This window comes from Xanthomonas sp. 1678 (assembly GCF_031455575.1).
Taxonomy (GTDB): domain Bacteria; phylum Pseudomonadota; class Gammaproteobacteria; order Xanthomonadales; family Xanthomonadaceae; genus Xanthomonas_A.
The window spans coordinates 227099-269967 of record NZ_JAVDSZ010000008.1; the positions used below are offsets into that span (position 1 = coordinate 227099).

Sequence of the window (42869 nt, forward strand, 5' to 3'; positions counted from 1 at the left end):
TAATCCACAGCGACGTGTACGTCAACGTGCCGCACTTCGCCGGCAAGTACGGCGTGGAACGCATGATCGAGCAGATGGGCCTGCACGCCACGATCCTGCGCCCGGCCTATTTCATCGACAACGATCTGTCGATCAAGGATGTGGTGAGCGGATACGGCATCTATCCGATGCCGATCGGCAACAAAGGCCTGGCCATGGTCGACACGCGCGACATCGCCGAGGTGGCGGCCATCGAACTGATCCGCCGCGAGCAGTCGGCCGCGCCGCTGCCGCTGGACCGGATCAACGTGGTCGGCCCCGACACCCTGAACGGTGCGGACGTCGCGGCGATCTGGACCGACGCGCTGGGCCGCCCGATCGCCTACCCGGGCGACGACACCGCCGGGTTCGAGCAGAACCTGCGCCAGTTCATGCCGAGCTGGATGGCCTACGACATGCGCCTGATGAGCGAGCGCTTCCTCAGCGACGGCATGATCCCCGAGACCGGCGACGTCGAACGGCTGACCGCGCTGCTGGGTCGCCCGCTGTACTCCTACCGCGAGTTCGCCACCCGGGTCGCGACCTCCTCCTGACCTTGCGCCCACCAACCCTTCGGCGCACCGCGCTGAGCGGCGCGCCGCAGGGTTGGTCGTCAGCTTCACAACAGGGCGGGAAGCTACATCGACTACCCGGCAATCGGCGCCGCTTGAAGTTCTTGCCGCCCTCGGGCATGGCGGACGGCACATTGCGCACAGCGATCCGGCAACAGCGCTCCGCAACCTGCCAGCCAGGGGTGATCCCTGGCTGATCCGTGGGATTCCATCTCGGGCGACCTCTCAACAGGCGTCCCGTCTTCCGAGGCAGCCATCATGCAAACACACGACATTGAAACTAGCGACCGACCAAAGATCCTGGTCCTCGGCGCGACCGGCGGCACCGGCCGGCACATCGTCCGCCAAGCGGTGGCCCGAGGATATGACGTCGCGGCGCTCGTGCGCTCGGCCGACGCAGCGCGTCATCTGGCTGGCGCGCAGCTCATCGTGGGCGACGCCCGCGACGAGAAGGTCCTGCGTCAGGCGCTCCACGACCGCGATGCCGTCATCAGCGCGCTGGGCACACCTGCCAGCCCGCTACGTGAAGTCACCCTTCTCTCGACCGCGACGCGGGCGCTCGTGAGTGCGATGAAGGCGCAGCAGGTCACGCGCTTGATCGGCATCACCGGCATCGGTGCCGGCGACAGCGCAGGCCATGGCGGATTCGTGTTCGACAAGCTGATCTTTCCGCTGCTTCTGCGCCACGTGTATGCCGACAAGAATCGGCAGGAAGCGCTGATCCGCGACAGCGGCCTCGACTGGGTACTCGTTCGCCCATCCGTCCTCAACGATAAGCCTGGCCGCGGCGATATCCGCGCACTCACCGATCTCACCGGCTTCCATGGCGGATCCATCTCGCGGGCAGATGTCGCGACGTTCGTCCTGGACCAGGTGGCCTCCAGCGACTGGACGCATCGTTCGCCGCTGATCACTTGGTGAGCAAGCCAGAAGGAGCTAGCGTATGCGGCGGAGCGGCGTGCCGGTCTGCATCGCCTTGGCAACCATGGCGCGACCGAGGCGTTCGCCAACGAAACCACCATCGGCGAGCAGCACGCGCACAACATCCATATGCACGATGGCGTGGCCGAAGCCGAGTTTCTCAGAGTGCGCGAGGCCCGCGATGCCACCCTGGCCGAACCGAAGCTGATGCAGCCGGCGGTGAAGGCCGACATCCAGGGCGGGGCCTGAGCCAGATCGCTCACTGGCGGGTGGCTCTTGTCAGCCACCGGTGATCGCGTGCAGCCGATTCTGCATTCTCCTGCATACCCCGGGTTCGTGAGGCAGATCCACGCAGTAGCGACCGACATCCAGGGCTTCCAGCGTTTTTCGTTCCATTTCCCCGCGCTCCGCTTTTCGCAGGATGCCATCTATCAGAAGCACTCTGTCGTTGGGCGTTCCAACATCCGTGATGGCCTTCTGCAGTTTGAAAAGGAACTGCGCGTCTTGCAGGGAAATGAGCTCTGCCACGCAGGCCGGTCGCGGCTTGACCCTCATTGAACCGAGGAAGTAGTCAATCCGCTCGGGATCATCAATCGACTTTACATAGTCGGCCGCCGAGCAGAGACGTGGGTACTTGTAGTACGTGTCAACATATCGCTCATCAGACTCGCTCAGAGCGCAGGACGTCAACAGCACGATAGCCGCAAGATTGAGCACATGCCTAATCACAGAGATTCCCTCTGATAGAATTTCATCCGACATCTGGTTCTCTGCATTGTGCCCCTGCTGCTCAAATCCGATAGCGGCATACGCCCGATAGTCGGAAAGCCCATCCGTACACCCTTGTACGTACTGCATGAGAACTTTGTCCAGTTCGTCTCGATTTTCGCATGCGTCGTGGTCTTTCAATCCAAGTAGGTCAATGCGGAGACCGGATTCCCGTCAACATAGCTGTATGTGCTGGGCCTGCCCGCCGAACCAATCAGGTACTCGACCTTGCCTACGGGTAAAAAGAACTCCAGATATCGCCAGCACCGCCTTGCCACGGACTTAGCTCTGTCAACGCGCGCCTGGATAGCTTGCAGGTGAAATGAAGTTCAAACTCCTTCTTCTCCCGCCTGTAGGCATTTTCCGCACTAATTAGGCCGACAACCTCAACGAGCCCTTCACGCCCAGGTAGCGGATTTATGTCCACTGATATTTCGTCGGACGCCCAGAAGTCGGCTTTGTACGCAAAGCCAGACCAACCACTAGAAAAATAGCCGTGCTCAAGCTTTTTTGCCCCTAGCGTCCCGCCGTCATTTAGAAACCCCGTTATCTTTGTAAAGTATTGCGAGTCAGCAACGCCGTCCTTCTCAGAGAATATTCTTAAGGACAGAACAGAGCTTGAGCCGGACCGGAGCTGGTGACCGCTATTCGCTGCCCACAGATTCGACTCGAGTTCGTTCAACCCGCTAGGGGGCGACGCCACAATCTCTGCGTCATCTACGATGATGCATTCATGAATCTCACTCGCCTTGACGCTCCTTTGAGTTGAGCAAGAGACCGCAAGGAGAACCAGCAACGGGATCCTAGCTAGCGAGATCATTGGTCACACCCGCACTGCGACTTCCGCTCGTTGTTGAAGTCGTAGACCTGCTCACGCGCTCGCCGAGTTGCCTCAGGGCTAATGTATCGGTGGTCGTAGTTGTTTGACATCTCTTGCAACCCTATTGGACGAGTAAAGTGCAGTCCTTCGTGAATCATGGTGTCGAGCAAGTTATAGACACCGCTCCAATCAAGCACATTTAAGTACCTTTCGTTGAGGTGGATGTATCCGTCACCTCCCCGCAGTTCCGCCTTCCCTTCAACACCGTCGCGTGGTATGTCAGCCTTTGGGGCGCCCGCTCCAAACTTGATATCTGGATTCATCTTCTTCGCGAAGGCAAATGCGGCATCGATGTCGCACTGCGTTAACCCAAGCGGATCAACGAACGAAATTGGATTTCCCGACACATAGGCATACGTATTCATCCCCCCCGCCAAGCCCAGGGGATCACTCTGCAGATACCGGCCGATGACTGGATCATAGTCTCGATAGCCGTTGTACCAGAGTCCCGATTCGGAGTCGAAATACTGCCCAGGCAGGCCCAGCCTGATGCCCCCCATCTGGTCCTGTGTGACGGTACGCCCGTAGGCATAGTTGTAGGCCTTCCATACAACCTGTGCCGAACCATCTGTCGCAAACTCCGGCCTGCCCAGATGGTCTGTGCGCACTGGATAGATTTGCCCATTTCGCGCAACGCCGATCAGGTCCCCATTGAACCATAGATAGTTGGACCAGCCAGAGGCATCATGATCTGCAAGCAGGAGGTTCTGCCCGAGAAAAGCCAGCGTCGTCGCCCCTGCGCCCGACACCATCTTGGACGTCCGCTGACCGAGTGCGTTGACGAAGTACTGGGTCTCCACCCCATTCACCACGGTACCTGATAGACGATTGAAGCCATCATAGCTGTAGGTGCGCCGATCACCCGGAGCGTCCTCGCTGATGCGGCTCCCCGCAGCATCGTAACCATACGTACGATCAACATCCCCCGGACGGTCTGTCTGATAGCCGGACAACCGATTGCTGCCTGCATCAATTATGTACTGCCGCAAGGACTGCCCGTCTGTGTATGTCATCCAGTTGCCATTGGCGTCGTACTGCATCGCGTGGGTAATCCCCGCGCGCGCGAGGGAAGCAAGGCGACCGGAGTTGTCGTAGGCAATGGACTGCGTCATCTGCGTATCGATCATGTCCTCGATGGAAGATATTCTTCCGACTGCATCATAATGATAGCTGACGTCCTGCAGCGACACTCCGTCCGTCATGCGATATGCATCTCGCCGAGACAACCGACCCGCTGCGTCGAACGCATTGCGATAGACCAGACCGTTGGACATTGTCAACTGAGCCAACCGCCCTCCTGCATTGTATTGAGCATCGGAAACAAGGCCCTGTACGACCCCTGCCACCTTCAGGCTCATCGCGGACAGCCAAGCCCCGCTGTATCCATATCCCGCAACAGTCCCATCGGGGTAGACAATGCTCGACAGCCTACCTGCAGGGTCGTATCCAATCTGCACCGTAGCGGTTGCGATGCCAGGCAGCGCAAAGTCTTCCGTACGTTCTGCCAATTGCCCATCCGGAGCGTAGGACATTGCGACAGTGGAAGCGTGATTGACTGCCGAGCACATCCTGCCAATGCCATTGGCACAGTTGTCATAGGTCCACAGCCGATCATCACCCGCAACCGAGCTGGAGAGAATCCGTCCAAGTCCGTCGTACTGGATGATCGTTTCGACACCATCGGATCGGAGACTCCGCACCACACGGCTCGGGGCCTGATATTGATATGTGCTGCTACCCGCGTCGGGACTCACGGTGCGCCACGGGCGACCAAATCCATCCCGCTCGTATGAGGTCTCCAATCCGCGTGGATCGACCACCGAAATCACGCGGTCCATGGCGTCGTAGCGGATTTGTGTGACGGCTCCAGACGCGTCCTTAGAAGAAATCGCACGTCCCAGGGCATCGTAGCTCAGCAGCGTCTTTTCATTGCCCGCACTGCTGCGCTCGATGACTCGACCATTGCCATCGTAGCCGCTGCGGCTCGTGTTTCCCGCTCCGTCTGTTCGGGCGATGATGCGCCCCAATTCGTCGTAGGCGATCTCCGACCTCGACAGCACCTGGCCTGGCCGCACGCCTGCCACAGCCGAGGCGCGCGTCTCTGCAATCGCTTCCCCTTGGCTTACGATCCACAAGCGCATTCCCTCTGCGGGGATGGTGTCCAGCGCCACACTGCCACCCGACCCCTCTGCCAACAGCGTCGCGGTGCCCGCTTCCACTGCACTCCAGAGCTGAGCGGTTCCCACGGATACCAGCCATTGCACCGTCGTGGAACAGGTGGGCTGTCCCCATGCGATCGTGCACGGATTGGGATTAACTACGATGCTGCCGACTGGTGCCGAGGGCATGCGGAACGTACCCGACCCACCAATCAGGCTGTGCGCTCCGCCAACAGGCGAAATGCCGTGAACGTAGAGCGGTTGACCGACCTGTTCGCGGCGCACTGCGTGGCTCAGCGGCAGCGTGAATCGGTAGTGTGTTCCCGACGCCGTGCAGGCGGCAGCGATAGCAGGCTCACTGGCTTGATCTGCGCGAGCGCTGGCGACAAACACCCCTTGTCCGGCTGCGCCGCGCGCGTAAAGGTGGACGTCGATGGGATCGTTTCGGTTCGTACTGCACGCCCAGCCCAGCAGAGCGGTTCCATCGCTGGAAAGTCCATCGATATTGCCGGTCACCACGGATGGGGGCGCAACGACGGTAACAGGTACATTCGTGGTGTAGACCCCGAACCATTCCACCCCGTCCTGCACCATTTGCCACTGGAAGTTGTATACCCCAGGTGCCGTCGGCGCCCGAACCTGGGCGCTAATCACCGCGGTGGCCCCTGGTCCGATGTCTCCGGGCAGTGAAAGACGATGACTGCCCCAGACAGTGCTGTCGTTCAATGCACCCAATGCATAGCCTGCAGCTGAATTCCATGTCGTGTTGCCGGCGTTTCTCATCCGTAGAGATACGTTGTAGGTCTTTCCTGCTTCCATCTGGGAGGGCACATTCTGGTCTATGAAATGCGCCTTGTTGATGGGCCCGTTCACCCACAGCGTCGCCAGGCCCGACGCTGCACCGAAGCGCCCGACACCATTTCTGATCATCTGCAACTGGAAGCCATATTCACCTGGCGGGGGCGCAGTCACGTTGATGTTGAATGTGACTGATTGACCGGGGCCCACCGGGTGGGGTACCGGAACGTTGGCAAAGGACCATGACCCGGCATAGCTATCGTGAGCTCCTCCCAGCTGATACTCATAGCCCGCCGGCCAAGTGGTATTGCCTGTATTGCGTACCGTCGCAGAGAACGTATAGGGTGTGCGATGCTGCAGCGGCCCGGGAATCTGCAAGCCTGTGAACTCCGCGCCATCAAACGGTGCTGGAGGAGCGCTGACGGTGATTGGTCCCACCGCGGAAACCAGTGAACGACGCGTCTGGTCACCATCAGGAAGGTTGCGCACCGCATCCGCGCGCAATTCATAGTGGTAGGTGCCCGGGCTAAGGCCCACCTCTCTGTAAACGCCACCCGCCTGGATGGTGACGACTGTCCCATTACGCAGCAACCGAAGTCCATCGATGTACTCCGCCTTTGGGCCGGTGGTTGTAGCCCCCCAGTTGACCTTCAGATCGAATGCGGCAGGCGCCTGATAACTGTTGCCAGGAGGTCCATCGAGACGAATCCAAGCTTCGGCGGACGCATCGTCGATCACCGCCAAGAGCAGTATTGAAAGGAGGAGGAACCGAACGAATGCGTTCATGGCTGCGTCCCCCGGCCCGGATCGGCGAATACGCGCTGTATCGTTTCGCTGGTGGGGAGCGACAGCGCGTTGTATGTGTATCGCGACTCGGCAAAGCTTCCGCCCGGCTCCGGAATGGATGTGGATATCAGTCGTCCAGCCACATCATAGAGATTGGAGACGCGAACGCCGTCCGGGCCAATTACCGATGCCAGCTTTCCAAAGGCGTCATATTCGTAGCGGGTCGTGCGCACGCCAGAGGGAAGCGCCAAACGGACCTCAGACGGGCGGCCACGCGAATCGTAGACGAAATCCGTCCGCACGCCATTTACATCAATCGAGTAGCCCGGATAACCGTAATTGGTATAGTCGCCCATGACGATGGCATGGCCCATGCTGTTCTCTATCCGAATCAGATCACCCATGTTCGAATAGGTGAATGTCACCGCACCGCCATTGCCCGTGGCAGGCCCATCCTCGACCATTCTGCTGACCAGCCCATTGGAGCGCAGCTGATAGCTAAACGTCGTGGTCTGCACTTCACCCTGCGCATTCCCGGGGACCAGGCTCTTCTGCGAGCGTGACGTCAGCCGATTGTTGGCATCATAGTCGTAGCGGGTCTCCAGCACGCCTTGCAGGGTCTCGGCGGCGATGCGGTTGTTCTGCTCGTCCCACTCGAACGTCGTTGTCCGTGCAACGGGTGTTCCAGTCGCCTCCTCTCGAAGCAGCAAATGCCCATGGCCATCGTATTGATAGCGAGTCAGGTTTCCTTCGAAATCCGAGGTGAGAGACTTGTTTCCATTTTCATCATAATGCGTCTCACTGTACCCAGCAGCGCAATTTGCCGAGGGGAGCCCTTCGATCGCGACCAGTCGCCGGTCCTTGAAGCGGTAGCGAGCCACCTTTCCAAGCGGATTGGTCTCTACGGTGACACTCTCGCCATTGGAACCTTGCTCATATGCGAAACCGAAGCGCTCAACACCCCCCGCGTGCGCCGTTGAAGTTGCGCGATGCTGCTCGTCATAAGTGAACATCGAGTAACGGCTGCCGTTGATCGACTTGCCTGTCAGCAGGGGAAGCCCATGGCTCTGCCCTAGCTCCTTGTACAGATAGTGATACTTGACGGTAGTCGACGGACTGCCTGTATGGGTGACGGACTCAAGGAAGCCGTATACGTCCTGGGTGTACCCGTACTCGATGACATTTCCCTGCGGGTCACGCACCCGGATCACGCGCGGATCAACGCCCGTCTGTGCATTTTTCTGGGCCCAGGTGAACTCCATGTAGCGTCCGTTACTGTGGGTGACGCGCTGCAACTGGGTGCCTTCAGGGCCTCCATAGCTCAATGTCCAACGCACGCCATTGGCATTGCGGATTTCCACCATCTTGGTGCCATCGTAGGTTTCCGTGGTCAGGTCCGGACTGACGTAGATCCACTTTCCTCCGGCGGCGGGCGTCAGGCGCGCGCCCTGTTGTGCGCCACTTTCCCTGTAGACTCCATCGCCTCCGCGCTTGAACACCAGATATCGCCCATCTGGTCGACGCATGCGCGCCTCGTTCGAATCCGTGTAGATGACCAGTTGCCGATCCAGATTGCTGTGCCAGCTGTCGAAGATGTCGAAGCGATCCATGGCGGCGGAGTTGAAGGTACGCTCCAGTGTCAACGGCATTTCGCCGCCCCCGGTAAAGTCCACTTCGGTTTCGATCTTCGTTCCAGTGCGAAGAACTACGGGATTACCACTCTTGGGGCATTCGTCGGAAGCATCCTTTCCCGCCTCATCCGGCTCCCCTTTGCTCGTCTCGACAAAATCGTCCCATTGATTAGGGCGTGGGAAGAGATTCGAAGGGACACCCCATATGGCCATGAAGCCATCCAATCGCCCTGGCGCAATCCCATCCGCAACCACATCCACACGGGCAAGATCCGTTACGTGGCCGGAGCTCAGACCTGCACCTCCTCCTGTGCTGGGCTGATTCTGGATGATTCTTGCGTCAGCCTCGACAACTGACAGGCAGACCAGAGCAGCCAATAGTGTGACCCGCAGATAGCGAGGCCTTTCACAGACGGCCCGTTTACTGGAGCCAGAGCGCCGGCGGGAGACCAGAAGGCAGAGCGTGAAGCGGCAAGCCGAATCCATGTGCATTACCTTGCATGGATCCGCGCACGCGTCATCCATGACGTCGTCAATATGTTGATGATGCGATGACCCGCTGATCAGCAGCGGTTCCCCATAGCAGGGACGTTGCGCCCATGCTAAGTCGACTAAATATACCTCGGCTATACAGTTGTCAATCGTCACGCCACTGACCCAGCGCTGTCGGAAACAAGACGGCTATCGACTACCCCGCTGCGCGCGCCACGTGCTGGCCCTTTAAGATCTCGAAGTGAAGGCTTACAACAGGCTGACCGGCACCGGCTCGATCCGTTCGGCGCATTCGCAGTCACCGCGGTCACGGGCACCTTGCCAACTATCGGTCGCGGCATTCACCCGCTTTCCCAGGACGTGTCCAACGACTTCGCCGCTGAGATCCGCGCCGCGAAGACCGCGAACAGGCTTGCGATGCGCTGGGAACATCATCTTCGGGGGCGCGGCGTCGCCGCGCGTGCTGCTGCTGAGCTACGAGCTGATGCCTGTGCCGTTCGGTACCCGGACGCAGTCAAGGAACAGTGATGGCGAAAAGTCCAGCGGGGCTGGAGGCCATTTCTCCAAGCGACATCCAGCGCCATCAACGCTTTCACCGAGGAGCGACGATCCATCGCTCGGTGGGTACGCATGAGCCGCAAGAACGCCCGCAACGCGATAGAGCAGCTCGCGCGTTGTAGTGCGCCATGCGGTTTCGATTCGCAATTGCGGCGTGCACACAAGTTCCTGAACACGCCGTTTAATTTATGTACTTGTCAGTTTGATATTCAGGGCAAGTTCGGGTGGCTAACGGATAATTTACATATCGGCAGCGAACGGCCCCACGCCTCAGCGCCGACTAAACCAATAACAAGGGTATCCCGATCATGAAGACCTCTCTGCTCGCTCTTGGCCTCCTGGCCACCCTGCCGTTCGCTGCCTCTGCGGCCGAAGGCCTGTCCTACAACTACGTCGAAGGCGGTTACATCAAGACCGACGCCGACGGCGGCGACGCGGATGGCTGGGCCATCAAGGGCTCCTACGCGATCAACCCGAACTTCAGCGTGTTCGGCGACTTCAACCGCCAGAAGACCGATTTCGGCGACGTCGACGTCGACCAGTGGCGCATCGGCGCCGGCTACAACCACGAGATCTCGACCAGCACCGACCTGGTGACCCGCGTGGCGTACAACCGCTTCGATCCGGAATTCGGCACCAAGTTCAACGGCTACAGCGCCGAAGTCGGCATCCGCACCGCGTTCAACCCGTACCTCGAGGTGTATGCGCTGGGCGGTTACGAGGACTACACCAAGAAGGACGGCATCAACCCGGACGGCGAGTTCTACGGCCGCCTCGGTGCGCAGGCCAAGCTCAACCAGAACTGGGGCCTGAGCGCCGACCTGAAGATGAACCGCGACGGCGACAAGGAATGGTTCGTCGGCCCGCGTTTCAGCTGGTAAGCAGCACCGCGTAGCACTGCGCGCAGCGTCTCTCTCTCCCGCTGCGCGCGGTTCGAAGCCCGGTCCCAGGACCGGGCTTCTTTTTTTGTGCGCCGCGCAGATCGACGCAGCCGCAGAGACCAAAAAAAGCCCGGCCGAAGCCGGGCTTTTTCGTCTCTGGAACGCCACGCGATCAGCTGAACAGTGTGGTCGGGTACTCGGGCTTCTGCTCGCGGGCCAGCAACTGCTGCAGGCCGACCGCCGGGGTCAGTTCGCCGTGCAGCACCGCGCGCACCGCGTTGGAGATCGGCAGGTCGATGCCGTGGCGCTCGGCCTGGCGCATCACCTCGTCGGCGGTCTGCACCGACTCGACCACCTGGCCGATCGCGCGCACCGCGTCCTGCAGGGTCTGCCCGCGGCCCAGTGCCAGGCCCAGGCGCCGGTTGCGCGACAGGTCGCCGGTGCAGGTCAGCACCAGGTCGCCGAGCCCGGCCAGGCCCATCAGCGTTTCCGGCTTGCCGCCGATCGCCGCGGCCAGCCGCAGCATCTCGTTGAGGCCGCGGGTGATCAGGCCGGCGCGGGCGTTCAGGCCCAGCTCCATGCCGTCGGCCACGCCGGTGGCCACTGCCAGCACGTTCTTCATCGCCCCGCCCAGCTCGGCGCCGACCATGTCGTCGCCGGTGTAGGCGCGGAAGGTGGGGCCGTGCATCGCATCGGCGACCTGCTGCGCGAACGCGGCATCGCCGTGCACGGTCACCGCGGTCGGCAGGTCCAGCGCCACTTCCTTGGCGAACGAGGGCCCGGTCACCACCGCCAGCGGCACGTCCTCGCCCAGGATCTGCTGCGCGACTTCGTGCAGGAAGCGCCCGGAGCCGGGCTCGAAGCCCTTGGTCGCCCAGGCCACGCCGGCCTGCGGCGGGCGCAGCGGCGCCAGCTGGTGCAAGGTTTCGGTGAAGGCGTGCGACGGCACCACCACCAGGATCCAGTCGGCGCCGTGCACGGCCGCCGCCAGGTCGGTGGTGGCCTGCAGCGACGCCGGCAGCGGGATCTGCGGCAGGTAGCGCGGGTTCTCGTGGCGCTGCCCGATCGCCTCGGCGATCACCGCATCGCGGCCCCACAGCACGGTGGGGAAACCGTGCCGGGCGACGAGCGCGGCCAGGGCGGTGCCCCAGGAACCGGCGCCGAGGACGGCGATCTTCTTCTTCGCGGCGTTATCGCCCATGTGCGACGGCGGACGCGCTCAGGCGTTGCCGGCCGGCTCCGAGTCGGCCAGCGACTGGCCCTCGCCCTGCTGCGCGCGCTGGCGCAGGGTCTCGGCGTACAGCGCCTCGAAGTTGATCGGCTGCAGGAAGAACGGCGGGAAGCCACCGGCCTGGATCAGGTCGCTGACCAGCGAGCGCACGTACGGGAACAGGATGTTCGGGCACTGCGTGCCGAGCAGCACGTCCACCGCCTGCGGGTCCAGGCCGACCAGGCCGAACACGCCGGCCTGCTGCACTTCGGCCACATAGGCGGTCTTGCCGGCGGCGGTGCAAGTCAGGGTCACCGCGAGCACGACTTCGAAGGCCTGCTCGTTCAGGCGCTGCACGCGCTGGTTAAGGTTGAGCTGCAGCTCCGGCTGCACGTTGTCGTTGAACACCGCCGGCGAGTTCGGCGACTCGAAGGAAACGTCCTTGACGTAGATCTTCTCGATGGTGAAAGCGGGGCCAGCCGCAGCTTCGGCCGGCGCCGCGGCGCCGTTGTTGGTGACGTCGGACATTTCTTGACTCCGGTGGATTCAGGGAACAGAAAGAATCGGGATTATCACATGCCGGCCGCGGCGCTCGGCGCCGGGCCGGGAAGCGCGATCAGCGGCCCTTGACCAGCGGCAGATCGGCCTGCTGCCAGGCGGCGATGCCGCCGTCGAGCACGTAGACCTGCTCGAAACCGGCCTTCTTCAGCTGCTTGGCGGCGGCGTCGGCCGTGTTGCCGGTGCGGCACACCAGCACCACCGGCGAGGACTTGGCGTTGGCCACCAGCTTGTGCTCGGGGCCGAACTGGCTCGGCGTGGCGTTGCGGCTGCCGGCGATATGGCCCTTCTCGAAATCGGCCGCGGCCGACAGGTCGACCAGCACCGCGTTGCCGGCGTTGATCAGCAGGGTCAGTTCGGCCGGGCGCAGGGTCTTGAAGCCGCGGAACAGGCGCATGATTTCGGTGACGATCAGGGCGATGGTCAGGCCGACCAGGGCCAGGGCCAGCATCGGGTTGCGGCCGGCGAAGGCCAGCAGTTCTTCGAAGTTCACGGGAATAGGGGGCTGGAAGCGGGCGCCGATTGTCGCACAGCTGGCCGGCGGCGCTACTGGCCGTTCCACAAGTCCGGCAGGCCGTCCAGCAGCCACCAGGTCTTGGCCTGCGCATCCCAGCGCCAGCGTTCGCGGTAGCGCACGATGCGCTCGGCCTGGGTATTGCGGTTGATCACGCCCAGTTCGATGTCGCGCACCACGTCGCCATCCTGCGCGCCGACCCGGCCGACCTTGTAGGAGGACACCTGCACCTGGCGGTAGCGTTCCAGCTGCAGGTCGGTCAGCGGATGCGCCTGCCGGTAGGCCGGATCCACCACTTCCCACGCCGATTCGAATTCGCTCCAGCGGATCGCTCCGCCGTACGCGGTCTGCAGGTTGTCGAGCTTGTTCTGCTGGCTGCGGCTGCCGGCCAGTGCGGTGCCGGCGAAGCCGAGCGCCAGCAACAGCGCCAGGGCGCGGAACATCGAGTGCATGGCGGATCCCCGGATAGGCGCGAGCGGTTGCGCGCATCCTACCCTTTCGCGATGGCGACGAAGCGTCCGCTCAGGGTCGCCGCGGCGGCGGCATCGGCCGGCCCGACCTGCGCCTGGATGCCGATCCGGGCGCGGCCGCGTTGGCGGAAGGTCTGCACGAACGCGCCCCAGTCGGCGTCCGCATCGGCGCTGGCCTGCGCGTGCAGGTCGGCGTACAGCGGCGCCAGGTAGCGCACCTGGGTGTCGGCGACGTAGACGTCGGCCTGCAGACCGGCGCGATGCAGTTCGACGTTGACCAGCGCCCAGCCGGCCAGGGTCATCACCGAGCCGAGGCTGCCGCCGAAGGCGTTGCCCTTGTCGTTGATGTTGGCCGCCAGCGGCGCGGTCAGCTGCAGCCGCTGCGCGGCGTAGCCCTGCAGCGCGACCTGCAGCGCCGCCACCGGCGGCATCGCGTCGAACTGCCGCTGCAACTGCTGCAGGAACGCATCGAAGGGAAGATCCGCTGCCATGGTGCGATTTGTGCTGCCGGTGGGGGCTCGCATAATGCCTGGCATGAGCGCATATGCAACCGCGGCCTGGACCCTGATCTCGCTGCGCCCGCAGGGCGAGCACGCGACGCTGCGACGCGCGGCGGCGCGGGTCGGCGCGCGGCTGCTGGCGGTGTCGCCATGGCGGCTGCAGGCCTGTGCCGACGATGCCGCGCGCGCCGCGCTGGCGCTGGCGCTGGCCGCGCCGCGGGTGATCTTCAGCAGCCCCGCCGCGGTGCGCGCGGCCGCGGCGCTGCAGCCGCTGGCGGCGCGGCCCGGGCAATGCTGGCTGGCGGTGGGTGCCGGGACGGCGCGCGCGCTGCAGCGCCACGGCATCGCCGAAGTCGCCACGCCGGCGCGGATGGACAGCGACGGCCTGCTCGCGCTGCCGCAGCTGGCCGCCGTCGACGGTGCCGTCGGCCTGGTCACCGCGCCCGGCGGTCGCGGCCTGATCGCCGCGCAGTTGCAGGCGCGCGGCACCGTGCTGCATCGGGCCGATGTCTACCGCCGGCTGCCGTTGCCGGTGTCCGCGGCATGCATCGCGCGACTGCGCGCCGCGGCGCCGGGCGTGCTGGCGTTGAGCAGCGGCGAGGCATTGCAGCTGGTGCTGCCGCAGCTTCCCGGCGACGTGGTCGCGGCCTGGCGTGCGCAGCCGCTGGTCGCGGCCAGCGCGCGACTGGCCGCGCAGGCCGCCGACCTCGGCTTCGCCGACGTCGCCCGCGCGGCCGGTCCGCTGCCGCAGCAACTGGCCACGGCCGCCGCCGTGGCCATGACGCGCTCGCCATCTCGCTGAACGCGCGCCGCCCGCCGGCTTGCGGCCGCGGTGCCGCTCACGCCATGCTCCCGCGGTGCCGCGCGTCCGGCCGTCGCCATCGTCGCGACGGAACGCAGGCCGACAAGGATTGCTGCCGATGACCGAAATCCCGTCCACGCCTCGCCGCTCCACACGCTGGATCTGGCTGCTGCTGGTGCTGGCCATGCTGGCCGCGCTGGCGCTGGCCGGCTGGCGCGGCTGGGAATGGTGGCAGGCGCGCAACGCGCGCGTGCTGGCCGAGCAATCGGAGATCCAGCTGCAGCTGCAGGCCCTGCAGCAGAACCTGGAAACGCTGCGCCGCGACCAGCGCGCCACCGTGCAGCGGGTGCAGGACGCGGCCAGCACCAACCGCGTGCTGCGCGACGAAATGCTCGGCCTGAGCCAGCGCAGCGCGCTGCTCGAGGACAACGTGGCCAAGCTCGCCGATTCCAATCGGCATGGCGCGCAGGCGCTGCGCCTGGACGAGGTGGAACTGCTGCTGAGCCAGGGCCAGCAGCGCCTGTACGTGGCGGGCGATACGCAGGGCGCGCGCCGCGCCTATGCGCTGGCCAGCGGCGTGCTGGAAGACGTGGACGATCCGCGCTATCTCAACCTGCGCCAGGTGTTGCTGCAGGAACGCACCGCGCTGGACGCGCTCGGCGACGGGCCGCAGGCGCGCCTGTCGGCGCAGCTGGACGCCTTCGCCGACAGCCTGGACGCGCTGCCGACGCAGTTGCCCGAACGCGCGCAGGCGCCGCTGTGGCAGCGGCTGCTGTCGCCGCTGGTCAAGATCCGCCCCGCGCAGGGCGGCGTGCTGGCCGCGCACTCGGAACGGGTCGCCGCGCGCGACGCGCTGCAGCTGGACCTGAGCCTGGCCCGCGCCGCAGTGGAACGTGGCGATGCGCGCGGCTACCGCAGCGCGCTGGCCCGCGCCGGCACCTGGTTGCAACGCCTGTGGCCCGATTCGGCACCGTTGCGCGAACGCCGCGCGACCCTGCAGACCCTGCGCAACGCCGCCCTGCGCCCGGCCATTCCCGAGCTGGGCACCACCCTGCAGCAGTTGCGCGGCATGCGCGACGCAAGGAGCCAACCATGAAATCGCTACGTTCCGTGATCGTGCTGCTGGTCGTGATCGCCCTGGGCGTGATCGGCGCGCAATGGCTGGCCCAGGACAAGCTGGGCGACCTCGGCGAAGTGATCGTGCGCGCCGGCGGCAACGACTACATCTCGCCGTTGCCGCAGGCGGCACTGCTGCTGGTGATCGCCTTCCTGGCGCTGTTGCTGCTGTGGAACCTGCTCAGCTTCCCGTTCCGCGCCTGGGGCCGGCATCGCCGCAAGCAGTCGCGCGTGCGCCTGATCGAGGGCCTGACCGCGCTGCACAACGGCCAGTGGACGCGCGCCGACAAGCAGCTCGCTGCCGCCGCGGAGGATCCGGAGGTCAGCGCCGTCGCTCTGGTCGCGGCGGTGCGTGCGGCCGATGCGCGCGCCGACGCGGAGGCGGCCAACCGCTACCTGCAGCGCCTGGCCGAGCGCGACGCGAGCGCGTACGCGCTGCTGCAGGCCGAGCGCCACCTGGCCCAGCAGCGTCCGGTCGAAGCGATCAACGCGCTGGACGTGGCCGCGGCGCAGCCGTTGCCGCCGCGCGGGCTGCTGCTGCGCACCGAGGCGCTGGCCAGCATCGGCCGCGCCGGCGAGGCCTACGGGCAGCTCGGCGCGATCCGCCAGCAGCAGGCCTTGCCGCTGGAGGCGGTCGGCGCGCTGGAGGCGCGGCTGGCCGCGGCGTCGCTGCAGCAGGCGGCCGACGCCAACGAGCTGGCCGCACGCTGGGAAAGCCTGCCCAAGTCGCTGCGCAGCGAGCCACCCGTGGTCGCGGCCTACGCGACCCGCGCCGCCGCGCTGCACTGGGATGATGCCGCGCTGCGCAGCGTGGAACAGGCGCTGGAGACGCGCTGGGACGAAGGTCTGGCCGCGCTGTACGGGCGCCTGCCGGTGGAGAAATACGATTCGCGCCGCGCCAGCGCGCAGCGCTGGCTGCAGAGCCATCCGGACAGCCCGGGCCTGCTGCTGACCCTGGCACGGCTGGCCCGTCACCAGCAGCAGTGGCCGCAGTCGGAGGAGTTCCTGCACCGCGCGCTGGCGCTGGGCGCCGGTGCCGAGGCCTGGGAAGCGTTCGGCGATGGCTACGCCGAGGCCGGGGACATGCCGATGGCCCAGCGCTGCTACGCCAATGCACTGCGCGTGCAGCGCGGTGAGCCCGTCGAACCGCTGCCCGGCCTCGCGCCCGTGCTGCCGATCGATCCGGATCCGGCCGCCACCGAACGCCGCGACGACCACGGTTTTCCGCGCCTGCAGGAGTGAGGCAAGCGGCCACCGTACCGGCCTCTTGCCGCCGCTGACCGGTGTGACCGGCGGCACGGAGCCCCCGTCCGCGCATTGCAGACCTGAGAGCGGCGGCAACGTCGGCGAACGGCGCGAACGCCGTCAGGTGCGCCGGCGAATCGCCCGGCTCAGCCCCGCAACGCGGCCGGCAGCGTCGGCAGTCGCGCCAGGAACGCCGGTGCCACGCCCTTGTAGCGCGCATAGCGCTCGTCCATGCGCCGCGGCACCAGGATGCGCGCGCCGATCATGCCGGCAATCAGCATGACCAGGAACAGGCCCGCGCCCAGCCAGACTCCGGCTTCGCCGCCGATGGCGACGCCCAGCAGCGGCCCGGCGACGAACGCAGCGGCGGTGAGCAGCACGAACCCGTTGCGCCGGCGCCGATGCGCCGCGCACAGCCCGAGCACATGGCTGCTGCGCTTGCGCGCGATCAACGCCGCGATCGCGTAGATCAACACGCTCACCACGATCAGCACGTACCAGCCCGGCGCATGCCAGTAGAACGTGCGCTTCTTCAGCTCGTCGTTGCGCAGCGCCACGCCGCACTTCACGCAGTGCGCCGGGAACGGCGTATCGCGCAGGCACAGCAGATCGTCGCCGTCGCGCCACAGCGTCTCCCCGGGCAGCGGCGGCATGGTGGCGGTCTGGATGGCGGCGTCGGGCGCCTGGTACGGATTGAAGCTGTCCTGCTGTGTCATGGCATGCGCCCCCTGCGCGCCGTCTCGCCCGCGTCATGCAGGCGAATGGCGCGCATGGTACCGCGACGGCGGCACAGCGCTAAGCGCGCGCCGCCGGAAGCCAGTAGGGACACGCATCAGCGCAGGGCGGCAGCGTGCACGCAACCCGCGCCCGGCGCGCCTGGCCGGCGCACGGAATCGCCGCTCAGCGCTCGACGATCGCCACCACGCCCATGCCACCGGCGGTGCAGATCGAGATCAGCGCGCGGCCGCCGCCGCGTTCCTGCAACTGCTTGGCGACGGTGGCGACGATGCGCGCGCCGGTCGCGGCGAACGGATGGCCGGTGGCCAGCGACGAGCCCAGCGGATTGATCTTGGCCGGGTCGATCTGGCCCAGCGGCGCGTCCAGCCCGAGCCGATTGCGGCAGTAGTCCTCGCTCTCCCAGGCGCGCAGCGTGCACAGCACCTGTGCGGCGAAGGCCTCGTGGATCTCGTAGATGTCGAAGTCCTGCAGGCTCAGGCCGTGGCGCTTGAGCATGTCCGGCACGGCGATGGTCGGGGCCATCAGCAGGCCTTCGCCATGCACGAAGTCCACCGCGGCGACCTGCGCGTCGCGCAGATAGGCCATCGGCACGTGGCCATGCGCCTGCGCCCATTCCTCCGACGCCAGCAGCACCGCAGCGGCGCCGTCGGTCAGCGGGGTGGAATTGGCGGCGGTCAGGGTACCGCGGCCGCTGCTCTTGTCGAACGCCGGCTTCAGCGTAGCCAGCTTCTCCAGCGAGGTGTCGGCGCGCAGAATGTTGTCGCGCTCCACGCCGCGGAACGGGGCGATCAGGTCGGCGAAGAAGCCGCGCTCATAGGCCGCGGCCAGCTTGTGGTGCGAGGACACCGCCCAGGCGTCCTGCGAGTCGCGCGCGATGTTCCACTGCTTGGCCATGTCCTCGCAGTGGTCGCCCATGCTCTTGCCGGTGCGCGGCTCGGCCACGCCGGGGAACTCGGGCTTGAGTTCGGCGAACTTGAAGCTGCGGGTCAGCGCGCGGATCTTGTCGCCGGTGGTCTTGGCGCGGTTGGCCGCCAGCAGCCGCGCGCGCAGCTTCTTGCCATAGACGATCGGCACCTCGGAGGTGGTGTCCGAACCGCCACCGATGCCCGACTCGATCTGCCCCAGCGCGATCTTGTTGGCCACGGTGATGATGCTGTCCAGGCTGGTGCCGCAGGCGCGCTGCAGGGTGATGCCGGGCGTGAGCGGCGACAGGCCCGAGGACAGCGCGGCTTCGCGGCCCAGGTTCCAGTCGCTGGAGTGCTTGATCACCGCCCCCATCGCCACCTCGCCCAGCTGCTGCCCGTGCAGGCCGTAGCGCTCGACCAGCGCACCCAGCGTCCGTACCGACATGCCGAGGTTCCCGACATCCGCGTATGCCGTGTTCTGGCGGCAAAACGGAATACGGACGCCGCCGAGAATGGCGACGGGACGGGCTGCTGGCATGGGATTACCTCGCGCGAGGAGAGTCGGGGACATGACCTGCACGTTAGCGCAGGCATAATGAAGCGAGTGTAGCTTTGCGCCCGCGATGGGCCAACCGCCAAGCCATGAGCCAAGCCATTGCCAGCATCAATGCCCACGGCGTGATCGCCCTGGAACTGTCCGCCGGGCTCGCCCCGGCCCACGCCGCGCTGCCGCACGCGCTGGCCGCCGAGCTGGCCGAGAAGGTCGGCCGCGACCTGGCGCAGCTGGTGCCGGCGGTGCGCGACCTGGAGCTGAGTCTGGCCGGGGCGCATTTCGACCCGGCCGAAGTGCTGCGCCCGGGCTGGCCGATGCACCGGCGCCTGGACGAGTTGCGCGCGCGCGCCCCCGGTCGCGAGACCGGCCCGCGGCTGCTGGCGTTCGGCGCCGACGCAGACGGCACCGTGCCGCTGCCGTTCCAGGCCGATGCGGCGCTGCTCGGCGGTGCGCTGCGGGTGGTGCCGTTCCTGCTCAGCGGGCCGGCGCAGACGCTGCAGCCGGTCGCCGAGGCGCTGGAAGACCTGCTGCTGGCGCAGGGCATGGCGCAGCCGGACACCGCGTTGCTGGCGCAGCAGGCGTTCGGCGCGCAGATCGAGCACGCGCGCTACCTGACGGTCAACGACCTGGCCGCGATGATGTCGATGCAGTACGACAACCAGGGCCTGGCGCCGCTGTGGCCGCTGATCGAGACCGCATTGCTGGCGCCGGACCAGGAAGAATGGCTGGCGAGCCCGCCCGAACCGCTGCTGCGCTACCGCGGCGGCGAAGTGCGCATGGCCCTGTTCGACCCGGCCAGCTGGTGCGCGCACTATGCCCAGGACCGCCAGGACTGCGAACGCCTGCAACGGGTCTACGAACACTACCTGGCCCGGCAGCGGCAGCTGGCCGCGGTGCTGGAAGCGCATGGCCTGCCGGTGCTGTACGTGCATTGCGAGGCCGGGCAGGACGCGAAGCAGGCGCTGCTGGCGGCGTGAGGTGTGCTTGGTCGGCAGGCGGCCGCCTGACCGGCAATGACATCCTCGGTTGATCATGATCTGCGGCGTGCCGGCTCTGTTTGTCGCGGCTGATGCTGCTCCTACAGAAAGCTAGGGCGCCGGAGCCGCTGAGCGTCTCGGTTCTGCTCGTCGCGACTGAAGTCGCTCCCACAGGAGGTGCGGCGTGCAGCAGGGTTGGTGACGGGAGGGCTGCGATCGCCGCCGGTTACGGAGCCGGATGCCTTGCCTGGGTCGCAGCCCGCTGACGCCGATCGCCCGCTTCCATATACGTTTGCGACTTGCGTCGCGCTACTACTCGTTCCGGGCCGCTGGCTGACTTCGTCTGTCGCGGCTGAAGCCGCTCCTACAGAAAGCTAGGGCGCCGGAGCCGCTGAACGCCTTGGTTCCGCTCGTCGCGACTGAAGTCGCTCCCACAGGAGGTGCGGCGTGCAGCAGGGTTGGTGACGGGAGGACTGCGGCCGCCACCGGTTGCGAAGGCGCTTGCCCGCTTCGCAATTCGCCGCCGTCGATCGCCCGCTTCCATAAGGCGTTTGCGACTTGCGTCGCGCTACTCGTTCCGGGCCGGGCGCTTGCTGACTTCGTCTGTCGCGGCTGAAGCCGCTCCTACAGAAAGCCTGCGGCGCCGGAGCCGCTGAGCTTTTGGCTCCGCTCGTCGCGACTGAAGTCGCTCCCACAGAGGTGCGGCATGCCGCTGGTGGTGACGGGAGGACTGCGACCATCACCGTTCCAAAGCCGCCGTCTTGCCGGCTTAGCAACCCGCTGCCGACGCACGCCCGCTTCCACGGGCGTGCGTCGGTTTGCGTGCGCTTACTGCGCGGCCGGGGCCGCCGCGTTCGCGTTGCCCTTGATCACGCCGCAGGCCAGGCGGCCGCCGGCGTTGCCGGTGGGCTGGGTCTTGTAGTCGTCCGGGTCGGCGTGGACGATCACCGCGTGGTTGAGGATGTCGAAGCCGTCGCCCTTGCCGATGTTGACGTTGTTGGACACCTGCGCGTCGATCATGGCCTTGCCCTCGGCGTCGGCCTTTAGGTTCGGCATGTCGCCGCCGTGGTGCGGGTCGGCACTGACCTGCCCGTGCTCGGACTTGGCCGGGTTGAAGTGGCCGCCGGCGCTGCTGCCGTCGGGCGCGCTGCAGTCGCCGAACTCGTGGATGTGGAAGCCGTGCTCGCTGTTGGGCTTGAGCCCGGTGATGGTGCCGGTGACGTGCACGGCGCCGTCGACCACGTTGAAGCTGACCTCGCCGGCCACTTGGTTGCCCTGGGTCGGGCTCAGCGCGGCGCTTGCGGCGGCCTGCGCGCTGGCGGCAGGCGCAGGTTCCGCGGCCGGTGCCGGGGTGGCGGCCGGCGGCGTCGCCGCGGCTGGCGCGTCGGTTGCGGGCGCTTCGCGCTTGCAGGCGCCGAGCGCGAGGGTGGTGGCCAGGAACAGGACGGTCGGGAGGGTACGCATGGAAGTTCTCCTTGAAGGGGCCGCGCAAGGCGGACGTTCGCCGCGGAGCCAGGCCCCGGGCGGGTGTGCGATCAGCGCAGCACGCGGATCACGCCGCAGGCCACGCGCGCACCGGCGTTGCCGGCCGGTTGGCTGCGGTAATCGTCGGCATCGGCGTGCGCGACCAGCGCGCGGCCGGCGATGTCGTTGGGCGCGCCGCCGCCGAGCACCACGCCGTGCAGCAACACGTCGACTTGGGCGATGCCGTCGGCGTTGGCGCCGAGGTTGTCCATGTCGCCGGCATGGTGCGGGCCGCTGCCGGCACGGCCGTGCGGGCCGCCGAGCGGATTGAAATGGCCGCCGGCGCTGCTGGCATCTGCCGCGCTGCAATCGCCGCGCTCGTGCACGTGGAACGCGAACGGGCGGTTCGGCTGCAGGCCGCCGAGCGTGCCGGTGATGCGCACCCCGCCCGGCGCCGCCACCAGCGACAGCTTGCCGCTGACCAGGCTGCCCGAGGCCGGCGCGAGCACCGCCTGCGCCTGCTGCGCGGTGCCGCTGGTCGGCAGCGGCGGCGCCTTCGGCGGTGGCGGCGCCGGCGGTGCGGGCGGCGTACTGCTGCAGCCGGCCAGTATCAGCAACGCGCTTCCCACGATGGCATGCAACTTGTGACGCATCGACATTGGCTCCTGTGTGCAGCGGAAACTAGAGGTGGGGCCGTTCACGGCTCATGAAGGCTGCTTTCGCGGCAAGTCTAACCGGGGCTGCATGCGTGCCGGAACTCGGAACTCGGAACTCGGAACTCGGAACTCGGAACAGAAGAGCGCGGCAGCTGTGGGTTCGCAAGGCTGCGGAGCGATCAGAGCCAAGGCATCGCGCTTTTCGGCCGCGTGACTTACCGGCAGAGCGTGGCGCTTGCCGGTGCACGAGGTGCGGAGCGATATCAAGGCGTCCTGCTTTCCGAGTCCGCAGTTCCCAGCCCCGACGCAGCCAGCGCGACGCCGGTCCGGGCCTGCGCGGGATTGGGAACTCGAAAACAGCAGAACGCGGCAACTGTCGGCTCACAGGCGTACGGAGCATCAAAGCAGGGCATCGTGCTTTTGCGGTTACGAACGCAGGATCTGCAGCGCGTGGCGGTGGCCGCTGCAGGTGCATGGCCCGATCGGAGCAAGCCATCTCGCTTTACGAGTCCCCAGTCCCGAGTCCCGCCCCGGCTCAGCGCCGCCGCCGCCCCGGCCCGAGCTTGCGCGTCACCGTGTTGCGGCCCACGCCCAGGCGCGCGGCGGCTTCGGCGCGGCGGCCCTGGGTGAAGCGCAGGGCTACTTCCAGCAGCGCCTTGTCGAAGCGGTCGCGCGCTTCGGCGTGCAGGCCTTCGGCGCCGTCGGCCAGGCGCTGCTGTGCCCAGGCCGACAACTGCGCGTCCCATTCGCCGCCCTCGCCGCTGCGCTCGCGGCGGCTGCCGCGCAGCAGCGCGCCGTCCACGTCGTGCGCGTCGATGACCTCGGCCGGCGCCAGCGCGGCCAGCCGCCAGCACACGTTCTCCAGTTCGCGCACGTTGCCCGGCCAGGCGTAGCCGCGCAGCGCGTCCAGCGCCGCCGGCGACAGCCGCTTGGGCGGGGTGTCGAGCTTGCGCGCGGCCATCGCCAGGAAGTTCTCGGCCAGCTGCGGCACGTCGGCGCGGCGTTCGCGCAGTGGCGGCAGCTGCAGCCGCACCACGTCCAGCCGGTGCAGCAGATCGGCGCGGAAACGGCCCTGTTCGACCAGCGCTTCCAGGTCCTGGTGGGTGGCGGCGATCACCCGCACGTCGACCCGGATCAGCTCGCGGCCGCCGACGCGGAAGAATTCGTTCTCGGCCAGCACGCGCAGCAGCCGGGTCTGCAGCGGCAGCGGCATGTCGCCGATCTCGTCGAGGAACAGGGTGCCGCCGTCGGCCTGTTCGAAGCGGCCGATATGGCGCCGCTGCGCGCCGGTGAAGGCGCCGGCCTCGTGGCCGAACAGTTCGCTTTCCAGCAATTCGGCCGGGATCGCCGCGGTGTTGAGCGCGACGAACGGCTTGCGCGCGCGCGGCGACTCGGTGTGCAGCGCGTGCGCGACCAGTTCCTTGCCGGTGCCGGTCTCGCCGTTGATCAGCACCGACAGCGGCGCCTGCGCCAGGCGGCCGATGGCGCGGAACAGCGCGCGCATCGCCGGGGTGTCGCCGATCAGTTCGGCGCTGCCCTGGCTGGGGACCGGCAGCGCGGCCTCGGCGACGCCGCCGGCCTCCGGCAACGCGCGCGCTGCCAGCGCCACCGCGTCGTCCAGGTCGAACGGCTTGGACAGGAACTCGTGCGCGCCGCCGCGGAACGCGCCGGCGGTGCTGGCCACGTCGGTATAGGCCGACATCACGATCACCGGCAGCTGCGGGTGCGCGGCCTTGAGCTTGTCCAACAGCACCAGGCCGTCGTCGCCGGGCATGCGCACGTCGGTGAACAGCAGGTCCGGCAACGGCCGCTGCGCCAGCGCCTGCAGCGCCGAGGCGGCGCTGTCGAAGCCGTCCACGCTGTAGCCAGCGTCGCGCAACGCGGTGGACAGCACGAAGCGGACCGAGCGGTCGTCGTCGACCACCCAGATGCGTTGCGATCCTTCCAGGGATTCGGTCATCGGACTGCTCCTATTCGGGGTCCGCTGCGGCCTGCGGCAGCAGCAGGGTGAAGACGGTATGCCCGGGGCGGGAGCGGAAGGTCAGCGAACCGGCGTGCTCGCGCGCCACCTGCTGCGCCAGCGCCAGGCCCAGGCCGCTGCCTTCGGCGCGGCCGCTGACCAGCGGCAGGAACAGGTGCTCGGCCAGTTCTTCGGGCACGCCGCGGCCGTCGTCGACGATCTCCAGGCGCACGCCGCGCGCATGCACACGGTCGCGGATGCGCTGGGCGTGCTCGACGCGGGTGCGCAGGGTGACCTGCGCGGCACCGGCCTGGATCGCGTTGCGGACCAGGTTCCACACCGCCTGGGTCAGGCGGTCGGCGTCGCCGAGGAATTCGGGGATGCTGGGGTCGTAGTCGCGCTGCAGGCGCACCGACCAGCCGCCCTCGTTCTCGGCCAGGCGCAGCACCCGTTCCAGCACCGCGTGAATGTTGAGCATGGCGTGCGGCCGTGCCGGCGCCGGCGACAGCAGCTGGTCGAGCAGGCTGTTGAGGCGCTCGATCTCCGCGCCGATCAGCTCGATCAGCTCGCGTTCGTCCTCGTCGCGGTGCTGCGCGCGCCGCGCCAGCAGCTGCGCGGCGCCCTTGAGCCCGGCCAGCGGATTGCGCAATTCGTGGGCCAGGCCCTTGAGCGCCGCGCCCAGCGCATTGGGCAGCGCCTGGGCCGGGTCCAGGGTGGGGAATTCGTCGACCGGGTGCGCTTCCAGCAGCCAGCCGCCGTCGTCCATCCGCGCCAGCCAGCCTTCGGCGAAGCGCGGGGTCTCGCCGGGAATGGCCAGCGCCATGCGGTGCAGGCGCAGCACGTCGCGCTCGTCGTTGCGCAGGAACCGCGCCAGCGCGTCGCCCTGCACTTCCAGCGAGGCCAGCGGCTGGTCGAGCAGGCGCCGCACACTGACCCCGAGCCAGCGCGCGAAGGCCGGATTGGCGCCGAGCAGGCGGCCGTCGGCGTCGGCCCAGACCACCGGGGTGCCGAGCACGTCGATCGGAGGTGGAGGCGCGGTCATGGACATTGCACCAATGTAGTGCAAAGGCAGCCGGAAGGCGCTGAACGCCCGGCAGTCCGGGGCACCGGCCGGAACCGGCCGACAACGCGGGCCGCCGAGGCGGTGCCTGTCGCTGCCGTCGCTGCCGTCGCTGCCGTCGCCGCAGGCGGGCACGTGGCGCCGCAGGCAACGGGGAAAGAAATGAGTGGGGGTCTGGCGAGGCTAGCGGCCACGCGGAATACCTCGATCGCTGGAAGAACTGCCGTCGTTCCGCCCCATGGAGCGCCGGCGATGGCCTCTGGCCGCCAGGACCGGTCGCGACCGGTCGCAGGCGGATTGCCGCAGCGGCCCGCGACGCATGGTCGCGGGCCGGTCTTGCTCAGGACTCGTACGCGGACTCGCCGTGCGAGGTGATGTCCAGACCTTCGCGCTCGGCTTCTTCCGGCACGCGCAGGCCGAACACCAGCTTGGCGACCAGGAAGCCGACCACCGACACCACGCCGATCCACACCAGGGTGATCAGCACGCCTTCGGCCTGGATCAGCACCTGATGGCCGATGCTGTAGTCGCCGCCCTTCTGGCCGCCCAGCGAGGCGGCGGAGAACACGCCGGTCAGGATCGCGCCGATGATGCCGCCCAGGCCATGCACGCCGAACACGTCCAGGCTGTCGTCGGCGCCGAGCAGGCGCTTGAGGCCGGTGACGCCCCACACGCACAGCACGCCGGCGGCCAGGCCGATGGCGATCGCGCCGAACGGGCCGACGGTACCGCAGGCCGGGGTGATGCCGACCAGGCCGGCGACCATGCCCGAGGCCACGCCCAGCGCCGAGGACTTGCCCTTGATGATCTTCTCGGTCAGCGACCAGCCCAGGATCGCCGCGGCGGTCGCCAGCAGCGTGTTGAGGAAGGCCAGCGCCGCGCCGGCGTTGGCTTCCAGGTTGGAGCCGGCGTTGAAGCCGAACCAGCCCACCCACAGCAGCGAGGCGCCGACGAAGGTCAGGGTCACGTTGTGCGGCTTGATCGCCTCGCGGCCGAAGCCGGTGCGCTTGCCGACGAAGTAGGCGCCGACCAGGCCGGCGATACCGGCGTTGATGTGCACCACGGTACCGCCGGCGAAGTCCAGCGCGCCCTTGTCGAACAGGTAGCCGCCGGTGGCCCAGACCATGTGCGCCAGCGGCAGGTAGCCGAAGGTGAACCAGATCACCGAGAACAGCAGCACCGCGCCGAACTTCACCCGCTCAGCGAAGGCGCCGACGATCAGCGCGCCGGTGATGCCGGCGAAGGTCAGCTGGAAGACGACGAACACGTACTCCGGCAGGCTCACGCCCTTGGTGAAGGTGGCTGCAAGCGTTTCGATCGTCACGCCCTTCAGCAGCGCCTTGTCGAGGTTGCCGATCCACGGGCCTTCGCCGGAGAACGCCAGGCTGTAGCCGTAGACCACCCACAGCACCGCGATCAGCGAGAACACCACCGCGACCTGGATCAGCACCGACAGCACGTTCTTGGCGCGCACCATGCCGCCGTAGAACAGCGCCAGGCCCGGCACCACCATCAGCAGCACCAGCAGCGTGGAGGTCAGCATCCAGGCCACGTCGCCCTTGTCCACGGTCGGCGCCGCTTCGGCAGGCGCGGCCGCGGCGGCCGGCGGCGCCGGCGGCGTCAGTTGTTCGGTGACCACGTCCGGCGTCGGCACCGGCGTCACTTCGGCCTGGGCGAAGGCCGTGCCCGGCACGCCGATGGCCATCGCGCTGAACAGCATCAGCATGCATACCGCGTAGAACCGGGCCTTCCACCCGGAGAAAAGACCTGTCTTCATGAACGGCTCCAGAGTGGGGTTAGAGCGCATCTGCGCCGATCTCGCCGGTACGGATCCGGATGACCTGTTCGATCGCGGTGACGAAGATCTTGCCGTCGCCGATCTTGCCGGTCCCGGCGGCGGTCTGGATCGCCTCGACCACGGCCTCCAGGCGCTCGTCGGTCACCACGGTCTCGATCTTGATCTTGGGCAGGAAGTCGACGACGTACTCGGCACCGCGATACAGCTCGGTGTGTCCCTTCTGCCGGCCGAAGCCCTTGACCTCGGTGACGGTGATGCCGGACACGCCCGCCTGTGACAAGGCCTCGCGGACCTCGTCGAGCTTGAACGGCCGGATGATGGCGGTGATCAGTTTCATGCGCATACCCCGTTGGTGGAAGGAGCCGGCTGCCGAACCCCGGCCGGCGGTTTGCATGTCATCGGCGCCGCGAACGGCGCCGTCCTGCTGCGCGGTGCGTCCCGCGGATCACGCCGTGGCGCGGCGCACGAGAGTGCGACGGCAACGGCGACGTGGGAGGGAGCGTGGCCCACGGCACGCAAGCGCTGTCTTTCGTGGTGCATCCCCCGGAAAACCGGCTGTTGCGACTGCTTCTGGCGCGGACCACCGGCACGGCTCCCCAGCCGAGTAGGTGGCGGCGATGACGAAGGAGGGAGGGGTAACCTTCGCCATCGCCGCGCGTGGAACTCAGTTGGCGTAGTACAGCTGGTATTCCAGCGGGTGCGTTGCGGCGCGGAACTTGGTCACTTCCTGCATCTTCAGCGCGATGTAGCCGTCGATGAAGTCGTCGCTGAACACGCCGCCGGCCTTGAGGAACTCGCGGTCGGCGTCGAGCGCTTCCAGCGCCTGGTCGAGGCTGGAGCACACCTGCGGGATCTGCTTCTCTTCTTCCGGCGGCAGGTCGTACAGGTCCTTGTCGCTGGGCGCGCCCGGGTCGATCTGGTTCTTGATGCCGTCCAGGCCGGCCATCATCAGCGCGGCGAAGGTCAGGTAGCCGGACTGCAGCGGATCCGGGAAGCGGATCTCGATGCGGCGCGCCTTCGGGTTGGACACCCACGGAATGCGGCACGAGGCCGAGCGGTTGCGCGCCGAATAGGCCAGCATCACCGGCGCCTCGAAGCCCGGGACCAGGCGCTTGTAGCTGTTGGTGCCGGAGTTGGTGAAGGCGTTGATCGCCTTGGCGTGCTTGAAGATGCCGCCGATGTACCACAGCGCCATCTGCGACAGGCCGCCGTAGCCGTCGCCGGAGAACAGATTGGTGCCGCCCTTGGCCAGCGACTGGTGCACGTGCATGCCCGAGCCGTTGTCGCCGACGATCGGCTTGGGCATGAAGGTCGCGGTCTTGCCGTTGCGGTAGGCCACGTTCTTGATGATGTACTTCATCATCATCAGCTCGTCGGCCTTCTTCACCAACGAGTTGAACTTGGTGCCGATCTCGCACTGGCCGGCGGTGGCCACCTCGTGGTGGTGCACCTCGACCTCGATGCCGACCTGCTCCAGGGTCTTGCACATTTCCGCGCGCAGGTCCTGCAGCGAGTCGGTCGGCGGCACCGGGAAGTAGCCGCCCTTGACCGCCGGACGGTAGCCGCTGTTGCCGCCTTCGATCTTGCTGCCGCTGCTCCAGGCCGCTTCTTCCGAATCGATCTTGAAGAAGGTGTGGCCCATCTCGTTGCCGAAACGCACGCCGTCGAAGATGAAGAATTCCGGCTCCGGGCCGAAGAACGCCTGGTCGGCGATGCCGCTGGACTTCAGGTAGGCCTCGGCGCGCTTGGCCACGCCGCGCGGGTCGCGGTCGTAGCTCTGCATGGTGGCCGGGTCGAGGATGTCGCAGGTCAGGACCAGGGTCGGATCGGCCATGAACGGATCGATGAATGCGGTGTCGGCGTCGGGCAGCAGGACCATGTCCGACTCGTTGATGCCCTTCCAACCCGAGATCGAGCTGCCGTCGAACATCTTGCCTTCTTCGAACAGCGCCGGCTCGATGATGCTCACGGGGAAGGTCACGTGCTGCTGCACGCCGCGCATATCGACGAACCGCAGGTCGACGAACTCGACCTTGTTGTCCTTGACCAGCTTCTCAATATTTTCCGCAGACATCGATGAAACCTCGGGTTGGTGAATGACTTGGCCCAGTGACAGCAATCGCCGTGCCAACTGTGACGGATTCACAAGTCCTTGATTTTGGTGAAGGGCGCACGCCAACAGGGCGGTGATCGCGCACCAAATGTGTGCATTGACGGTTTGACGCACTTAAATGGTGCTTCGATCAATGCTCTATCCTTGCCCGGCTCCCCTCCCCCACGAGCCGAACTTCCCCATGAGCGACATGTTCTCCGCCCTGCTGCTGGGCATCATCGAAGGCCTGACCGAGTTCCTGCCGATCTCCAGCACCGGCCACCTGCTGATCGCCGAGCAATGGCTGGGCCGCCGTTCCGACTTCTTCAACATCGTGATCCAGGCCGGCGCGATCCTGGCCACGACCCTGGTGTTCCGGCAACGGCTGTGGACGCTGGCCACCGGGCTCGGCGACCGCGCCAACCGCGACTACGTGCTCAAGCTGGGCACCGCGTTCCTGGTCACCGCGGTGGTCGGCCTGGCGGTGCGCAAGGCCGGCTGGCAGTTGCCGGAAACCGTGCAGCCGGTGGCCTGGGCGCTGGTGATCGGCGGGGTGTGGATGCTGGTGGCCGAGCATTTCGCCGCACGCATGCCCGAGCGCGAACTGGTGACCTGGAAGGTGGCCATCGCGGTGGGCCTGGCGCAGGTGCTGGCCGGCGTGTTCCCTGGCACCTCGCGCTCGGCCGCGACGATCTTCCTGGCGATGCTGCTGGGCCTGAGCAAGCGCTCGGCCGCGGCCGACTTCGCGTTCCTGGTCGGCATCCCGACCATGTTCGCGGCCAGCGGCTATTCGTTCCTGGAGCTGTACAAGGACGGCGCGATCGGCAGCGAGGACTGGGGCGACGTGGCCATCGCCTTCGCCGCCGCGGTGGCGACCGGCTTCGTCGTGGTGAAGTGGCTGCTGGGCTACATCAAGTCGCACCGCTTCACCGCCTTCGCGGTATACCGCATCGTGCTGGGCGCGGCGCTGCTGCTGTGGTTGCCGGCGGCCTGAGGGCTGTCCCCTTCTCCCATCGGGAGAAGGTGGCGCGCAGGGCCGGATGAGGGTATGGGCGCAGCCTCGTGCACTCAAACTCCACGAGACGCTTCGCGCCGGACCCTCACCCCAACCCCTCTCCCGAGGGGGAGAGGGGCTAGGTAGCTCCTTCTCCCATCGGGAGAAGGTGGCGCGCAGCGCCGGATGAGGGTACGGGCGAAGCCTCGTGCACTCAAACTTCACGAGACGCTTCGCGCCGGACCCTCACCCCAACCCCTCTCCCGAGGGGAGAGGGGCCAGGCTGTTCCTTCTCCCATCGGGACCATGGCCCCCTTTTCGGGGGAAGGTGGCGCGTAGCGCCGGATGAGGGTACGGGCGAAGCCTCGTGCACTCAAACTTCACGAGACGCTTTCGCGCCGACCCTCACCCCAACCCCTCTCCCGAGGGGAGAGGGGCTTAAAGCTTGGGATTCAGGCTGTACGTGCCGTAGAGGCTGGCCTCGGCCAGCACATGGCCTTGCATCGCGCGCAGCGCGTCGCCGGCGGTGAAGCGCGGCGGCAGGTCCAGCGTGGCCACGTCCAGCGCGAACAGGCGGAAGAAGTAGCGGTGCACGCGCAGGTCGTTGGCCGGCGGGTACGGGCCGTCGTAGCCGTAGTAGTCCCCGCCCATCTCGGCATGGCCGGCGAACCAGTCGGTGTAGCTGTTCAGGCCCTGCCGCGCGCCGGGCAGGCCGGGCGGTTGCCGCTTGCCCTTGGCGACGACGCCGTCGCTGGCGCTGCCTTCGGCGATCTCGCGGACCTCGGCCGGAATCTCAACCGCAGCCCAATGCACGAAATTGGTGCGCGGCTGCTCGACCGGGATCTGCACGTCGTCGCGGCCGACCATCTCGGCCACGGTCGGCACGTCCGGATCGATGCACAGCAGCGCGAACGAGGCGGTGCCCGGCGGCACCTCGTCCCACGCCAGGTGCGGGTTGCGATTGGCGGCGAAGCCGTCGGCCTGGCCCATCGCGTAGGTCGCGGCGATCGGCTGGCCGGGCTGGATGCTGTCACTGCGAAGGCGCATGCGAAAAACTCCAGTGGGGAATCAGCTTTCAGCGTACCCAAGGCGCACCGCGACCGGGGTGAGCAGCGCGAACGCGGGCGCCAGCGGCGCGGCGTAGGCGCGCCAGTGGCCGGCCGGCAGGCGCGGCGGGCCAACCGTGGGCACGCTCGGGAACGGGATGCCGAAGGCCTGCTCCAGCGCCGCCGCCACCGCCGCCGGATCGGCCTCGATCCCGTCCAGGCGCAGCAGCCGGTGCGGATACAGGTCCTGCTCGTGCAGTTCGGCGACCTGGGTCAGCACCGCCGCCAGCCACTGCGCGCCGGTCTCCGGCGAGGCCAGCCCCAGCGGCGTCGGCGCGCCGTTGGCCAGCCAGTCCAGCAGCATGTCGCGCGGATCGCGCAGCGCGATCAGCAGTCGCCCTTCCGGCAGCTGCGGGCGCAGCGCGCGCAGCAGCGCGTTGTCCCACCACAGCAGCCAGTCGACGATGTTGCCGTCGTCGATGCCGCGCGCCGGCAGCTGCGCGCGCCACTCGGCGATCAGCGCCGCGCCGTCGAGTTCGCCGCTGTCGAGCTGCGGGATGGTGCGGTAGCGCTGGAAGCCATCGGTCGGCGGCTGCGCGCCGAAGCGGTCGCTGCGCAGCACTTGGCTGGCCGCGCCCATCACCGCGATCAGCCGCTCCACGCCGCTGCCCGGCGCGCCCCAGACGAACAGCGGGCGGGCGCGCAGCTGCGGATCGACCTCGGCCAGCGCCGGCCATTGCGCCGGGGCCTGACCCAGCGGCGGCAGCGGCAGCAGGTGCGGCAGTTGCACCTGCTGGAACGCCAGCCAGGTCGCCAGCGCTTCGGCCGGGCGCCCGGCGGCGTCCTGCACCGCCGCCAGCCACGGCTGGACCCGGCTCTGCTCGTTCTCGGGCAGGCGCAGCATCAGGCCGCGCACGTGGCCGATCGCCGCGTCGTGCTCGCCGCGCTCCAGCAGCGCCTCGACCAGGCGCTGCTCGCCGCTGATGCGGCCCGGTTCCATCGCCACGATGCGTTGCGCCACCGCTTCGGCCTGCTCGCTTTCGCCGGCCATGTCGTGCACCCGCAGTTGCGCTTCCAGGGCCGGCACATGGGTCGGCATCGCCGCCTGCCAGCGCGCGATCAGCGCGCGCGCCTCGGCGCCGCCGACCGGCTCCAGCGCCAGCCGCGCCAGCCACAGTTCGTGCGCGTCGGTGGTGGTGGCCAGCGCCGCCTCCAGGGTGGCGCGGGCGTCGTCGACCGCGCCCAGCCGCTGCCAGGCGATCAGCGCCGCGTGCAGGGTGCGGCGGTCGGCCGGCGCGGCGCCCAGCGCGCGCCGCAGGTGCTCCAGCGCGTCGGCCGGGCGCCCGGCCTGCAGCGCGTATTCGCCGGCCAGCCGGCGCATGCCGGCGGTGTCGCTGACCGGGTCGGCCAGCACCGCATCCAGCGCCGCGATGGCGTCGTCGAGACGGCCCTGGCGGTGCGCCAGCTGTGCGACCAGCGCCATCAGCGCACTGGTGCCGCTGGTCAGCGCGGCGACGCGGCGGAACGCGGTCTCGGCGAAGGCCAGGTGCTGCTTTTCCAGGTAGGCGAAGCCCAGCGCGTACAGCAGCCGCGGATCGTCGGGCAGCGCCTTGCTCGCGCGCGACAGCAGCGCCAGCGCGCGATCGGCGTCGCCGCGGCGCAGCGCCAGCATGCCGTCCAGGCCCAGCAACTGCGGATGCTCCGGGTCCAGCCGCGCGGCGGTGCGGCTGAGCCGCTCCACTTCGTCCAGGTCGCCGCGGCCCAGCGCCAGGTGGGCGCGCATCACGTAGGCCAGGAACTGGTTGGGATCCAGCGCGGCCGTGCGCGCCAGCGCGTCCTCGGCCTGGGCCAGGTCGTTGGCGCTGAGCAGCATGCCGGCGCGCAGCAGGTGCAGGCCGGCCTCTTCCGGCGCCAGCGCGATGGCCTGGTCGATGCTGGCCAGCGCGGCGGCGGTGTCGCCGTTCTGCTGCTGCGCCAGCGCCAGCCAGCGGTGCGCCTGCGCGTCGCTGGCGGCGTCGGCCACCCAGGCCTGGGCGATGCGCAACGCGTCGGCGTTGGCCTGGCGGCGCAGGGCGTCGAGAATTTGCTCTTGCATGAGGGTCCGGCTCGGGGCAAACCGGCATTGTAGCGGGACGACCCGGCCGGCCCGCGCCAGGATCAGGCGGGCAGGCCGTCGATCAGGCGCTCGGCCACCCAGCGTTCGGCGAACCCGTCGCCGCGCGCGTTCTCGATGAAGCCGCAATGCCCGCCCCAGCGCGCGATCTCCAGCCGCGCCGGCGGCGGCAGGCGCCAGCTGCGGAAATCGTCCAGCGGGATCACCGGGTCGTCCTCGGCCATCAGGATGTCGGCCGGCACGCGCAGGCCCTGCAGGCGTTCGCCGGCGATCGAATAGCTGTCGAAGTAGGCGTCGAGGCTGGCGAAGCCGGCGTGGCGCTGCGCCAACCAGCCCATCAGCTCGCGCATGTCCAGCGCCAGCGTGGCGTCGTCGTAGCCGTGCCGCTCGGGGAACAGTTCGCGCTTGCGCAGCAGCGATTCGCGCCACTTGCGGCGGAAGTACCAGTCGTAGAACTGCGGGCCGTTCTCGATCCGCTGCATGGTCTTGGCCGGATCCAGCAGCGGGCACACCGCCGCCACGCGCTGCAGCGGCAGGCCGGCGGCCGGCGCGCGCAGCGCCAGGCGCAGCGCGAAGTTGCCGCCCAGCGAATAGCCGGCGGCCAGCAGCGTCGGCGCCGGGAAGCGCCGCCACAGGTCGCCGGCGGCATTGACCACTTCGTCCAGGCGGTCGGAATGGAACAGGTCGACGTTGAGGTGGTGGGTGCCGCCGTGGTCGCGGAAGTTCAGCCGGAACACCTGGTAGCCACGCGCCAGCAATTGTGCGGCGGTCAGGCGCATGTAGCTGGAGTCGGCGCTGCCTTCCCAGCCATGCAGCAGCAGCACGGTGCCGCGCGGCTCCACGCCGGCCGGCACGCTCAGCCAGCCCTGCAGGCGTACGCCGTCGCCGCCATCGAGGATGTGCGAGGTGGTGGTCGCGCCGCTGGCGGCGAGCAACTGTTCGCCGCGGCGCACGCGCAACGCGCTGGAGCCCAGCACCGATTGCAGGTGCGGGTTGCGCAGCCAACGCGGGGGGAGGTAGTCGGCGGCATTCATCATCGGCAGCGAGCTTGCGCCGGGCGATTGGAGCAATCGGTCAAATCGCCCGAGCCGCAGTGTTCCATGATTCAGCGTTGCGCCATCGCGGCGATGATGCGCGCGCGCGAGATCTCGGCGATGCGCCGGCGCCCTTCCACGTCCTGCAGCCGGATCGGCTCCAGGAAATGCACCTCGGCCACGCGGCCCGGCTCGCCGAGCAGGCGCAGGAAATTGGCGAAGAAGTTCTCGTGCGGACCGAACGCGACGACCGTCTGCGCCGAGCCGCCGGCGCCGTAGCGCAGCGCCACCGGCTGCACCGCCACTTCCGCCTGCACCGCCGCCTGGAAGATCCGCGCATGGAACGGGCCGACCTCGTGGCCGCCGCGGGTGCGCCCTTCCGGGAACACCCCGACCGAGCGCCCGGTGCGCAGCCGCTCCACCATCACCTGCAGCACGCCGCCGAGCGACTCGGTGCTGCCGCGCTGGTGGAAGATGGTCTGCCCGCGCGCGGCCAGCCAGCCGACCAGCGGCCAGCCGGCGATCTCGCGCTTGGCGACGAACCCCATCATGCGCTGGCTGTGCAGCAGGGTGATGTCGATCCAGCTGACGTGGTTGGCCACGAACAGCACCGGGTTGGGCAGCGGCGTGCCGACGCGGCGCACGCGCAGGCCGAAGATGCGCACCAGCCAGGTCGACCACCAGCGCACCACGTGGTCGCCGAACGACTCGCCGCCGGCGCGGCTGGGCGACAGCGCCATGCACACCAGCAGGAACGGCAGCGACACGAACACATGCAGCGCCAGCAGCGGCACACGGTAGCCGTAACGGACCCAGCGCAGCGCCCCACCGTGTTGGCGCGTGGCGGGTGGGGAGAACTCGCTCATTCGGGAAAGGGTACCGGAAGCCGGGGAGGAAGCACCCTATTGTGTCAGCATGAAGACGGTTGCGGCTGAGGGCGGGTTAACGGGCCGTCCAGGGCGTGTGGTCGATAGGTCACGTCGCGCGGTCGCGCTGGGTCGAACCAGCCGCGAGCGGGGTTGCGAGGCGCAGCGCCGGCTGGCGTCGGCTCAAGCCGCGTGGCGCCGCCTGACTGCCCGCCAGGCCGACTCGCCGGCTGCGCTTGCGTGTTGCCCAAGGTCGCGTCATCGCCGGGCATGGACAGGCTCCACTTCCTCCCTCTCCTGCACCGTGCCTGCGCAACCTTGGCGCGGACCTGCTCGGGAGCGACCGCACGCCCTAGGCGCGGGCGATCACCGCCAGGGTCAGCCGCGACACGCACACCGGCTTGGCGGCCGCGTCCTCGATGCGGATCTCCCAGACCTGGGTGGCGCGGCCCACGTGCAGCGGCCGCGCGGTGCCGGTGACCGTGCCGGCACGCGCGGCGCGCAGGTGGTTGGCGTTGATCTCCAGGCCCACGCAGATCCGGTCCGGCGCCACGCACAGGTTGCCGGCGCTGCTGCCCAGGGTCTCGGCCAGCACCACCGAGGCGCCACCGTGCAGCAGCCCGTACGGCTGCAGCGTGCGCGCATCGACCGGCATGGTCGCGCGCAGCCAGTCCGGCCCAGCCTCGGTGAAGACGATCCCCAGGTGCGCGATCAGGGTGTCGTGGGCCGCAGCGTTGAGGGCATCGAGATCGACGGGTTCGTGGAAGGCCATTGGGTGTGAGTCCGGGATTGGGGATTCGGGATTGGAGATTCGCCAAGCGGCGCTCCTCGCGCCGACATTATCGCTTTTGCCAATCCCGAATCCCCCCATCCCCAATCCCGGCTCTCAAAGAATCGGCACCAACCCCGAACCGAACGCCGTCAGCATCCGCACCAACAGCCACTTCGGGCCGACGTTGACCTCGGGGAAGTCGCCGACCGCGCTGTAGCAGCGGTGGAAGCCGGGATCGCGCCGGGTCAGCGGCGCCGGGCAGTCCGGGCCGGGCTGGAATTCGTAGTTGGTGGCATAGCGCCATGGCCAGAAATCCAGCACCGGCAACGCCTCCGATGCCTTGCCGAGGCTGTAGTTCAGCCCCGACAGCACCGGCGGCTTGGCGCGCGACGCGACCGTCCACGAGTTCGACGGCTCGATGTCGCGCAGGATGCTGGCGGCCAGCGCCTGCGCGAAGGCCGGGTCGTCGATGATCACCGCGCCCTCGGTGTTGTAGTTCTCGCTGCGCGGGTCGAAGTTGTGGGTGCCGATCACCGCGATGTGCCGGTCCACCACCAGCGACTTGGCGTGCAGCCCCATGCGCGCGCCCTCGCGGGTCACCGGCAGCGGGCGGTTGGCCGCGCGGCGGCTGAGGAACGACGGGCGCGTCTCGGTGCGCAGCACGCGGCGGTCGACCTGGCTGCCGTCGGCGCGGCGTCCGCTGCCGCCCGGGCCACCGCTGCCGCTGCCGAGCGCGCTGGACCGGCCGGCCGCGCTGCCGCCGATCAGCGGATTGCGGCCACCGCCATCGGCCACGTCGGCATCGGGCAGCAACGGCGACGGCAGCAGGTTGGCGTAGTTCACCGGCGCGTCCAGCGGGAACGGCTTGTATTCGTAGATGTCGAAGCCGAGCTCGCGCAGGTTGCGGCGCTTGTACTTGTACGACAGCGCGTACACCACCGGGTTGTCGGTGGAGGCCAGGCTGTTGGTGGCGACGATGATCTTGGGCGGCGTGGGCCGCTTGCGCAGATTGCGGAAGATCTCCTGCGCCGGGTCGGACAGCACCAGGTAGGGTGTCTGCAGGATGATCTCGCGCTGCGCGCCGGTGATCAGGCTGACCCGTTTGGGCACGGCCACCGCCAGCGCCCGCTTGGATGCGGCATCGCGCCGGTGCTTCTGCGGCGGATCGGCGGCGTAGCTGACGTTGCTCACCGGCAGCGCCGGGCGCACGAAGGCCTCCTCGACGAACGCCGGGTCGGCGGCTTCGTCGCTGACCCGCTGCACCCGCTCCGGGCGCAGGAAGCGGGCCGGCGGCATCGCCGGCACGCCGTCGCGCAGCAGCAGCTTGCCGACGTCGTTGAGCCGCGCCACCGGCACGCTGCGCCGCGCCGCCCAGTACGCATCGAAGCTGGCCGCCATCTCGCGCGCCACCGGGCCGGCCACCAGCACGTCGCGGTCGCGGAAGTTGTACTCGGCGTCCCAGTCGTAATAGTCGTCCTGGTAGTTGCGCCCGCCGACCACGCCGACCGCGTCGTCCACCACCAGCATCTTGTTGTGCATGCGCTGGTTGAAGCGGCGGAAGCAGCACACCACGCTGGCGGCGTAATGGAAGTAATTGGGCTTGGCCAGGCCGAAGGTGGGGTTGTAGATGCGCAGCGAGAAGTTCTGGTGCGCGCCGGCCAGCGCGCCGAGGATCTGCAGGTCGGAGATCGCCGACAGCTGGTCGATCAGCACCCGTACCTGCACGCCGCGCCGCGCCGCGGCCAGCAGTTCGTCCATGACCAGCCGCGCGCTGTCGTCCTTGTCGAAGATGTAGGTCTGCAGGTCGATGCTGCGGCTGGCGCTGCGGATCAGGTTGACCCGCGCCACCAGCGCTTCCTCGCCATGGTCCAGGATCGTGGCGTAGTGCTGCGGGGTCTGCTCGCCGGAGGCGGCAAAGGCCTTGCCGGCCAACCCGCGCAGCGGCGAGGCCAGCGCGCAGTGGTCGGCCTCGGTGCAGTCGACGCGGCTGTCGCGCGCGGCCTCGGCGATCGCCACGGCACGGCCGTGCTGGGCCTGCGACAGGCTCGCGCAACCGCTGCCGAGCAGCATTGCCGCCAGCACCAGGACCCGCAGCAATGAGGTCACGGAGCGTCCGCCTCCGTCAACCGTGCGCGCAGCACAAAGGTGACCCGATCGCTCAAGGCCAGATCCCACTTATCCATTCCATAGCGTCCACGCAGAACCGTACCGCGGCTGATCACATCGCAATCATAGCCTGGGTGGGCGCAGCCGGTCGGCATCATGGTCAGCGTCTCGGTGTGGCTGATCCCGCGGATGCTCAGCGTGCCGACCAACGCGCCGCCGCTGGTCAGCAGCGTCGGGGAGAACGGTTGCGAGTCGAAGGACACGGTGGGGAAGCGTTCCGCGTCGAAGAAGTCCTCCCCGCGCATCCAGCCGGTGTAGCGCGGCTTGCCGGGGATCTGCACGTAACCGGTGAACAGGCGCAGGCGCACCTGGTGGCGGCCGTCGGGCAGCATCTCCACGGTGCCCTCGAAGCGCGGGAAGAAGCCCTCGATGCGCTGCCCGAAGCGGGTGCGGATCTCGAAGCCGAAGCGCGACTGCACCGGATCGAGCGCGTGCTCCCCCGGCGACAGCGGCGGCGCCTGCGCGCTGCCCCAGCCGGGCAGCAGGCAGGCCGACAGCAGCGCCATGCACAACGCCGGGCGCAGGCGCCGGCGCGGTGCGTTCAGGGCCACCAGAACGCGGTCAATCGGGCCACGCCCGGCTCGATCGCCGCCTCCTGCGGCACGGTCAGCACCACCACGCTGGCGGTGGGCATGCCGCGGTAGTCGCCGGACTGGCCGCTGTGCATCAGCGCCGCCAGCTGTTCCAGGCCCGGGTTGTGGCCGACCAGCAGCAGCCGCTCGACGTCGCGATGCTCGTCCAGCAGCGCGGCCAGGGTGCCGGAGGTGGCCTCGTAGGCCCGCGGCTCCAGGCGCTGCTCGACATAGCCGGTCAGCTCCAGCACCGCCTCCAGGGTCTCGCGCGCGCGCCGCGCCGGCGAGCACAGCACCCGGTCGGGCACCAGCCGCTGCTCCAGCAGCCAGCGCCCGGCGGCTTCGGCCTCGGCCAGGCCGTGCGGCGACAGCGGCCGGTCGACATCGGCCTGGCCGGTATCGGCCGGTTCGGCATGGGCATGGCGCAGCAGGATCACTTCACGCAGGACGATGGTCATCGGTCAGGCCTTCTTGAGCCACTTGAGCAAGGGTTCCCAGTCCTGCTGGTGATCGCGCACCTGGGCAGAACGGTAGTCGAACAGGCTGCGGCCGAGGCCGACCAGCACCACGTAGGCCTGGCTGTCGCGCAGCTGCGCCAGCACCGGGTACGGCCAGCCGCCGAGCATCTCCAGCGCCTGCTGCGCGGCGTGGGTCCACGGCTTGCTGCGGTTGATCACCAGCCCCACCGGCAATTTGCGCTGGTGCACCCGCGGCACCTTGGCCAGGGTGTTGAGGAAGCCGACGGTGGCCTCGATGTCCAGCGCCGAGGGCATCACCGGCACCACCACCGCGTCGGCCTCGTCCAGGAACTGGGCCAGATCCTCGGCCATGGCGCCGGCCGCGCCGTCGATGATCACCCGCTGCGCGTCGTCCGGCAGCGCCGCGCGCCAGTTGCGCTTGCGGCTGGCGTCGATCGGCAGCACCGCGCTGTCCAGGCCGGCGCGGCGCTCGGCCCAGCGGGTCGAGGAGCCCTGGGGATCGGCATCGGCGAGCACCGTGCGCTTGCCGGCCAGCGCGTAGTACGCGGCCAGGTGCGTGGCAATCGTGGTCTTGCCCACGCCGCCCTTGGAGCCGGCCACCAGGATCGTCTTCATGCGCGCCTCGCTTCCGGAAGAAGAGGCCGCAGCGTACACCGCCCCTCCGTTGGCCGGTAGTCAATGCGTGGCACCCGGGCCGGCGCGTTGCTATCGTGGCGGCCCCACGGCAACGGACCGGCCATGAACGAACTGCAGGACCTGACCGCGCTGATCCGCGCCAACACCCCCCTGATCGTCATCGAGACCCAGGAGGAGGCGCGCATCGTGGCGCTGTTCCGGCAGGCGCTGATGCAGGTCTGGCGCGCGCTGTTCCGCTGGTCGATCACCGAGGGCCTGCGCCGCATCGACCTGGACCGCGAGGACGAGCCGGTCGGCCCGCCCGACGCCAGCGCGGTGCTGCAGGCGATCAAGCAGGCCGACCAGCGCGGCATCTACCTGCTGCTGGACGTGGTGCCGTACCTGGGCTACGCCAGCCACCAGCGCCTGCTGCGCGACATCGTCGAGCGTCGCCACAGCCAGCCGCACGTACTGGTGCTGATCGGCGCCAAGATCGAGCTGCCGCCCGAACTGGAAGCGCTGGCCACCCGCTTCAACCCGCGCCTGCCCGACGCCAACGCGCTGCTGAAGATGGTGCAGGAAGAGGCCGCCGGCTATGCGCGCGAGTTCAGCGGGCGCCGGGTCGAGGTCGACGGCGAGGCGGTCAAGCAGATCCTGCGCAACCTGCAGGGGCTGAGCCTGATCGACGCGCGGCGCATCGCCCGCCAGCTGATCTACGCCGACGGCGCGCTCAGCGCCTCCGACCTGCCGCAGCTGGCCAAGCTCAAGTTCGAACTGCTCAACCGCAGCGGCCACCTGCACTACGAATACGACGCCACCCGCTTCGCCGACGTGGCCGGCGCGCGCCGGCTCAAGCGCTGGATCGAGCAGCGCCGCGCGGTGTTCGCCGGCAACGCCCCGCCCGGGCTGGACCCGCCCAAGGGCGTGCTGCTGCTCGGCGTGCAGGGCTGCGGCAAGTCGATGCTGGCCAAGGCCACCGCCGCCGGTTTCGGCGTGCCGCTGCTGCGCCTGGACTTCGGCTCGCTGTACGACAAGTACCACGGCGAGACCGAGAAGAACCTGCGCGGCGCGCTGGCTGCGGCCGAGCAGCTGGCGCCGTGCGTGCTGTGGATCGACGAGATCGAGAAGGGCCTGGCCAGCGGCGGCGAGGACGGCGGCGTGTCGCGACGCGTGCTCGGCTACCTGCTGACCTGGATGGCCGAGCGCGGCACCCAGGCCGGCACCGGCGGCGTGTTCATCGTCGCCACCGCCAACCAGGTGCACGAACTGCCGGCCGAACTGCTGCGCAAGGGCCGCTTCGACGAGATCTTCTTCGTCGACCTGCCCGACGCGGACACGCGGGTGGAGCTGCTGCGCCTGCACCTGGCGCGGCGCACGCTGCGCGAGGAGGACTTCGCCCTGCCCGCGCTGGCCGCCGCGGCGAACGGCTTTTCCGGCGCCGAGATCGAGCAGGCCATCGTCTCCGGCCTGTACGCCGCGCACGCCGAGAGCCGGCCGCTGGACACCGACCTGCTGATGCAGGAGATCCGCGGCACGCGGCCGCTGTCGGTGATGATGGCCGAGCAGGTGCAGGCGCTGCGCGAGTGGGCGCGCGAGCGCACGGTGCCGGCGGACTGAGCGGCCGAGCGGGTCCCCTCTCCCTGCGGAGAGGGTTTCAACCTTGACCGTGGCTTTGCCGTTGGGTCGAACTCTCTCCTAACGCCGCTTACGGCGCCCGGCGCGCGATCGTGCGCGCCGAGCCGCAAAGCCTCAGCCCAGCGCCCCTAACAGCCACGCCCACGCAGGCAGCGTGGCCAGCGACAGCAGGATGCCGTAGCCGACCAGCGCCGCCGCCAGCCGCGGCGCCAGCCGGTGCGAGATCGCCAGCGCCGCCGCGGTGATCATCGTCGGCATCGCCGATTCGAGCACGTTGGCCTGCAGCAGCTGCCCGCGCAGGCCCAGCGCCCACGACAGCGGCCAGGCCAGCGCCGGCAACAGCAGCAGCTTCAGCAGCAGCCCGGCGGCGAGCGGCTTCAACTCCTCGCGCGGCAGCCGCAGCTGGATCGAGAAGCCCACCGCCAGCATCACCAGCGGCAGCATCGCATCGGCCAGGTGCTGCAGGCCGGAGGCGATCCACGCCGGCGGCTGCGCCGGCATCAGGGTCAGCGCCAAGGCCAGCGCCCACAGCGGCGGGAACCGCGCCATGCGCAGCAAGGTCTGCCGCGGCGACAGCGGGGTTTCGCCGCTGTAGCGGGCCAGCACGTACAGGCCGAAGCTGGACAGCAGGACGAAGGTGCCGAACTGGTCGTAGACCACCGCATACGGCAGCGCCGCCTCGCCCAGCAGCGCGCGCACCATCGGATAGCCGATGAAGCTGGAATTGCCCAGCGCCACGCACAGCAGCAGCACCGCATGCTGGTCGCGGCGCAGGCGCAGCGGCCGGCGCAAGGCCAGCACCGCGAGCACCGTCGCGCCGGTCAGCAGCCACGGGGTCAGCATCACTCCGAGCAGGGCCAGATCCAGCTGCAGCCGCGGCACGTAGATCAGCACCGACGCCGGCAGGCACAGGTACAGCACCACGCTGTTGAGCACCTCGGTGGTGTTGACCGGCAGCGCGCGCAACCGCGCGAACAGCTTGCCGAGCGCCAGCATGGCCAGGATCAGGGCGAACGCATCGAAAGCCATCGGCACAACAGGGATCTGGCGGGTACGTGGGCATCATCGCATGCGATGTGCGAACAGGCGGTCGAGACCGATGCACCGCGCGGCGCACGCGGCGTAGCCGCGCTGGCGCATGCAGCGTTCCCGCGTCGGGGCTGAAGCCCCTCCCACTGTGAGCCCGGCACGCGCGTCGCAAGTCCTTGTGGGAGCGCCTTCAGTCGCGACGCGCGGAGCCGGGAGTCGGCCGGCTTCGGCAGTTGTCGGGGCTGAAGCCCCTCCTACAGCGCACCCAGCTGGCCGACCGCAAGTCTCTCTAGAGCAGGCTTCAATCGCGACGAGAACCCGGCGGCTTCGGCTGCCGCCTAAGTGCGGCCAGCTAGCTTGCTGCAAGCTCCTGTAGATACCGTCTTCCCGTCTAACAGGCAATGGCCTTTTGAGGATCGAAGGGCGTGTTTGATTTGAGGACGCCGTAGGCAAGATGCAGCAACTT

The 42869-nt window shown here is 68.3% G+C and carries 37 protein-coding genes and 1 pseudogene (1 of these 38 cut by a window edge); 10 read left to right on the top strand and 28 right to left on the bottom strand.

Annotated elements, in window-relative coordinates; all coding sequences use genetic code 11:
- From J2Y70_RS15605 to J2Y70_RS15615, 3 genes and pseudogenes are all read left to right on the top strand, one after another.
- Window positions 1–572: the 3' portion of an NmrA/HSCARG family protein gene (locus J2Y70_RS15605; protein ID WP_309919418.1), read on the top strand. Its footprint begins 298 nt before the window's first position; only the last 572 of its 870 coding nucleotides appear in the window; its start codon lies off the left edge, out of view; the stop codon is at window positions 570–572.
- Between the two features lie 276 nt (window positions 573–848).
- Window positions 849–1511 (top strand): SDR family oxidoreductase, encoded by a 663-nt coding sequence (locus J2Y70_RS15610; RefSeq protein ID WP_309919422.1) that lies wholly within the window; start codon window positions 849–851, stop codon window positions 1509–1511.
- A gap of 81 nt (window positions 1512–1592) precedes the next feature.
- Window positions 1593–1760, top strand: a pseudogene (locus tag J2Y70_RS15615) (MBL fold metallo-hydrolase); the annotation flags it as partial.
- Window positions 1761–1790: 30 nt separating this feature from the next.
- On the opposite strand, the gene J2Y70_RS15620 reads toward J2Y70_RS15615, so the two are convergent.
- The 4 genes from J2Y70_RS15620 to J2Y70_RS15635 all read right to left on the bottom strand — a co-directional run bounded on the left by J2Y70_RS15620 (window position 1791) and on the right by J2Y70_RS15635 (window position 9019).
- Window positions 1791–2369, bottom strand: coding sequence for a hypothetical protein (locus J2Y70_RS15620; RefSeq protein ID WP_309919425.1), 579 nt, complete (start codon window positions 2367–2369; stop codon window positions 1791–1793).
- 142 nt (window positions 2370–2511) lie between these two features.
- A complete protein-coding gene (locus J2Y70_RS15625; RefSeq protein ID WP_309919427.1) occupies window positions 2512–3099 on the bottom strand; it encodes a hypothetical protein in 588 nt (195 codons plus the stop codon).
- Entirely contained in the window at window positions 3096–6902 is a 3807-nt protein-coding gene (locus J2Y70_RS15630) for an RHS repeat-associated core domain-containing protein (protein ID WP_309919430.1), read from the bottom strand. The genes J2Y70_RS15625 and J2Y70_RS15630 overlap by 4 nt, the downstream gene beginning before the upstream one ends.
- Complete coding sequence (locus J2Y70_RS15635) at window positions 6899–9019, bottom strand: DUF6531 domain-containing protein (protein WP_309919433.1); 2121 nt, start codon at window positions 9017–9019, stop codon at window positions 6899–6901. The genes J2Y70_RS15630 and J2Y70_RS15635 overlap by 4 nt, the downstream gene beginning before the upstream one ends.
- Window positions 9020–9891: 872 nt before the next feature.
- Here J2Y70_RS15635 and J2Y70_RS15640 point away from each other — a divergent pair.
- The gene (locus J2Y70_RS15640) at window positions 9892–10464 is read left to right on the top strand and encodes an Ax21 family protein (protein WP_263396262.1); all 573 of its coding nucleotides are present in this window, start codon (window positions 9892–9894) and stop codon (window positions 10462–10464) included.
- Between the two features lie 172 nt (window positions 10465–10636).
- On the opposite strand, the gene J2Y70_RS15645 is transcribed toward J2Y70_RS15640, so the two are convergent.
- The 5 genes from J2Y70_RS15645 to J2Y70_RS15665 form a co-directional block, all read right to left on the bottom strand.
- Window positions 10637–11665, bottom strand: a complete 1029-nt coding sequence (locus J2Y70_RS15645) for an NAD(P)H-dependent glycerol-3-phosphate dehydrogenase (RefSeq protein WP_263396263.1) — start codon at window positions 11663–11665, stop codon at window positions 10637–10639.
- 18 nt (window positions 11666–11683) lie between these two features.
- On the bottom strand, window positions 11684–12202 hold the full coding sequence (secB, locus tag J2Y70_RS15650) for a protein-export chaperone SecB (RefSeq protein ID WP_263396264.1): 519 nt from the start codon (window positions 12200–12202) through the stop codon (window positions 11684–11686).
- Between the two features lie 88 nt (window positions 12203–12290).
- Window positions 12291–12725 carry a rhodanese-like domain-containing protein gene (locus J2Y70_RS15655; protein WP_263396265.1) on the bottom strand — a complete coding sequence of 145 codons (435 nt, stop codon included), beginning with the start codon at window positions 12723–12725 and terminating at the stop codon, window positions 12291–12293.
- A 53-nt stretch (window positions 12726–12778) separates the two neighbouring features.
- Window positions 12779–13198 (bottom strand): hypothetical protein, encoded by a 420-nt coding sequence (locus tag J2Y70_RS15660; RefSeq protein WP_263396266.1) that lies wholly within the window; start codon window positions 13196–13198, stop codon window positions 12779–12781.
- Window positions 13199–13236: 38 nt separating this feature from the next.
- Window positions 13237–13707 (bottom strand): YiiD C-terminal domain-containing protein, encoded by a 471-nt coding sequence (locus J2Y70_RS15665; protein ID WP_309919444.1) that lies wholly within the window; start codon window positions 13705–13707, stop codon window positions 13237–13239.
- Between the two features lie 34 nt (window positions 13708–13741).
- Here J2Y70_RS15665 and J2Y70_RS15670 point away from each other — a divergent pair, with 34 nt between their 5' ends.
- The 3 genes from J2Y70_RS15670 to J2Y70_RS15680 all read left to right on the top strand — a co-directional run bounded on the left by J2Y70_RS15670 (window position 13742) and on the right by J2Y70_RS15680 (window position 16876).
- Complete coding sequence (locus J2Y70_RS15670) at window positions 13742–14518, top strand: uroporphyrinogen-III synthase (RefSeq protein ID WP_309919446.1); 777 nt, start codon at window positions 13742–13744, stop codon at window positions 14516–14518.
- A gap of 118 nt (window positions 14519–14636) precedes the next feature.
- Window positions 14637–15614 (top strand): uroporphyrinogen-III C-methyltransferase, encoded by a 978-nt coding sequence (locus tag J2Y70_RS15675; protein WP_309919449.1) that lies wholly within the window; start codon window positions 14637–14639, stop codon window positions 15612–15614.
- On the top strand, window positions 15611–16876 hold the full coding sequence (locus J2Y70_RS15680; protein ID WP_309919452.1) for a heme biosynthesis HemY N-terminal domain-containing protein: 1266 nt from the start codon (window positions 15611–15613) through the stop codon (window positions 16874–16876). The genes J2Y70_RS15675 and J2Y70_RS15680 overlap by 4 nt, the downstream gene beginning before the upstream one ends.
- A 149-nt stretch (window positions 16877–17025) precedes the next feature.
- Here the strand turns inward: J2Y70_RS15680 and J2Y70_RS15685 are convergent, their stop codons facing one another.
- Entirely contained in the window at window positions 17026–17595 is a 570-nt protein-coding gene (locus tag J2Y70_RS15685; RefSeq protein WP_309919455.1) for a hypothetical protein, read from the bottom strand.
- A gap of 184 nt (window positions 17596–17779) precedes the next feature.
- On the bottom strand, window positions 17780–19060 hold the full coding sequence (locus J2Y70_RS15690; protein ID WP_263396272.1) for an acetyl-CoA C-acetyltransferase: 1281 nt from the start codon (window positions 19058–19060) through the stop codon (window positions 17780–17782).
- 104 nt (window positions 19061–19164) lie between these two features.
- Between J2Y70_RS15690 and J2Y70_RS15695 the strand changes: the two genes are divergently transcribed.
- Complete coding sequence (locus J2Y70_RS15695; RefSeq protein WP_263396273.1) at window positions 19165–20052, top strand: hypothetical protein; 888 nt, start codon at window positions 19165–19167, stop codon at window positions 20050–20052.
- A gap of 828 nt (window positions 20053–20880) precedes the next feature.
- On the opposite strand, the gene J2Y70_RS15700 is transcribed toward J2Y70_RS15695, so the two are convergent.
- The 7 genes from J2Y70_RS15700 to glnA form a co-directional block, all read right to left on the bottom strand.
- A complete protein-coding gene (locus tag J2Y70_RS15700) occupies window positions 20881–21516 on the bottom strand; it encodes a superoxide dismutase family protein (RefSeq protein WP_309919458.1) in 636 nt (211 codons plus the stop codon).
- Window positions 21517–21587: 71 nt separating this feature from the next.
- The gene (locus tag J2Y70_RS15705; RefSeq protein WP_309919461.1) at window positions 21588–22169 is read right to left on the bottom strand and encodes a superoxide dismutase family protein; all 582 of its coding nucleotides are present in this window, start codon (window positions 22167–22169) and stop codon (window positions 21588–21590) included.
- 538 nt (window positions 22170–22707) lie between these two features.
- Window positions 22708–24132 carry a nitrogen regulation protein NR(I) gene (ntrC, locus tag J2Y70_RS15710; protein WP_309919466.1) on the bottom strand — a complete coding sequence of 475 codons (1425 nt, stop codon included), beginning with the start codon at window positions 24130–24132 and terminating at the stop codon, window positions 22708–22710.
- A 10-nt stretch (window positions 24133–24142) separates the two neighbouring features.
- Entirely contained in the window at window positions 24143–25174 is a 1032-nt protein-coding gene (locus J2Y70_RS15715) for a nitrogen regulation protein NR(II) (RefSeq protein ID WP_263396277.1), read from the bottom strand.
- 358 nt (window positions 25175–25532) lie between these two features.
- Window positions 25533–26969, bottom strand: coding sequence for an ammonium transporter (locus tag J2Y70_RS15720; protein WP_263396278.1), 1437 nt, complete (start codon window positions 26967–26969; stop codon window positions 25533–25535).
- Between the two features lie 19 nt (window positions 26970–26988).
- Complete coding sequence (locus tag J2Y70_RS15725; protein ID WP_039009092.1) at window positions 26989–27327, bottom strand: P-II family nitrogen regulator; 339 nt, start codon at window positions 27325–27327, stop codon at window positions 26989–26991.
- 327 nt (window positions 27328–27654) lie between these two features.
- Complete coding sequence (gene glnA / locus J2Y70_RS15730; protein WP_263396279.1) at window positions 27655–29064, bottom strand: type I glutamate--ammonia ligase; 1410 nt, start codon at window positions 29062–29064, stop codon at window positions 27655–27657.
- Between the two features lie 220 nt (window positions 29065–29284).
- Here glnA and J2Y70_RS15735 point away from each other — a divergent pair, with 220 nt between their 5' ends.
- On the top strand, window positions 29285–30076 hold the full coding sequence (locus J2Y70_RS15735; protein ID WP_263396280.1) for an undecaprenyl-diphosphate phosphatase: 792 nt from the start codon (window positions 29285–29287) through the stop codon (window positions 30074–30076).
- Between the two features lie 438 nt (window positions 30077–30514).
- On the opposite strand, the gene J2Y70_RS15740 is transcribed toward J2Y70_RS15735, so the two are convergent.
- From J2Y70_RS15740 to J2Y70_RS15780, 9 genes are all read right to left on the bottom strand, one after another.
- Window positions 30515–31123, bottom strand: coding sequence for a YbhB/YbcL family Raf kinase inhibitor-like protein (locus J2Y70_RS15740; RefSeq protein ID WP_309919473.1), 609 nt, complete (start codon window positions 31121–31123; stop codon window positions 30515–30517).
- Window positions 31124–31144: 21 nt separating this feature from the next.
- Entirely contained in the window at window positions 31145–33217 is a 2073-nt protein-coding gene (locus tag J2Y70_RS15745; RefSeq protein ID WP_309919476.1) for a tetratricopeptide repeat protein, read from the bottom strand.
- Between the two features lie 62 nt (window positions 33218–33279).
- Window positions 33280–34269: a YheT family hydrolase gene (locus tag J2Y70_RS15750; RefSeq protein ID WP_263398562.1), complete on the bottom strand. Its 990-nt coding sequence runs from the start codon at window positions 34267–34269 to the stop codon at window positions 33280–33282.
- Between the two features lie 71 nt (window positions 34270–34340).
- Window positions 34341–35135, bottom strand: a complete 795-nt coding sequence (locus tag J2Y70_RS15755; RefSeq protein WP_309919479.1) for a lysophospholipid acyltransferase family protein — start codon at window positions 35133–35135, stop codon at window positions 34341–34343.
- Between the two features lie 352 nt (window positions 35136–35487).
- On the bottom strand, window positions 35488–35907 hold the full coding sequence (locus J2Y70_RS15760) for a hotdog fold thioesterase (RefSeq protein ID WP_309919482.1): 420 nt from the start codon (window positions 35905–35907) through the stop codon (window positions 35488–35490).
- Between the two features lie 114 nt (window positions 35908–36021).
- A complete protein-coding gene (locus J2Y70_RS15765; RefSeq protein ID WP_309919485.1) occupies window positions 36022–38013 on the bottom strand; it encodes a phospholipase D family protein in 1992 nt (663 codons plus the stop codon).
- Window positions 38010–38624 (bottom strand): YceI family protein, encoded by a 615-nt coding sequence (locus J2Y70_RS15770; protein WP_309919488.1) that lies wholly within the window; start codon window positions 38622–38624, stop codon window positions 38010–38012. Before J2Y70_RS15770 ends, J2Y70_RS15765 begins: the two co-directional genes overlap by 4 nt.
- Entirely contained in the window at window positions 38615–39091 is a 477-nt protein-coding gene (locus tag J2Y70_RS15775; RefSeq protein WP_263398563.1) for a histidine phosphatase family protein, read from the bottom strand. The genes J2Y70_RS15770 and J2Y70_RS15775 overlap by 10 nt, the downstream gene beginning before the upstream one ends.
- Window positions 39092–39106: 15 nt before the next feature.
- Entirely contained in the window at window positions 39107–39739 is a 633-nt protein-coding gene (locus J2Y70_RS15780; protein WP_309919490.1) for a ParA family protein, read from the bottom strand.
- A 123-nt stretch (window positions 39740–39862) separates the two neighbouring features.
- Here J2Y70_RS15780 and J2Y70_RS15785 point away from each other — a divergent pair, with 123 nt between their 5' ends.
- A complete protein-coding gene (locus tag J2Y70_RS15785; protein WP_309919493.1) occupies window positions 39863–41356 on the top strand; it encodes an AAA family ATPase in 1494 nt (497 codons plus the stop codon).
- A gap of 132 nt (window positions 41357–41488) precedes the next feature.
- Here J2Y70_RS15785 and J2Y70_RS15790 read toward each other — a convergent pair whose 3' ends face one another.
- The gene (locus J2Y70_RS15790; RefSeq protein WP_309919517.1) at window positions 41489–42403 is read right to left on the bottom strand and encodes an AEC family transporter; all 915 of its coding nucleotides are present in this window, start codon (window positions 42401–42403) and stop codon (window positions 41489–41491) included.
- Window positions 42404–42869 lie beyond the last annotated feature (466 nt).

Bases quoted from the DNA above. Each gene is read 5' to 3' on its own strand.
- J2Y70_RS15610 (WP_309919422.1), top strand. From the start codon at position 849: ATGCAAACACACGACATTGAAACTAGCGACCGACCAAAGATCCTGGTC.
- J2Y70_RS15620 (WP_309919425.1), bottom strand. From the start codon at position 2,369: ATGCAGTACGTACAAGGGTGTACGGATGGGCTTTCCGACTATCGGGCG.
- J2Y70_RS15625 (WP_309919427.1), bottom strand. From the start codon at position 3,099: ATGATCTCGCTAGCTAGGATCCCGTTGCTGGTTCTCCTTGCGGTCTCT.
- J2Y70_RS15630 (WP_309919430.1), bottom strand. From the start codon at position 6,902: ATGAACGCATTCGTTCGGTTCCTCCTCCTTTCAATACTGCTCTTGGCG.
- J2Y70_RS15635 (WP_309919433.1), bottom strand. From the start codon at position 9,019: ATGGATTCGGCTTGCCGCTTCACGCTCTGCCTTCTGGTCTCCCGCCGG.
- J2Y70_RS15640 (WP_263396262.1), top strand. From the start codon at position 9,892: ATGAAGACCTCTCTGCTCGCTCTTGGCCTCCTGGCCACCCTGCCGTTC.
- J2Y70_RS15645 (WP_263396263.1), bottom strand. From the start codon at position 11,665: ATGGGCGATAACGCCGCGAAGAAGAAGATCGCCGTCCTCGGCGCCGGT.
- secB (WP_263396264.1), bottom strand. From the start codon at position 12,202: ATGTCCGACGTCACCAACAACGGCGCCGCGGCGCCGGCCGAAGCTGCG.
- J2Y70_RS15660 (WP_263396266.1), bottom strand. From the start codon at position 13,198: ATGCACTCGATGTTCCGCGCCCTGGCGCTGTTGCTGGCGCTCGGCTTC.
- J2Y70_RS15665 (WP_309919444.1), bottom strand. From the start codon at position 13,707: ATGGCAGCGGATCTTCCCTTCGATGCGTTCCTGCAGCAGTTGCAGCGG.
- J2Y70_RS15670 (WP_309919446.1), top strand. From the start codon at position 13,742: ATGCCTGGCATGAGCGCATATGCAACCGCGGCCTGGACCCTGATCTCG.
- J2Y70_RS15675 (WP_309919449.1), top strand. From the start codon at position 14,637: ATGACCGAAATCCCGTCCACGCCTCGCCGCTCCACACGCTGGATCTGG.
- J2Y70_RS15680 (WP_309919452.1), top strand. From the start codon at position 15,611: ATGAAATCGCTACGTTCCGTGATCGTGCTGCTGGTCGTGATCGCCCTG.
- J2Y70_RS15685 (WP_309919455.1), bottom strand. From the start codon at position 17,595: ATGACACAGCAGGACAGCTTCAATCCGTACCAGGCGCCCGACGCCGCC.
- J2Y70_RS15690 (WP_263396272.1), bottom strand. From the start codon at position 19,060: ATGCCAGCAGCCCGTCCCGTCGCCATTCTCGGCGGCGTCCGTATTCCG.
- J2Y70_RS15695 (WP_263396273.1), top strand. From the start codon at position 19,165: ATGAGCCAAGCCATTGCCAGCATCAATGCCCACGGCGTGATCGCCCTG.
- J2Y70_RS15700 (WP_309919458.1), bottom strand. From the start codon at position 21,516: ATGCGTACCCTCCCGACCGTCCTGTTCCTGGCCACCACCCTCGCGCTC.
- J2Y70_RS15705 (WP_309919461.1), bottom strand. From the start codon at position 22,169: ATGCGTCACAAGTTGCATGCCATCGTGGGAAGCGCGTTGCTGATACTG.
- ntrC (WP_309919466.1), bottom strand. From the start codon at position 24,132: ATGACCGAATCCCTGGAAGGATCGCAACGCATCTGGGTGGTCGACGAC.
- J2Y70_RS15715 (WP_263396277.1), bottom strand. From the start codon at position 25,174: ATGACCGCGCCTCCACCTCCGATCGACGTGCTCGGCACCCCGGTGGTC.
- J2Y70_RS15720 (WP_263396278.1), bottom strand. From the start codon at position 26,969: ATGAAGACAGGTCTTTTCTCCGGGTGGAAGGCCCGGTTCTACGCGGTA.
- J2Y70_RS15725 (WP_039009092.1), bottom strand. From the start codon at position 27,327: ATGAAACTGATCACCGCCATCATCCGGCCGTTCAAGCTCGACGAGGTC.
- glnA (WP_263396279.1), bottom strand. From the start codon at position 29,064: ATGTCTGCGGAAAATATTGAGAAGCTGGTCAAGGACAACAAGGTCGAG.
- J2Y70_RS15735 (WP_263396280.1), top strand. From the start codon at position 29,285: ATGAGCGACATGTTCTCCGCCCTGCTGCTGGGCATCATCGAAGGCCTG.
- J2Y70_RS15740 (WP_309919473.1), bottom strand. From the start codon at position 31,123: ATGCGCCTTCGCAGTGACAGCATCCAGCCCGGCCAGCCGATCGCCGCG.
- J2Y70_RS15745 (WP_309919476.1), bottom strand. From the start codon at position 33,217: ATGCAAGAGCAAATTCTCGACGCCCTGCGCCGCCAGGCCAACGCCGAC.
- J2Y70_RS15750 (WP_263398562.1), bottom strand. From the start codon at position 34,269: ATGAATGCCGCCGACTACCTCCCCCCGCGTTGGCTGCGCAACCCGCAC.
- J2Y70_RS15755 (WP_309919479.1), bottom strand. From the start codon at position 35,135: ATGAGCGAGTTCTCCCCACCCGCCACGCGCCAACACGGTGGGGCGCTG.
- J2Y70_RS15760 (WP_309919482.1), bottom strand. From the start codon at position 35,907: ATGGCCTTCCACGAACCCGTCGATCTCGATGCCCTCAACGCTGCGGCC.
- J2Y70_RS15780 (WP_309919490.1), bottom strand. From the start codon at position 39,739: ATGAAGACGATCCTGGTGGCCGGCTCCAAGGGCGGCGTGGGCAAGACC.
- J2Y70_RS15785 (WP_309919493.1), top strand. From the start codon at position 39,863: ATGAACGAACTGCAGGACCTGACCGCGCTGATCCGCGCCAACACCCCC.
- J2Y70_RS15790 (WP_309919517.1), bottom strand. From the start codon at position 42,403: ATGGCTTTCGATGCGTTCGCCCTGATCCTGGCCATGCTGGCGCTCGGC.